A 55,625-nucleotide genomic window follows, 5' to 3' on the forward strand; every position below is an offset into this window, starting at 1 on the left:
GCGCAGAAATGGGCTGAAGAAGGAAAGTCGCGTCGGCTATCCCGTCGGCCTCGCTTATCCGCCGGATTGGGGCGAACGCACTGCGAGCCTGAGGCCCGGCGACAGGACCGAGTTGCGGCCCGGCATGTGCTTCCACTTCATGGCCAGCGTCTGGCTCGAAGATTTCGGCGTCGCCATCTCCGAATCCTTCGTCGTTGCCGAAGGCGGCGGCGAGCGACTTTGCGACGTGACCCGCGACCTCATCACCATCGACTGAACCCGACACCAAAGCCGGCAATCCAAGGATACAAAATGGACCGAAATCCTTTTTCCGAAGCAGAAATCGCCGGCCGCCTGTCGAAAGTTCGCACGGCGCTGGCCGGGCGCGGGCTCGACGCCGCCGTCTTTGCCTCGCCGGAAAATGTCTTCTATCTCACCGGGCTCGACCATTGGGGGTATTTCGCGCCGCACCTCCTGATCGTCCCACTCGACCGTCAGCCGGTTCTGGTCACCCGGTCGATGGAAAAAGTGACGATCGAAAACCAGGTGAAGGCGGCGGAATTCCGCGGCCATTCCGACAGCGAGACGGCGGCCGATCTCGCCGCGCGCGTCATTTCCGAGCTTGGCCTGACCGGGAAGCGGATCGGGCTCGAAAACTGGACCTCCGGGCTGAGCCATGGCCTCGCCTTGAAACTCGAGGCGCAGGCCAATGCCAAGTGGAGCGACGTTTCCGGGCTGGTCGACAGGATACGGCTTGTGAAGAGTGCCGAGGAACAGGTGCTGATGCGTCGCGCCGCCAAGGTCACGGACGCCGCGGCAGGTGCCGCGATCGCGGCGATTTCCGACGGTGCCGCCGAGCAGGAGGTCGCCGCCCAATGTGTGGCGGCGATGATCCGCGCCGGCGGCCATGTGCCCGGCTTCGGCCCGTTCATCCGTCCCGCCGCCAGGCTTGGCGAAGAGCATACGACCTGGGGCGACGGGCTCTATCGCACGCGCGAGCCCGTGTTTGTCGAACTCTCCGGCTGCGTCTCGCGCTATCACGCGCCACTCGGCCGGCTGGTCCGTATCGGCAGCATCAAGGACGAAGACGCGGCGATGGCCGAGGTCGCAGCCAAGGCATTCGACGCCGTCGTCAAGGCGCTCGAGCCCGGTGTGAGGGCGCGCGACGTCTATGCTGCCTGGCAGGGCGTCGCCGATGAGGCCGGTCTTTCGCACTATCGCCGCCATCATTGCGGCTATCTGGTCGGCATCGGCCAGCCCCCATCCTGGACCGGCGGCAATTCCGTGACCGGGCTGAGGCACGATTCCGATCTCGAGATCGAAATGGGAATGAGTTTCCATATCCTGTCCTGGTTGATGGGCACCGGCCGCGGCGACCATTTCATCTCAAACACCGTGCTGCTGACCGATGCGGGCGCCGAAGTGCTGACGCGCACCCCGGCTGGCTCAATCGTTCGCTAGATCATCAGCATGGCACGCTATTCGGCGTTCTCGATTTTTCGCAACGGCTTGTCCGGCCAGAAGAACTGGCAGCGCGCGTGGCGTGCTGCAGAGCCGAAGCCGGCTTATGACGTGATCATTGTCGGCGGTGGCGGACATGGGCTGGCCACGGCTTTCTATCTCGCCGAGAACCACGGCATCCGCAATGTCGCCGTGCTGGAGAAGGGCTATGTCGGCGGCGGCAATGTCGGCCGCAACACCACGGTGATCCGCTCCAATTATCTGCTCGACGGCAACACCCAGTTCTACGAATTCTCGGTCAAGCTGTGGGAGGGCTTGTCGCAGGCGCTGAATTTCAACGTCATGTTTTCGCAGCGCGGCCAGATCGTCACCGCCCATTCGGCGGATCAACTCGACGCTTTCAGCCATCGTGCCAACGTCATGCGGCTGAACGGCATCGATGCCGACATACTCGACCGCGACGCGGTGCGACGGCTGGTACCCTATCTGGATTTCTCCGACACGGCGCGATTTCCGATATATGGCGCGATCCTGCAGGGCCGTGCCGGCACCGCCCGCCACGATGCCGTTGCCTGGGGCTATGCGCGTGCCGCCGACGGCCATGGCGTCGACATCATCCAGAACTGCGAGGTGACCGGTTTCGTCCGTGACGGCGAAAGGATCGTCGGCGTCGAAACGAGCAAGGGCTGGATCGGCGCCGGCAAAATCGGCCTCGCCGTTGCCGGCCATACCTCCGTGCTCGGACAGAAGGCAGGCCTGGAACTGCCGATCGAAAGCCACGTGCTGCAAGCATTCGTCACCGAGCCCCTGAAGCCGCTGGTCGACCATGTCGTCGCCTATGGCGCCGATCATTTCTATGTCAGTCAGTCCGACAAGGGTGGGCTTGTCTTCGGCGGCAATCTCGACGGTTACAATTCCTACGCCCAGCGCGGCAATCTCGGCGTCGTGCGCGAAGTGGCGGAGGCCGCGATCGCACTGATGCCGTGCATCTCGCGCGTCCGGCTGCTGCGCCATTGGGGCGGCGTCATGGACATGACGCCCGACGCCAGCCCGATCATCTGCCCGACGCCGATCGACGGACTCTATCTCAATGGCGGCTGGTGTTATGGCGGCTTCAAGGCGACGCCGGCCTCCGGCTGGTGCTTTGCGCACATGCTGGCGACCGGCAAACCGCATCCACTGATCGCGGCCTATGGGCTCGATCGTTTTCGTACCGGCCGCACGCTCGACGAGGCCGGCGCCGGTCCCTCGGCCTGGCTGCAATAGAGGGGGGCGAAACAATGCTTCGCATCGAATGTCCGTGCTGTGGCCCGCGTGACCATGACGAGTTCCGCTATGGCGGCGACGCTTCCGCGGCGCGTCCGGCCCATGATGATCCCGATCCGGAAGCCTGGTATCGCCATGTCTATGTACGGAAGAACCCGGCGGGGCTGCATCGCGAATTCTGGCAGCACGTCACCGGCTGCCGACAATGGCTGGTCGTCGAGCGCGACACCAGAAATCACGCCATCGCATCGGTCGGCTTCGCCAGGAAAATGCCCGCATGAACGAGAACCGGAAACGTTTGCCGGCCGGCGGGCGCATCGATCGCACGCAGCCGATCGACTTCAGCTTCGACGGCCGCACGCTGAACGGCTACCGAGGCGACACATTGGCATCGGCGCTGCTGGCCAACGGCGTCACACTCACAGGACGCAGTTTCAAATATCACCGGCCGCGCGGTATCTTCTCGGCCGGACCCGAAGAACCGAATGCGCTGGTCACGCTGGGTGCTGGTGGACGACGCGAACCGAACCTGCCGGCCACCACGCTCGAACTAGCGGAAGGCATGGCTGTTGAAAGCCAGAACCGCTGGCCCTCGCTCGGCTTCGACCTGCAGAGCATCAACGGGCTGTTTGCGCCGTTCCTCTCCGCCGGCTTCTACTACAAGACCTTCATGGGGCCGACGCGGCGCGCCTGGATGTTCTATGAGCATTTCATCCGCCGGGCGGCAGGACTGGGCCGAGCCGGCACCGAGCCGGACCCGGACCGTTACGAGGTGCGTCACTTATTTGCCGACGTGGCGATCGTCGGCGGCGGCGCTGCCGGCCTCTCGGCGGCGCGCGCCGCAGCAATGGCCGGCGCAAGCGTTGCGCTGGTCGAGCAGGACTTCTTGCTCGGCGGTCAGCTTCTGTCGGAGCGTTCCGAAGACGAGGCGGCAGCCTGGCTGAAGGCGATCGAGACCGAACTGGCAGGACTGCCCAACGTCACCGTGCTGCGCAAGACGATGGCGTTCGGCACCTACGACGGCAACACCCTGGGGTTGATCGAACGAAACGATGATCCGGTCGCGGAAGACGCTGCGCGGCAGGTGTTCACCATTCTTCGCGCGCGCTCCATCGTCTTTGCGACCGGTGCCATCGAGCGCCCGCTGGTGTTCGCCAACAATGACCGGCCCGGTGTCATGTTGGCATCCGCCGCCCGGACCTACCTAAACCGCTTCGCCGTTCTGTCGGGGAGACGGATCCTGGTCGCTACCACCAATGACGGCGCCTATCGCGCCGCCTTCGATCTTGCCGCCGCCGGTGCGGACGTGACGGTCGCGGACCAGCGCGGCGACCCGCCCGCCGCTCTGGCCGCGGAAGCCAAGCGTCTGAACATTTCGATCCGATCCGGAACACCAATCGTCGATCTGCGTGGCGGCCATGCAGTGAAGGCAGCAAAGCTCGCCGGGCCGGGCGGCAATTCGGAAGTAGCCTGCGACATAGTCTGCGTGTCAGGCGGCTGGTCTCCGACTGTGCACCTCACCGCGCATCTCGGCGTCAAACCCGCTTATCGCGACGACATGGACTGCTTCATCCCCGGCAGCTTTCCGGTAGGGCATTTTGGCGCCGGCTCGATAATGGGCCGCTTCTCGACCGCCAATGCTATCGAGGCTGGCCACCGCGCCGGCATCGAAGCGGCAGTCTTGTGCGGAAAATCGGCGGCGCCGGCGGCCCCGGTTAGGCTCGATCTCGGTGAAACCGCTGCCAACGCGTTCCGCGCGATCCCCTTCTCCGGAGGTGGAGAGGCCTTCGTCGATTTCCAGATGGATGTGACCGCCAAGGACATCGAACTGGCGCATCGCGAGGGCTATGAATCGGTCGAGCACCTGAAGCGCTACACCACGCTCGGCATGGGCACAGACCAGGGCAAGACCAGCAATTTTGCCGCACTTTCGACCATGGCGGTGTTGCGCCAGGCGACCATCCCGCAAACCGGGACCACGACCTTCCGTCCGCCCTATGCGCCTGTTGCTATCGGCGCTCTCTCCGGTCGCGCCGTCGGCCACCATTTCAAGCCGTTTCGCCGTACGCCGATGCATGACTGGCACCTAGCCAACGATGCCGAGATGCTCGAAGTCGGGCTGTGGATGCGTCCGTATTTCTACCGCAGCGCCGGTCGCGACGTGAACGAAGCCTATGTCGCAGAGATGCGCATCGTGCGCGAAGCCGCAGGGCTGATGGACATCTCCACCCTCGGCAAGATCGACGTGCAAGGGCCGGACGCGGCCATTTTCCTCGACCGGCTCTACGCCAACGGCTTCGCCAAGCTGCCGGTCGGCCGCGCCCGCTACGGCGTCATGCTGCGCGACGATGGCATCGTCTTCGATGACGGCACCACCACGCGGTTGTCGGAAACCCGCTTCTTCATGACCACCTCGACCGCGAAGGCGGCCGATGTGCTGTCGCGGCTGGAATTCCTGCTCGATACCGCCTGGCCGGACCTGCGGGTCGCGGTCACCTCCGTCAGCGATGAATGGGCGGCGATGTCGGTCGCCGGACCGAGGAGCCGCGATATCCTCGCCGCTGCCTTTCCGAAGCTCGACATCTCGAACGACGCGCTGCCACATATGGGTTTCATCGAAGCGGAGTTCGAAGGACGGGCGTTGCGCATCATCCGCCTCAGCTATTCCGGCGAACGCGCCTACGAAATCTATGTCGGCGCCAGCGTCGGCGAACAGGTCTGGGGCCGCCTGCTGGAAGCCGGCGCGCCGCTCGGCCTCAAACCCTATGGGGTCGAGGCGCTCGGCGCGCTGCGCGTCGAGAAAGGCCACGTCGCCGGACCAGAGATCGACGGCCGCACCACGCTCGACGATCTCGGCCTTGGCCGTATGGTCGGCAAACGTGCGGGATTCGTCGGCGACGTCCTGCGTCGCCGCACGGCGTTTGGGGCGCCTGACCGCCAGCGCCTTGTCGGGCTGGAATGCATCGAGGACGGCAAGCGCCTGCGCGGCGGCGCGATATTGTTCATGCCCGACGACACCATTGCGGGGCATGGGCGCGGCCGGATAACTTCGGTGACCTTCAGTCCGGAACTTGGCCGCTATGTCGGCCTGGCGCTGCTTGCGGGCGACGCAGCGGTCGAGGGACGCGAAGTCCTCGCCGCCTATCCCATGAAGGCCGAAACCGTTCGCGCGCGCATCGTCTCGCCCGTCTTTCTGGATCCGAAGGGAGAACGGCTGCATGGTTGAGGTTTTGGCATTGAAAGATTTCAACCTGTCGATGGCTGATTGCCCGATCGTTCAGATCGAGAGTTGGGACGGGATGCTGACCCGGTTCGAAATGACCGTTTCACAGATGCTGGGTACCGCCCTACCCATCTCGGTCGGCGAAACGGCCCGCAATGCCGACACCCTCACCGTCCGGATCTCTCCCCGCCGTCTCTGGCTGCTGAAAGAGGCAGGTGCAAAACCATCCCCCCTGACAGTCGATCCCGGATTGGGCTGTTCGGTTGCTCTCGACGAGGGACGCGTACGCTTCAGGTTGAGCGGGGCGCGCGTCCTGGAAGCTCTCTCCAAATGCATAGCCGTCGACTGGCGCTCGCCAGCCTCAGCGTCAGGCCGCGCGTTCCAAACGGCCTTTCATCACGTGCCGGTGCTGGTATTGCGCACCACCGAGACCGGCTGCGACATGATTGTGCCGCGAAGCTTTGCGCGGAGCCTTGCCGACTGGATAGTGGACAACGCCGGTTAGCTGTCCTGACCTATGGTCTGCTCGACGGGATGGAAGATCGCCGTACCGATATTGCCGGCCTTGCGGGTAAGGTCTTCGTCGCTGTCATATTGCGTGCCGGGCAGCATCTCTTCGGGCACAAAACGTGCCACAAGGGGCGCGAGTGCCCGACATAACCCACCTGTTCAAGCGCAAACCGCGTGAACTTTCAGGCGGGCAGCGGCAGCGTGACCCGACGCGGGTCGAATTTATCCGGCCACGATGACGTGGCGAAGCCAGTCGCCCGCGGCTGTCCCGCGCAGCCCCAAATCACGTACGCTGTCCATGTGGTTGCGCGCCTGGAGCACGCCTTTCGACACACTTAGGCCCTGCCCCGTCAGGCGGTCGGCAAACAGCCTGGCCTGCTGGTGAAAAGGGTCCGTCTCCCGCTCGCCGACCAACACCGTGACTTTTGTCCGGGACGAATGGGATTTGCTCATCGGCGAAAATGCCTCAACTTCCGTGTCGGTCAGGCCTATCAAAGGCTCCAGGAAAGAATGCTGAAGGGGCTGCAAATCGTAGAGCCCGCCGAGCAGGAGTGCCGTCGACGGGGGATGTGCCGAACCCCCGTTGAACAAGAAGGTCGCCAGGTGCGCCCCGGCGGAATGGCCACTGACGCTTAGCCGACCGGCATCGCCGCCATGGTTGGCGATATTATCCAGCACCCACTGCCTCGCGCGCCGGACCTGGTCGACGATTGTCGCCATCCTGACGGCAGGCATCAGCGCATAGTCGATCACGACCGCGATTGCTCCTGCACTCGTCACCGTTTCGGCAATGTAGGAATAATCGCTTCTGGTGAACATGCGCCAGTAGCCGCCATGGATGAAGATGTGCACCGGGAGGCCCTTACGCGGCCCCTCCGGAAAGAACAGGTCGAGGCGTTCGGCCCCGTCCGGACCATAGGCGATGTCCGCCAGCATGGGCAGCGCTGCCCGCGTTGCGGCGCTGCCGGCGACGATATCGGCCACGATGTCATCGAAATCGGCAACGTGGTCGCGCGTGCGAAAAGGATCCTTCGACATGATGTCCGCTCAGAAAGTTACAGCGATGTATTTGGCCTCCATGAACTCGGCGATGCCGTGATGCTGACCCCCTTCCCGCCCGAGGCCACTCTGCTTGACTCCGCCGAAAGGCGCGGCGGGATCCGACATCAGGCCGCGGTTGAGGCCGATCATGCCGGCCTCAATTTCCGAGGCCACCCGCATGCCGCGCGCCACGTCGCGGGTGTAGAGATAGGCGGCGAGGCCGTATTCAGTGTCGTTGGCGTGGAGGATGGCTTGCGCCTCGCTCTCGAAGCGGGTGATGGGCGCCACCGGGCCAAAAATCTCCTCATGTGCCATATCGGCCTCCGGCGAGACTTCGGACAGGACCGTCGGAGGATAGAAAAAGCCATCTCCTTCGAGCACCGAGCCGCCGCACAGCACCTTGGCACCCCGGCTGACCGCGTCCTTGACCAGCCGGTCGATCTTGTCGACCGCCTTTTTGGTGATCATGGGTCCACATTCCGTTTCTGCCTTGGTCCCCGCGCCGATCTTGAGCGCAGCCATGCGCCGCGCAAGGCCGTCGGCGAACGCATCGTGGATGCCGGACTGGACGTAGATGCGGTTGGCAGCAGTACAGGCTTCGCCGGCATTGCGCATTTTGGCGATCATGGCGCCGTCGAGGGCCGCATCGAGATCGGCATCGTCGAAAACGATGAAGGGCGCGTTGCCGCCAAGCTCCATGGAACAGGAAATCACATGTTTGGCGGCCTCGGCGAGCAAGGCCCGGCCGACCCCGGTCGAGCCGGTGAAGGAGAGCTTCCTGACGCGGGGATCGGCCAGCATGGCCGACGTCAGAGGGCCGGGTGTCGACGTCGTCAGCACGTTCACGACGCCGTCCGGTACGCCGGCTTCGCTATAGAGCGCGGCGAGTGAATAGGCGGTCAGCGGCGTCTCGCTGGCCGGTTTCAGAATGACCGTGCAGCCCGCCGCGAGGGCTGGCGCGATCTTGCGCGTCGCCATCGCGGCAGGGAAATTCCACGGCGTGATGAGGACGCAGATGCCGATCGGCTGATAGTCGACCACGATCCGGTTGGTTCCGGATGGAGCGGTGCCGAACTCGCCGGTGATGCGAACAGCTTCCTCGGCGTTCCAGCGGAAGAATTCGGCTGCGTAAGCCACCTCGCCGCGCGCGTCGCGTAGGGCCTTGCCGTTTTCCAGCGAGATCAGCATGGCGAGCGTCTCCGACCGCTCGACCATCAGCTCGAAACAGCGCCTGAGAATCTCCGAGCGCTTGCGCGGCGCGGTCTCGCGCCACCCCTTGGCGGCCTTGGCCGCTGCTTCGACAGCGGCGGCGGCGTCCTCCAAGGTCGCATCGGGAACTGCCGCGATCACCGCGCCGGAGGATGGATCGGTGACCTCAACGAGCCCGCCGTCGGAAGACGGCAGCCATTGTCCGCCAATGTAGAGCCGGTGCGGAAAGCCCCGCACCTCGTAGAGATCCTGATCGAGTTGGGAGGCATTGTAGGGAAGGTTCATCGTCTTGTTCCTGACGTTCACATGGCGCAGGCGTTGAGATCGCCGTCATAGGCCGCCTGGACAAGACGGCGCATGGCGGCGAGGTCGAATGGGCGCGGGTTGTTCTTGATCAGGCGATCGATGCCGAGCGCCTGCTCGGCGGTCCAGCCGAGCTTGTCAGCCGGAAGCCCCAGACCGGCCAGCGTCGGAGTGATGCCGATCGCCGCAAACAAGCGCCTGATCTCCTCGATGGTCGCGCCCGCCATTTCGTCAGCGCCACGACCGTTCGGATCGAGGCCAAGAGCAATCCCTATCTCGGCGATCTCCGCCGCGGCCACACGGCTGTTGTAGCTCATGACATAAGGCATCATCGTCGCCACCCCCAGCCCATGCGGCGTATGTGTGAGCGCGCCGGCCGGGTATTGCACCGCGTGCGCCGCCGCCGTGCCGGCGGTGCCGAAGGCGCAACCCGCCGCCAGCGCTCCCATCATCACGTCGGCGCGCGCCTCTGCGTCGCCGCCGTCAGTGCACGCCTTCTCCAGGCTGCGGCCGAGCAGTTTGACGGCCAGCAGCGCGAAATGGTCGGTCAGCGGCGTCTTGCCGATGAAGACGTGGCGCTGCGGCAGGCTGAAGTCCCCGTCCCGGCGCATGGCCGTGAAGGCCTCGATCGCATGCGTGAGCGCGTCGGCGCCAGCGATCGCGGTCAGGCCCGGCGGACAGGTCATTGTCAGTTCGGGGTCGCATATGGCAACGGCGGCAATGAGATGAGGGCTCGATATCCCGACTTTGAGCGTCCGATCCGGATCCGATATCACCGCGACGGGCGTCACCTCGGATCCTGTGCCCGCAGTGGTCGGCACGGCGATGAGCGGCAGCATCGATCCCGGAACCTTGAACTCGCCGTAGTAGTCCTGGAGCTCGCCGCCATGGCTGATCAGCAAGGCTGCGCATTTGGCGAAATCGAGACAGCTGCCGCCGCCGATCCCGATCACCATGTCGGGCCCAAAGCCCCGCGCTTCCTCGACGCAGACCGCCACGGAGTCGCGCGGCACGTCCGGGAGGACGCCGTCGTGAACCAGCACGTCGATCGACGCTGCCTGCAAGGATGCCATGATTTCGGCGAACACGGCCGTGCCGGCGAAACGCTCGTCTGTGCAGACCAGGGCGCGTCGGCCGTAGCGACCGGCCACGACCGGCAGTGCCTGGCGTTGGCCCTCCCCGAACAGAATTTCGCGCGGGAGCCGGAGGGCTGTGAGAAGGCTCATGACAGGCTGCATCCTCAAGGGGTGTCGGAGGAACTCGCATTGCAAAATCCGCACCGAAGATCCTGAACTGAACAGTGCCGATAAAATCGTATAGGATATCGTATTGCATCGGTCAAACCCTCGTGTTAGCAGTCTCCCCTGTCGAGAGGCGAAAGAATGCAACCCGTCATTTTGAGCAATAATGGTGAAGCACCCACGGGAGCGGGTCGCATCCAGCGCGCGAGCAGCCTGGCCGAGGACGTCTACGAAGCCATCTTCGCGCAGCTGATGTCGCTGAAGATCGCACCCGGTTCACGCATCACCGTCGACAATCTGGTCAAGGAGTTCGATGTTTCCCATACGCCGATCCGCGAGGCGCTCGGGCGTCTCGAAGGCGAAGGCCTGGTTCTGAAGACGCATCTGATCGGATACCGCGCCGCACCGCAGATCACCCGGCGCCGTTTCGACGAATTGTACGAGATGCGTCTCCTGCTCGAACCGCACGGCGCGGCGAAGGCCGCTGCCGCGATGGACGAGGCCAAGCTCGGCACACTGCTGGAGGCAGCAGGCGTGATGTCGCGCCGCGAGGGCAAGGACGAGCGCCTGCGCTATTCAAATTTCGCCAGGCAGGACGCGATCTTCCACGACAAGATCATGGAATATGCCGAAAACGAGCTCATTCGCGAGACGCTGGGTTATCAACACACCCACTTCCACATATTCCGCCTGATGTACCACTCCCGCGTGACCGAGGAGGCGCTGGACGAACATGAGGCGATCCTGGCCGCGTTCGGCGCGGCCGATCCCGATGCCGCCGCCAAAGCAATGCGCGCCCACATCGAGCACTCGCGCGATCGCCTGCTGCCGGCCTTCGATTGAGGCGAAACCGATGTCCGCGCCGCTGAACACCAACGACAACGCCGAGGAACACTACTTCCCCGACCCTCCATCCTGAGGACCGACAAAGCCAATGCGGGGCGCAGCATGACTCGCCCAGCTTTTTTCACACGACAGAGGAACCGACTATGTCAGGCAAGAAAATATTGATGCTCACCGGCGAGTTCACCGAGGAGTACGAGATCTTCGTCTACCAGCAGGCGATGGAAGCCGTCGGTCACACCGTCCATGTGGTATGCCCGGACAAGAAGGCCGGAGACCTCATCAAGACCTCCCTGCACGACTTCGAGGGCGACCAGACATACACCGAAAAGCTCGGCCATTTTCAGGTGATCAACAAGACGTTTTCGGAGGCGGAAAAGCAGCTCGATCAATACCACGCCGTATACTGCGCTGGCGGCCGCGGCCCGGAATACATCCGCACCGACAAACGGGTGCAAGCCATGGTGCGCCACTTCCACGATACCCGGAAGCCGATTTTCACCATCTGCCATGGGGTCCAGATTCTGATTGCCGTGGACGGCGTCGTACGCGGCAAGAAGGTAGGCGCGCTCGCCGCTTGCGAACCGGAAGTGACGTTGGCAGGCGGAACCTATGTCGACCTCTCGCCGACGGAGGCCTATGTCGATGGCACCATGGTTTCCGCAAAGGGCTGGACCGCTCTAGCCGCCTTCATTCGCGAATGCCTCAAGGTGCTCGGGACTGAAATCCGGCATAGCTGATAGCTACATCATGTCGTGGCGAACAGAATTCGCCCGACCTGCTGTAAGCTTCTGATTTTATGCATGTCGTTATCCCGGAACCGAGGACACTTCCAGGCGACATGCATTAGACCGGCCTATTGCGAGATGCGCCGGCCCGCTTTCACCCTGAGGTGATCAAGTCTACCGCCGTCTCGATGCCAGGGCAGAAACGCGCTGCGGCAGCCGTTCATGCGCAGGCCGCGGAGCCTACCGGTTTGCAATGACAGCTTTTATGAGCCCCGATTTCTCATTTGCCCATTGGGAGATGTAGCGGGGGCTGTTCTCCAGCGTCGTGCGATGCGTCACCAGCTTGGCAAGCGGAATAGCACCGGTGCGGATCGCCGCCATGACGCGGTCGAAATCCGTGGTCAGGGCGTTGCGGCTGCCGATCAGGGTCATTTCGCGTTTGTGGAATTCCGGATCGGAAAAGGTAATGTCATCCTTGATGACGCTTACCATTACCATGGTGCCGCCATGCGCCACGTAGTTGAACGCGGCCTCAATAGAAACCTTGCTGCCGGTTGCATCAAAGACCAGGTCGAAGCAATCGCCGTCCGTGCGGGCTCTCACCAGATCGCCGGGCGACGCCGCAGCACCGTCGATGACGGGAAAACCCAATTGGTCCTGCGCAAAGTCCAGCCGCTCGCGGCTCGTGTCCATGATCGTGACCGTCTGTCCGGCAAGCCGTGCAAACAAGGCTGTGCCGAGGCCAATGGGGCCAGCGCCTATGACCAGCGTCCACGTTCCGACCGAAAGCATCGACCGTCTCACCGCATGCGCGCCGATGGCGAGGAATTCGACAGCCGCCGCATCGGAGAGCGAAAGACCGACTACCGGATAGAGATTCGCCGCCGGCACCAGCAGTTGATCACACATGCCACCATCGCGATGCACGCCCAGCACCTCTATTGAGACGCAGCAATTCTGCTTGCCCTGCCGGCAGGCAGTACATTTGCCGCAGTGCAGATATGGGTTGATGACAACCTTCTCGCCAAGCTCGATATTGGCCCCCTCACCGACCATCAGTACCGTCCCCGAGAGTTCGTGGCCCATGATCCGGGGGTATGCCAGATAGGGATGCTTGCCCTCGAAGATGTGGTAGTCGGTGCCGCATATGCCGATATGGCTTATGCCCACCAGCACCCAGCCGGCGGAGGGCATGCCCGGGTCAGGACGGCTTTCGAGGACCAGTTCACCCGGCTTACGGCACACCACCGCTTTCATTCGACATCCATGTTCTGAGAAAAGAGGACCCGACGGCGGGTAGACACCGCCGGGCCAGGGTCTGGGAGCTATTCGAAGTCTTTGACGTTCTGCAGCGTGACGAGCCCGGCGCCGGTATCGACATTGGCTTCGACGGCTTCACCGCGAATGGCCTTGACGACGGTGTCGATGCCAAGTTCACCCATCTTTGCCGGGAATTGCGCAACGCTGGCGTCTTCCGCGCCAGACTTGATCGCTTCGATTTCACCGCAGCAAGCATCGAAGCCAACCAGGATGAGCTTGTGTTTGGCGATGCCGGCATTGCTGATCGACTTGACGGCACCGGGGATGGGCGGACCGCAGGCAGAATAGATCGCCTTGAGATCGGGATTGGCTGTCAGAATGTCTTCCGCAACCGAGGTGCCGAGTTCAAGCGTGCAGTTGGTGGCGCCCTTGCCGACCACGTCGACCTTGACGTCGCCGAGCCCTTCCATCATGCCGGTGACGCGATCATCCAGCGCCGGAACGCCCGGTACGCCTTGCAGGATACCGATCTTGTCGCCGCTCTTGAGAACGGTTTTCAGATATTCTCCGGCGATCTTGCCACCATTGAGATTGTTCGTCGAAACCAGCGCCGTCTGGCCTTTCCAGTTCGGAATGCTGTTATCCACGAGCACCACCTTGATGCCGGCGGCGACGGCCTTGTCGAGCGCCGGGGCAACTGTTGGATCGACCGGCGTGATTGCCAAGCCCTTGACGCCTTGCGTGATCATGGACTCGATCAGCGCGATCTGGCCCTCGATGTCCGTGGCCGCCTGGCCCTGGCCGGTGACCAGCTCGATTTCAGGATGGGCGGCGGCGTATTTTTTGGCCGCATCCTCCATCGTCGAATAGAATGGCACCGGGAATTTCGTGATCAGGCCGACCTTGATCTTGTCCGCGGCCGAAGCAGGCATTGCGAATGCGATGGCGATCGCAAGTCCTCCCAATAGTCTTCTGTGCATCAGCATTCCGTTCCTCCCTTGGAATTGAGACGCCTTCCGGCGGAAGACGCTTCAGGCATTTGCGGACCGAGGCGGTCCGCAAAATCTCGAATGCGTTCAGGCCCCCACGATCATGGAAACCAACTCCTGCTTGTTGTCCTTGGTTGGCACCAGTTCGCCGACCTTGCGGCCCTGGCGCAGGACCACCGCACGGTCGGCGAGCTCGATGACGTGCTCCATATTGTGGGTGATCAGAATGACGGCGTTGCCCTGGTCGCGAAGCGTCGCCACCAGATTGAGAACCTGACGCGATTCACGCAGTCCAAGGGCTGCCGTCGGCTCGTCGAGGATGACGACCTTGCGGGCGAAGACCGTGGACCTCGCCACGGCGATGGCCTGCCTTTGTCCACCCGACATCATGGCGACGACCGCGTCCAGCCGGGGCAGCGTCACCTTCAGCCTTTCCAGCAGGATCCGGGTTTCGGCGTCCATCCTGCGCTGCTGCAGGAAGCGTAGGCCGCGCGGCAGCCATTGCGGACCGGCGAGTTCGCGGCCGGCGAAGAAGTTCTGCCCCGGCGTCAGATTGTCGAACAGCGCCAGGTCCTGGTAGACGGTCTCGATGCCGGCAAAGCGCGCGTCGGCCGGCGAGCGTATCTGCGCGGGCAATCCGTCCAGCACGATCGTGCCGGCGTCGAGCTGATGAACGCCGCTGATGCATTTGGTCAACGTCGATTTCCCGGCGCCATTGTCACCGAGAAGCCCCAGAATTTCGCCCCGCCGCACCTCAATGCTGACATCGTCGAGCGCCATGACAGAGCCAAAGCGCTTGGTTGCACCGCTTACGGCGAGCACAGGATGGTCTGAAATGCCGGGATTGCGGGCTTCGGCCGCGGGCGCGGTCATGGCTGCCTCCCGGCCTGCATGACACGCACGCGCCCTTCCAGGTAGTTGCGCAGCACATCGGCCTCGACCGCGATGACGATGACCACGCCGATGACGATGAGCTGGAAGAAGATATTGACGTTGAGCAGGTTGAGCGCGTTGCGGATGACGCCGATCATGATGGCACCGATCAGGGCGTGGCCAAGGTGACCGCGACCGCCGAGAAAACTGGCGCCGCCGATGATCACCGCGGCGATCGTGTCAAGCTCGAGCAAATTGCCGAACAGCGGCGAACCGGCGTCGGTGCGGCCGGCAAGGATGACAGCGCCGATACCGGCGCAGAGACCCGAAATCACATAGGCCGAGACCAGAACCCAAGACACCGGAATGCCCATGCGCAACGCGGCATCCGGTCTGCCGCCGACGGCATAGATCCAGCGCCCCCACACCATCGTCTTGGCCATGACAAACAGGACCGCGGCGACACCGACCACGACGAAGACCGAACCCGGCAAGCCCCAGATCGCCTCGCGGCCGAGCACGTCGATCGCATCCGGCATTCCAGGGATCGCACGCCCGTCGGCCAGTTCGAGGGCCAGGCCCTTGGCGATGCTCAGCGTTGCAAGCGTGATGATGAACGGATGTGGCAGCCGGCCGAAGACGTAGACCAGTCCATTTATCGCGCCCACCGCCGCGCCGCTTCCAACCATTACCGCGATCACGACGACCGCGGTAGCGCCGGCATGAAAACTCAACGCTCCAAGAACGGAGGCCAGCGCAAGGTTCGATCCAACCGAGAGGTCGATGCCACGCGTCAGGATGACCAGATGCTGGCCCATTGCGACGACCGAAATGACAGCGGTCTGGGCAAGGATATTGCTGAGGTTGCGGCCGGTCAGAAAATAGGGCGACAGGAAGCCGAGGATGACAATCAGCAGCAGCAGGATCACAGCCGGGCCGGCGCTGAGCAACATCAAGCCAAGCGCCAGACCCGGCGCCGCCTCCGCTTTCCTCGACGCTTGAGCCGTGCCTTCGTCAGCAGTGGCGCTGCTGTTTCCCACCTCAGGCAAAACTTTCCTCCCCGCGCGAACTCTTGCGAGCCGCGCGCCACCAAGTCGTGTCAATTTCGATCTTCTTGTTATCGATAAAAAACATCTTGGAGTATCGGGTCAAGTTGTTTTTTATGGATAAAGGTCATGCTAGAAAGGACAAGACTTTCTCTGGAGGCCCCGATGAAAACCGACACCGTTTACAAGAAGGCGTTCAATCGCGTGGCCCACATGATGCGCGACGGGCAGTTGGCCGGTCAGCTTCCATCCGAGAACGAGCTGCGGCGGCGGGTGGGCGTCAGCCGCACGACGATACGCAAGGTGCTGGAAGAACTTGTCCACCGAGCCATGGTCAGCGAAGAGAACGGCATTCGGGCAGTTGGGCGACCGGCCAACGATGACGACTGCTACCCGGACGCGGAAACCACGCCCCGCGCGACGCATGTCGAACAGCAATTCATGGAGTGGATGCTGCGTGGCGACACCAGGCCCGGGACCAGCATCAACGAGCTTGACCTCGCCCGGCAATTTGGCGTCGCAACCAACGGCATCAGGGAATTCCTGATCCGTTTCAGCCGCTTCGGCCTGATCGAGAAGCGGCCGAATTCCGGGTGGCTTTTCAAAGGCTTCACGGAAGACTTCGCACTCGAACTGTTTGAAATCAGAGTGATGTTCGAGGTGCGGTCGGCGCGCCTGTTTTCACAGCAGCCCGACAGTTCTCCGCTGTGGGCGAAACTCGCCGCGCTCAAGTTATCGCACATTGAACTGCTCGAGCACATGGAAAGCCGCTTTCACGACTTCTCCAGGCTGGACAATCGCTTTCACCGGCTCATCAACGAGGCATCGCCGAACCGGTTCATCGATGACTTCTACGACATCATCACGTTCATTTTTCACTATCACTATCAGTGGAACAAGCAGGACGAAAAGCAGCGCAATCAGGCAGCCATCGTCGAACACATCGTTTTTATCGATGCGCTGGAAAGCCGCAATGCAACGCGGATCGAGATCGCCTGTCGCGCGCACCTCGACTCGGCAAGGGAAACGCTGACGCGTTCGCTGCTGGTATTTGATGAGATTCCGACAGGATAATAGCCCAACGTATCGCGACGCATTACTGCCCAGAGCTAAGGGCAGATGGCCGACGGCACACCTGAGTCTGAATGATCGAAGTTGTCGTGAAGCGATTGGCGCCGTGCGCAAAGAAGGTGGTTCAATCGAAGAAGCCTGTATCCTCTTCCTTGAGATACTTCCTGGCGCCTTCGGCGTCGATGTCGAGGCCCAGCCCCGGTGCTTCGAGCAGATCCACCATGCTGTCCTTCACGATCTGCTTGGGCAGGCCGATGACGATGTCGTTCCACCAGGGATCGGAGGCGCTGGGATATTCGAACGCCACGTAGTTGGCGGGCAAGGTGGCGCAGACATTGATCAGCGCGCCGAGGCCCAGCAGGCCGTTCGCGGTACCGTGCGGCGCCATCAGGATCGAGTGCATATAGGCGTGCTCGGCGACCCATTTGAGCTCGGCAATGCCGCCAATGTCGGCAGGATCGGGGCCGATGACGCGCACCGCCTGCGTCTCGATCAGCTCCTTGAAATTGTGCCTCAGGTAGATCTGCTCGCCGGTATGGATCGGCGTCGAGGTGGAGGTGGTCAGCTCCCGGTAGGCCTGCGGATTGACCCACGGCACGTAGTCGCCGGTCAGCATGTCCTCGAGCCACATCAAATTATACTTTTCGACCGCGCGCGCAAACTTGATCGCATCGGGCAGCATCCAGCCCGGGCCGCAGTCGAGCGCCAGGCTGACCTTGTCGCCCAGCACTTCCTTCATCGCGATCACGCAGTCGAGCATGTGGTTGAAACCGCGCTCGCTGATCACGCCCTGATCCATGGCACCGTGATAGCCGGCCTTCCTCTGCGTTACGCCGTAATGGAAGCCATCGACCGTGTCCTTCATGTTGGAATGGAACGAGATTCCTTGCTTGACCATGAAGAAATTCTGCGGCTGCTCCATCATCCATTTGACATCGGCGGCGTAATCCTCCGGCCGGTCGCCCGTGCGCTTCTGGCGGATCGAGCCGTTGTAGACGCGCACCTTGTCGCGCACCTTGCCGCCGAGCAGCTTGTAGGCCGGCACGCCCGCCGCCTTGCCGGCAATGTCCCACAGCGCATGTTCGATGGCGCTGACCGCCGCGCCATAGGGCTTGAAAGAGCCGCGTTGGCGGATCTTCAACATGACCCGCTCGACGTCGGTCGGATCCTCGCCGATCAGGGCCTCGCGGAAATGCAGCACCCAGGGTTTGAGATAAGGCTTGGTGTACTCGACCTCGCCAAGGCCGTAGAGACCTTCGTCGGTGACGATGCGGACGATGGGATGTTTGCCGATAACGGCGCACCGCAGGTCGGTGATCTTCATGGCGCAGTCCTATTTCACAGACGAGAAAGCTGTCGGCGTGAGCAGCTGGCTGCTGATATTGGCAATGATCTGCCCGTCGCGCTCAGACTCGTCCCGAGCCCTGTGCCATGCCGGATCGGTGACGAAAGCCGCCCATTTCGCCTCACGCTCGGCCAGCGATTCCCAGGCGAGGAAATAGGTGAGGCGATTGCTGTTTTCGCCGATTGCCGTGGTGAAAAACCCGGCTTGGCGGATGCCATGCCTCTCCCAGATGGCCAGCGTTTGGTCGGAAAAGCGCTTGAGCAAAGTCGGCAGCCTGCCCGGCAGGCAGTCATAGATACGCAGTTCGTAGATCATGGTTTCGTCCGTTTCTTTCTTCGCCTCTCCCTTGGGAGAGGTCGACACGAATGGTCGTCGTTGGCCCTGTGAGCCTGGGGGAATGAGGGCAAGGGGTCTGGGCTAACTCCAGGTCCGGTCCCAGCTATATTCATTGTCCCAATGCTCGGTGGATTGCCATATCCCCGTGACACCGGGCTGCAGATGCTGGCTGATCACCTCGTCGACCACATCGTCTATGCCCAGCCCCGGCTTGTCGGGCACGGTGATGAAGCCGTCCTTGACAAGCGGCTTGGGCAGGCCGGTGACGATATCGTCCCACCAGCCGACATCGGCGGAGTGGTATTCGAGCGCCATGAAGTTCTCGGTCGCGGTGGCGACATGCGCGGCGGCCATCGCGGCGATCGGACTTTCGGCCATATGGATCGCCATGGCGACACCGTGATCCTGCGCCATATCGCCGATCTTCTTGGTCTCGAGAATGCCCCCACTGGTGAGCAGGTCGGGGTGGATGACAGAGAGGCCGCCGCTCTTGAGCAGCGGCTCGAAGCCTTCCTTGAGGTAGATGTCCTCGCCGGTGCAGATCGGCACCGTGGTAGCCTGCTGCAATTGCCGGTACTGCTCGGTGTATTGCCAGGGGATCACATCCTCCAGCCAGGCCGGAGCGTATTTCTCGATACGGCGCGACAGGCGTATGCCATCCTGCAGCGAGATGTGGCCGACATGGTCGATGGCAAGCGGGATCTCGTATCCGATGACCTCGCGAACCTCGTGGATATACTGCTCGAGCAGGTCTATCCCCTTTTCGGTGAAATGCAGGCCTGTGAACGGGTGCTGCACGTTCTGCGCGTCATAAGCGAGATTGCGGGCCTTTCGCTCCTCGAACGAGCCACCGCGGCCGCGCGGGTTGCCGTGAAACCCTTCGAGCGCGCCGGCGGGTGCGACCACGGCGCCCGGGACATGGGCGATCTGCATCAAGCCCAGGTCCATCTTCAAGAAGGTGAAGCCGCGGCCCATGCGTTCCTCGAGGCGCTTGCCGGTTTCGGTGCCGCTGGGTTTCTCGGCGTCGGTATCGCAATAGACGCGCACGTGATCGCGAAACTTACCGCCCAGCATCTGGTAGATCGGCACGCCATAGGCCTTGCCGGCTAGGTCCCACAGGGCGATTTCGACCGCCGAGACGCCGCCGCCCTGCCGGCCGTGCCCGCCGAACTGCTTGATCCGGCGAAACAGGCGGTCGATGTCGCAGGGGTTCTCGCCAAGCAGCCGGCTCTTCAACATCAGCGCGTAGGTGGCGCTGGCGCCGTCGCGCACCTCGCCAAGCCCGACGATGCCCTGGTTGGTATAGATCTTGAGCAGCGCCGAGGTGAACGGCGCACCGACGATCTCGGCCACCCGCATGTCGGTGATGCGAAGCTCGGACGGCTTCGAATTGGTGTTGACCCGGTTGAGGGCCTCGTCGGCTCCATCCGTCCTTGGCATAACTTATCCTCGTTCTGGTCGGCGGGCCTGTCGCCCCGCATGCTGCCGATGGCGCTAGCCCAGTTCGATCTCATGGGCTTGCAAATAATCGCGGTTCATCTCGATGCCGAGACCCGGCCTCGACGAAAGCTTGAGGCTGCCGTTCGAAACGTCGAGCGGCTTGTCGATGAGATGATTGTACTTACCCAAATTCCACTCCGACGTTTCGAGCTTGTAGAAGTTCGGAACGGTCATCATCACCTGCGCTCCCGCAACCACATTGATCGGCCCCGCGGCATCATGGGGCGAGACCGGGATGTAGTAGGCTTCGCACAGGGCGGAAATCTTCTTGAGTTCGGTAATGCCGCCGGTCCAGGTGACGTCGGGCATGATGTAGTCGGCGAGCTTGTTCTCGAGCACCGGCACGAAATCCCACTTCGTGTGGCCGCGCTCGCCCCACGAGATGGCGGCACTGACCTTCTCGCGCACCTGCTTGAGGGCGTTAAGGCTCTCGGGCGGACAAGGCTCCTCGAACCAGTCGATCTGGCCGGCTTCCTCGAGGCTGCGACAGAGGCGAATGGCGGTCGGAACGTCGAAGCGGCCATGCGCATCGATGAGAATGTCGACATCCGGCCCCGCCGTTTCGCGGATCAGAGCCGTGAGTTCGGCAGCCTCGCGCTCGTCCTTGCGGGTCATGCTGCCATCGAGGTAGCCGTCCCGCTGTTCGCGCGACACGCCGCCGGCACCGCGACCCTGGTGAGGGAAAGGATCGAACTTGAGAGCAGTGTGTCCGGATTCGACGATGTCCAGGATTTCGCGGGCCACAGCATCCTTGCTGGTGAATTTAGCCTGGTTGGGATGGGTGTAGAGCGCGATTTCATCCCGGACTGGCCCGCCCAAGAGTTCGTAGACCGGCTTGCCGAGAGCTTTGCCCCTGAGATCCCAGAGGGCTATGTCGATCGCGCTCACGCATTCGACCGCGGCGCCGCGGCTACCCATATAGGTGAAGCTGCGGAAGATCTTGTGCCATAGATACTCGATACGCGCCGGATCCTCGCCCGTCACCGCGGCTCCGATCTGTCGAAGGATCGTGCAGAGGGCACGGTTGGCGAGCTTGGTGGTGGTGGTGATCTCTCCCCAGCCGCTCACCCCCTCGTCCGTCGTCACCTCGACGAACAGGAATTCTCCCCAATAGGAAGTATCGGACTTGATCAGCCACGGCCGAACGCTCGTGATTTTCATTTCAACTACCTTTGTCCGTAATCCTAGACTTGATCCCTCGTCCTATCCGGCCCGAGCGGCGTTGCGCGCACGCATCTGTTCGAGAACATGCCGGCCGGAACCCTCGACATGGCGGGAAATGAGTTCGGCTGCCTTGTCTGCCTCTCCCGCCTTGATGAGCGCAATGAGTTCGTGGTGCTCGCGAATGATCGCGGCACGCCGCGCGAGCGTAAAATTGAAGCGTCGGCTCACCGCTCGCAGCACTTCGCGATGCTTCCACCAGAGCTCGGCTGCATGGCGGTTATAGTGCCGCTGGTACATCACGGTGTGGAAGGCTGTATCCAGTTCGCTGTGCCTGAACGTGTCGGCGAAGTTGTTCTCTTCGATCAGGCCTTGGATACGTTCCAGTTCGGCGATGTCCTCGCCGGTAGCCATACCCACGAACCATCGCGTCAAGGCTGGTTCGATCAGAACACCGATTTCGTAGATGTCGCGAACAAAATCCTGATCGATGGGCCTTACACGCGCCCCGCGATTGGGCGAGAAGATGACGAACCCCTCGCCGCGCAACAGTTGCAGGGCCTCCCGCACGGGATTGGTCGAAGTGCCGTGGCGGCGGGCGAGATCGGTGACAACAAGCCGTTCGTTGGCGGCGAGCCGTCCCTCGATGATGTCTTCCCTTATCAGTTCATAAAGCGAGGCACCCTCGCTGGAGGCTCCGATGGCGTCGATCCCCGCAGGTGGCTTCGCTTTGAAATCGCTTGTTTCGGCCAAGGCCGGCTCCCCCAAATTAATACACAGTCTGTCCGATATCACGCATGGTTCCCACAAACAATGTACGATCTGGCGCGTTGACAGGGAATTCATGATCTGAAAACGTACTAACTGATCGAGGGGGTACATTATACCGAAAGAACCATCCTCGCGATCGCAGGGCGGAGAACCAGGGAGGATACCTATGACGAGGATCATGCTCGGCAGTGCGGTCCTGCGCGGCACTGTCGTCGGAGTTTTGGCGGCATCGCTTATGTCCACGTCGGCGCTGGGTGCGCCGCCGGTCGACCTGAGCAAATGGTCGCCCGAATATGTGCGCTCCATCGCCGGAACACAGGATTTCGACACGGCCGGCGATTGCGCCAAGATCACCCCGCTCGATTACAAGGGGCGACTGACTTTCTGGTATCAGGGCGTGTTCGAGGGCGACCCCGACCTCCTGCGCCAGTACTACAAGGATTTCTTCGAGACTTTCCGCAAGACCTATCCGAACATCCAGCTCGAGGAACAGGCACTCACCTATAACGACCTTCTCGACAAATTCCGCACGGCACTCCTGGGCAATGCCGCGCCGATGGCGGTGCGCCTGCAAATCCTGGGCGGTACCGAATTCGCCTCGAAGGGCTACCTGCAGCCGCTCAAACCCGAGGATGTCGGCTATTCGACCGAGGATTTCTGGCCCGGCGCCATGAAGGCCGTGACCTGGGATGGGGTGACCTACGGCATACCGACCAACAACGAGACGATGGCGTTCATCTGGAATGCCGACATCTTCAAGCGTGCGGGCCTCGATCCGGACAAGGCTCCGGCAACCTGGGACGACGTCGTCAAATACTCCAAGCAGATCCACGACAAGCTCGGCATTGCCGGTTACGGCCTCGTGGCTCGCAAGAATGCCGGCAATACGCCCTATCGCTTCATGCCGCAGTTGTGGGCCTATGGCGGCGGCGTCTTCGACGAAGCCACCGCGAATCCGACTTACAAGGAAGTGGAGCTCGACAGCCCGCAGAGCAAGGCGGCGCTGCAAGCCTCATACGACATGTATGTTCGCGACAAGTCTGTTCCGGTTTCGGCACTTACCAACCAGCAGGCCGACAACCAGCCTCTGTTCGTCGCCGGCCAGTTGGGCATGATGATCTCGCACCCGTCCGACTACAACGTCATGCTCGACCTCCAGGCCAAGGCGACCGGAACCGACAAGGACAAGGCGCAGACCGTTATCGACAACATGCGCTACGGCCTGATCCCGACCGGCCCCGACGGCAAGCGCGCCGTCGTGTTCGGCGGCTCGAACATTCACATCCTGAAGCCCGAATACGTAGAGGGCGGCAAGGTGGACGAGCCGGCGGCGAAGGCGATCATCTGCATGTGGACGAGCCCTGAATGGTCGCTGAAGATGGCCTATGCCGGCTCGAACCCGGGCAACCTCAACGGCTTCAAGACCAAGTGGATGAAGGAACGTCTGAACAACATCAAGTTCCTCGATGTCACGACCTCGATGCTGCCGTATGGCATCCCGTTCCCGGCGCTGCCGGAGTCCCCCGAGATCATGAACATCATCGTCCCGGACATGCTGCAGAATGCCCTGACCGGAGCGATGACCGTCGATCAGGCAGCGGACGACGCGGCCAAGAAGGTGAAAGACCTGATGGGCGGACTCTAGTCCGGACCTGACCTCCGATCTGGCCGGCTGCGCCGAGAGCGCAGCCGGTTCATTCCGAAGAACAAGGGCACGCCACAGTGACGATCGTGACCGGCAAGGCCGAGGCTCGCCGAAAATTGCAACCCGGCAGGTCCGGCGCGTTGCGGAACGTCTGGGAGCATCGCGCCGACTATGCATACGTGCTCCCGGCGATCGCCGTGATGCTCATCGTCATCGCCTATCCGATCTACTACACGATCGAGTTGTCGTTCTATAAGACGCCGCCTGGTCTGCAGCTCCGCGACAAGACATTCATCGGCTTCGAAAACTACACCACCATCCTCACCAGTGAGGTGTTCTGGAAGGTAACCTGGAACACCCTGATCTGGACATTCGGATCCACCTTCATCTCTTTTGTCCTGGGGTTTGCCACGGCGCTGGCGCTCCACCGCGACTTTGTCGGCCGCAGTGTCCTGCGTGCCATCCTGATCATTCCTTGGGTGATCAGCGCCGTCGCCGCCTCCTATATCTGGAAGTGGATCTACCATTCGGATTTCGGCATCATCGGCGCGGTGCTGGTGGGCTTCGGACTGACCGACCGGCCGCCGAACTTCATCGACAACGTCAGCACCGTGCTGCCCTCCCTGATCGTCGTCAATATCTGGCGCGAGTTCCCGTTTGCCATGATCATGATGATGGCCGGCCTGCAGACTGTCCCCGACCAGTTGTTGCGCGCCGCCAAAGTCGACGGGGCCAACGCATGGCAACGCTTCTGGCACGTCACCTTCCCGCACTTGCGCAACGTCTCGGTGGTGACGATCCTGCTGCTGGCGGTAGCCAACTTCAATTCCTTCATCATCCCCTGGATCATGACCGGAGGCGGGCCGTCAAACGCATCGCATATCTGGATAACCCACATTTACGAGCTCGCCTTCGGCCGCCAGCGCTGGGGCGTGGCATCCGCCTATTCGGTGCTCCTATTCCTCATCCTGATGGCGCTGGGCTATTTCTACGTCCGTGCGCTGAACGGCAATGAGCGGAAAGAGGGGAGCGCATGAGCACGATCGCCGAGACAGCCTCTCGAGGCCGGACCCGTCGCCGCATGCGCGTCGACGGATGGCGGTGGGCCGGGCGCATCTTCCTGTTGTTCATGCTGCTCTACACCGCGGTGCCGATGCTCTGGATGCTGGTCACCTCGATCAAGTCCGGCTTCGCGGCGACGCAATTCCCGCCGCAATGGTGGCCGGACGAGCCTACGCTTGCCAGCTACCAGAAGCTGCTCGATCCGCAGAACAGTGTCGGCCAGGACTTCCTGCGTTTCTTCTGGAACAGCCTGTTCGTGTCGAGCGCCACGACAATCCTTTCGGTGATCGTGGCCGTCCCCGCGGCCTATGCGTTTTCGCGCTTCACTTTCCCGGGCCGGAACTTCCTGTTCTTCGCCGTGCTGCTGCGCAACATGTTCCCGGCGGTGATCTTTCTCGTGCCGCTCTTCATCCTGATGCGCGCGATCGGGCTGGTGAACACGCATGGCTCGCTGATCCTGACCTACCTCACCTTCGGCCTGCCCCTGGCGATCTGGCTGCTTAAGGGCTTCTACGACAATATCCCGGTGCAGCTCGAGCAGGCGGCGCGCATCGACGGGGCAACGCGGTTTCAGGCCTTCATCATGATCGTGATGCCGCTCTCGACGCCGGGGATCATCGCCACTGCGATCTATTCCTTCATCGGCGCGTGGAACGAATACATCTACGCCTACACCTTCCTCTCCAAGAACGACCAGCTGACGCTGCCGGTCGGCATCCAGCGCTTTTTCTCGGAAAATACGACTGACTTTCCGGGCCTGATGGCGGCGAGCTTCATGATGAGCGTGCCCGTCGTGGTGCTGTTCCTCGTCCTGCAACGATACTTCGTACGCGCCCTGACAGAAGGCGCGGTCAAGCATTAGGGAGTTGCCGATGGCCCACGTGGTCCTCAAAGATCTCGTCAAGACCTACGGTAACTTCAAGGCCGTCAACGACGTTTCGCTGACGGTCAGCGACGGCGAGTTCGTTGCGCTCGTCGGCCCTTCAGGCTGCGGCAAGACAACCACGCTCAATCTCGTCGCGGGGCTGACCCCGATCACCTCGGGCGACATCGTCATCGGGGACCGGGTGGTCAACGATCTCGACCCCAAGGACAGGGACATCGCAATGGTGTTCCAGAACTACGCGCTCTATCCGCAAAAGTCGGTCTATATGAATCTCGCTTTCCCGCTGCAGATGCGCAGACTGCCCAGGGACGAGATCGACAAGAAGGTCAAAGAAGCGGCGCGCGTGCTCGACATGACACACCTGCTCGAGCGCAAGCCGCGTGAACTTTCGGGCGGCCAGCAGCAGCGCGTCGCCCTGGGCCGCGCGCTCGTGCGCGACCCAGCGGTGTTCCTCATGGACGAGCCGCTCTCCAACCTCGACGCCAAACTGCGCGTGCAGATGCGGTCGGAGATCAAGCGCTTCCACCAGGATCTGAAGGCGACGATCATCTACGTGACGCACGACCAGCTCGAAGCCGTGACGATGGCCGACAAGATGGCGGTGATGAACGGTGGCTTCCTGCAGCAATACGATTCACCGGCGCAGGTCTTTGCCCATCCGGTGAACATGTTCGTCGCCAGCTTCATCGGCAGCCCGGCGATGAGCCTCATTCCGCTGGAGGCGTCCTCCGCGAACGGCGGAACCGTGTTGACCAGCGCGGAGGGTTGGAGCCTCGGGCTCTCGCCGCGCAACGTCCAGAAGGTCACGAAGGCAACGACCAAGAAAGTCGTACTCGGCGCACGTCACTCGACGATCAAACTGCACAAGAGTGCGGTGCCGGGCAGCATCCCGGCCAAGGTCTACACGGTGGAGCCAACCGGAGACGTCACCTTCGTGCAGGCGTTCCTGTCCGGCGCCATCGTCAACGTCAGCGTGCCGCCGAACATTGCCGTCGCGCCCGACGAGCGGATCTGGCTCGAGTTCGACCAGGAGCGGATGCATCTGTTCGACGGCGAAACCGAAATGGCCCTCGAGGCCGACTGAGACAGGGCGGAATGCTTGTGGGACATGGATGACTGCGAAGCTTAAGATCACCGCGATCAAGCCCTATCCGGTGTGGGTGGGAACGCGCAACCAGATGCTGGTCAAGGTCGAGACCGACCACGGCATCTTCGGCTGGGGCGAGAGCGGCCTGAGCGGACGCGAGAAGGCCGTGGCCGGCGCGGTCGAGCACTATCGCGAGTTTCTGGTCGGCCGCGACCCCATGCAGATCGGGCGGATCTGGCAGGAGGTTTATCGCAGCCAGTATTTCGAAGGCGGGCGCGTTCTGCAGGCGGCGATATCCGCCATCGACATCGCCCTTCACGACATCAAGGGCAAGGCGCTGGGGGTGCCGGTCTACGAGCTGCTGGGCGGCAAGCAACGGGACCGGATCCCCACCTTCGCCTCGACCGGAGACGAGGCCGAGGGCGATGTTGCCATCGAGCGGGCCCGCGAACTGCGCGCCCAGGGCTGGCAGGCAATCCGCTTTTTCCCCGTCGGGCAAAACAGCAGGGACATCTTCGAGCCCCGCGAGTCGATCGGCGCTACAGCGACTATGCTGAACAAGGCGCGCGGGGCGCTGGGCGACGATGTCGTCCTCGGCATCGACTATCATCATCGGCTGTCGGTGGCGGAGGCGGCGAGCTTCTGCAACAAGCTCGACCGCGGCGTGCTCGATTTCCTCGAGGAGCCGATACGCGACGAGACGCCGGACGCCTACGAGTCCCTGCGCACCATGACCGACATCCCCTTTGCCATCGGCGAGGAATTTGCAAGCAAGTGGCAGTTCCTGCCTTATATCGAGCGCGGCATCCACCAGTTCAACCGGCTCGATATCTGCAATGTCGGCGGGTTCACCGAAGCGATGAAAGTCGCCGGCTGGAGCGAGGCGCACTATGTGGACCTGATGCCACACAATCCGCTTGGTCCAGTATGCACGGCCGCGACCGTGCATCTGGCCGCCGCGGTACCCAATTTTTCGTGGCTGGAGACAAGGGCGCCCGAAGCAAAGCTTGGCTTCGACAATTCCGAATTCTTCCCGGTGCAACCACGGCTCGACGGCCCCGATTATCTCGTCACCGATCTGCCGGGGCTCGGCGTCGAGGTCAACGAAGAGGCGGTCCGCGCCCAGAGCTTCCGTTTCTGGGAAGCGCCCCACCTCAAGCGCCGCGATGGTTCTGTCACGAACTGGTAGTTCCCTTTCAATCGGAGTCCACAATGACGCATACTTCCGACATCACGCGGCCGCCCAAGGATCTGATCGACGCGCTAAGGGAGATCGGCGCCGCGACGGTCGCCGGCACGCTTGGCCATATGGGCTTCCGCAATCCGCACATGGTCGGTCCGGTGGCGCAGAACCACGGCAAGTCGATCGTCGGGCCGGCGCTGACGCTGCAGTTCATGCCGCAGCGGCCGGACCTCTTCACCGAGGGCGAATATGCCGACCCGGAGACGCAATTGCACCGGCATGTGCTCTACCACGCGCAGGAAGGCGACGTGGTCGTGGTCGACGCGCGCGGCGACATGAGCTCGGGCGTCTTCGGCGATATGATGTCGACGTATTTCAAGGGCAGAGGCGGCGCGGGTATCGTCATCGACGGGTGCATGCGCGACCGGCCCAATGTCGAAAAGCTCGATCTGGCGCTATGGCTGCGCGGCTGGACGCCCAACTACCATGTGCAAACCAGCATCTATCCCAATGCCGTCAACGTTCCGATTGCCTGCGGCGGTGTCACGGTGATCCCCGGCGACATCATCGTCGCCGACGATGACGGGGTGGTCGTGCTGCCCGTCGCAATGGCCGCAAAGGTGATCGATGAATCACAGAAGCATCACGACTGGGAGGAATTTTCGCGCATGAAGCTCATGGAGGGCGGGTCGTTGCAACGCTATTATCCGCTGCACCCAAGTGCCAACGAAGAGTATGAGGCTTGGCGAAAGGCCAACCCCAAATTTCAATAGACGGACGAGAGCATGGAATGTTTCTCGAATTGTCCATTGCCTTGTCAGGCACGGATTCTTTCGACGCAAGAACCCTGCGGTCGCCGATAGCTTTGGCGCGTGAGGTCAGCCATCGTGCCGATCTTCTCGGTGAAACTCGAGGAGGAAAAAGCTAACCCATATCAAGTTGCGTGGGTTGGCAGACAGCTCCATCAATGCCGGCGCCGTCGGCCAACAAATTCTCGCACCAAGCTGATCGTGTCACCGATACCGTGCCTGGTTCCATTTATGGCCAAGCAGCGAAAGGATGATGATCAGCCCGTTGAAGAACTGGACGTAGAAGCCGCTCAGGCCAGCCGCCACGACGCCGGTCTGGATGAACGACACCGTGACCGCGCCGATCGCGCCGCCGGCCACTGTGCCGATACCGCCCCAGGTCGGCGTGCCGCCGACGAACACCGAGGCCAGCACCGGCAAGAGATAGCCGTCGCCTGCCGTCGGCCACCAGGTGAAGTTGATCATCACCGAGAAGGTGCCGGCGATCGCGGCCCCGATGCCGACGAAGACGAATACTTTCACCCGCACGCGCTTGACGTCGATGCCCATCTGCTGGGCACTGTCGGGATTGTCGCCGACCACCTTGACCTGCGCACCGAAGCGGTGGCGGTTGTAGAGCAGCGCCGAAAGGACGACGAAGGCGATGGCCCAGAATATCTGCACTGGGACGCCCAGGATCTGGCTGGAAAAGATCCTGTAGGCCCAGCTGTCGGCAAGGCTGGTCAGCGACGTCGATCTGCCCTCATTGATGATCTGGATCAGTCCACGCAGCAGGAAATTCATGCCAAGCGTGGCGATCAGCGACGACAGCCCGCCATAGACCACCAGCGACCCGACGAGGAAACCGAGCAGCGTGCCGGTGACCAGCGCTGCCGCAATGCCGAGGAACGGATCGTAGCCGGCCTGCACCACCAGCGCGAAGACCCAGGAGGCAAAACCCATCGTCGCGGGAAACGACAGGTCGATCTCGCCGCAGGTGACGACGAAGACCAGCGGCACGACCACGAACAGCGCCACGGGAAGCGTGGTGAGCACGGCGCTGTAGAGATACCAGGTTGTGAAGACCGTCGGGTTGGCGATCATGAACACCGCCATCATGACGATGAACACGCCGAGCGTGCCAAGCGACGCGCGGTTGTCAAGGATGAAGCCGCGCATCCAGTGATCGGACGGGTGCTTCCACTCGTTCTGGGAACTGCCTTGGCGGGAAGTGCCGGCCGACGGCTCGTGCAGATCGGGCTCCATGGTCTTGCTCATCGTGCTCTCTGCTCCGCGTCGCCGGTGTCGTGCAACCCGGCCAACCCACCCGGATGTGCGACGTCTTCCATGAAATTGATGAGATCTTCGGCCGACTTGACCTCGCTCCGGTCGGCTGTGAGCGCGACCTTGCCGCGATCCAGCACCACGAAGCGATCGGCGATGTCGAAGACATGATGGATGTTGTGGCCGATGAACAGGATCGAGCGGCCGCTCGCCCGCACCTGGCGCACGAAATGGAAGACCTTGGCGGTCTCGGTCAGAGACAGCGCCGTCGTCGGCTCGTCGAGGACGATCAGTTCCGCCTGCTTGTAGATGGCGCGCGCGATCGCCACGCCCTGGCGTTCGCCGCCCGACAACTGGCCGACGATCGAGTGCGGCGTGAATACTTTCGAGGTGAAGCCTATCTCGCGCATCAGCCGACTCGCCTCCTCGATTTCCTTGCCGACCTTCAGCCAGCCGAGAAAACCGGTGAGTTCGCGGCCCATGAAGATGTTGCGCACGATCGTCTGCTGCACCGCCAGCGCCCGGTCCTGGAACACCGTTTCGATGCCGGCCTCGCGCGAACGTGCCGCATTCCATCCGGTCACCGGCTTGCCGCGGATGAGTATCTCGCCGCTGGTCGGCTTGACCACGCCCGACAGGATCTTGATCAGCGTCGACTTGCCGGCGCCGTTGTCGCCGATGAGGCCGACCACCTCGCCGCGGTCGACGCTGAGATTGACCCCGCCAAGTGCGTAGACGTGGCCGTAGGACTTGGCGATATCGCGCAGTTCTATGAGACGTTCGGCCATCGGATCCTCGCTTGATTGTTACGCACCAGCGGTCCCGCCGGCCGGGGCCTGATCCCGGCCGACGGCTTGGGAGGTCAGCGCAGCGCCTGCTTGGCGAGTTCCGCGACGATCTCGTAATTCTCCGGCGTGACGAAGCCGGCGCCGGTGTCAACATTCATCGGCGCCAGACCCAGCACCACTTGCTGGCACAGGCTGAGGATCGGTAGATAGCCCTGCAGGAATGGCTGCTGGTCGGCCGTCAGCTGCACCCAGCCGCCCTTGAAGCCTTCGACAATCTGCGGGCTGGTGTCGAAACCGAAGTTGAAGATATCGCCAGGCTTGCGCCCTGCCGCCTGCATGTAGGTTGCGACATTGCCGAGCATCTGGCCGCCGGGATAGCCGACCGCCTTGATGTCCGGGTGATTGAGGAGCGCCGCCGTGATCACCGGAATGGCGAGGTTGGGGTCGGAAGCCCATTCGCCGCTCGGCGGCGAGGACAGCTGGATGACCTCGACCCCCGCTTCCTTCAGCGCCGCCACCGTGCCGCGCTCGCGCGCGCCCCGGTTCTCGTTCTCGAACGGGCCGATCATGATTGCCTTGTCGCCGGCCTTGAGCTTGCCGAGCTTGAACGCTTCGGCGCCGAGCGCGCGGCCCTGCTGTTCCTGCTGCGCGCCGACATAGCCGCCACCGAACGCGGCCGTCACCTTCGGCACCGGGACGTTCTGGTACATCATCTTGATGCCGTCCTTATGCGCCTCTTCGGCGAGCGGCATGATCGCGGCGTCGCCCGGATGGCCCATCATGGCGATGCCCTGAGGCTTGACCGCGACCGCTTCGCGCAATTGTTGCACCATCTTCTCCGCGTCCCATTGGGAGAAGATGTAGTCGACCTTGGGCCCGAGATCGGCCGCGGCCTGCTTGGCGCCATTGTAGACGATGGTGCCGAAGGCGTCGCCCTCGGCACCGCCGACGAAGAAGCGGATGTGAACGTCCTTGCACCATTGGGCGTCGAGCGCCTGCGCCGGCAAGGTGGAGATTGCGGCGGTAAGCGCCGTGGCCGCCGCCACGACGGTCGTGCGCAGAAGTGTCGTTCTGATCGCGATGCTCATGCACGTTCCTCCCATTGTTTCCCTCGTCAGCCGAGGGGGCCTTTGAACGATTGCTTTGGCAGTACCACTTGCGGCCGGCTCCTCCCGCCGACCGATCCTCACGCCGGATTTGGCAGGTAGCTCGCACCTCCCCGGCATAGCTTGAGATACTCCAGCGCCCGCGCCTGCCCCGTGATCTCGAGGTCACCGCGATAGACCGGATCGTGCCAGCCTTCGATGTCGATGGCGCCCTTGTACCCGGCCAGCCGCAATTCGCTGATCACCCGCGTCCAGTCGCTGTCGCCGAAGCCCGGTGTGCGCATCTGCACGAACGGCAGCCGGCCGAACACCCCGTGCTCGCGAATGACGTCCCAGCGCACCGTCGCGTCCTTGCCGTGGACGTGGAAGATGCGCGGTGCCCATTTGCGGATCTGCGGCATCGGATCGATCAGATACACGAGCTGGTGGCAGGGCTCCCATTCGAGGCCGAGATTGTCGTCAGGCAACTCGTTGAACATCAGCTCCCAGGCATCCGGATTGTGGGCGATGTTCCAGTCTCCGGCAGCCCAGTTGCCGTCCATCGCACAGTTCTCGAAGGCGATGCGAACGCCCTTGTCGGCGGCGCGCCTGGCCAGCGGCCCCCACACCTCCCGAAAGCGCGGCAGGCTGTCTGTCAGCGGCTTGCCGCGGAGCCGGCCGGTAAAGCCGCAGACCATCGAGGCGCCGAACAAATGCGCATTGTCGATGACCGTCTCCCAAGCCTGGAGTACGCCACGGTCGATATCGCCGCCCTCCAGCGGATTGCCGAACACGCCGAGCGAGGACACCGTGACATCGGCGTCGCCGATCGCCTCGTGGATCTGGCCGGCCAGCCGGGGCAGGTCCTTGCCACCCAGCGTCTGCCAGAAGAAGGGCTGAATGCTCTCGAAGCCGAGCGGCAGGATTGCCTTGATGTAGGCGGCCGGGTCGTCGAGGTTGGCCCGCACCATAGTGCCGATCCTGATGTCGAGAAGCGGGTTTGGCATCATCGTGCTTCCTTTGCGATCATCACGCGACGTCCGGTTTCGGCGCTCTCGATGGCGCCAAAGACCATGGCCAGGCTCTTGATGTTGTCGGCGCCGCGCGTTTCCGGCTCGGTGCCGGTCTCGATGGCATGCATGAAATCCCTGATGATGCCGAGATGGCCGTCGACGCGGTCGGCGGGATCGAGCGCCGGCACCTCGATTGGCTGGATTTTGTCGAACATGCCGTCGCGGCCCGGCACCACCACTTCCGCCTTCAACCCGTCATGGCCGTCCCAGATCAGGCTGCCGCGCTCGGCGACGATGCGCCAGCTGCCCTCCCAACTGGTGCGGAAGCCGGCCGCGCACCAGCTGCCCGCATAGGTGAAGACCTTGCCGCCGCCGAGATCGAAGACCGCGCTGGCCGACGAGCCCTGTCGGTACCAGGAATTGGCCGGTTCCCATTCCTGGCAATGGACGCCGGCCGGTTCGCCATTGACCATGTAGCGGGCGGCGTCGAATGTGTGGATCGCCATGTCGAGCAGCAGCACATGCGCCATCTCCTCGCGAAAACCGCCGAAATGCGGTGCGACGAAAAAGTCGGCGTGGATGCTGGTCGCGGCACCGACGGCGCCGGAGTCCAGAAACCTCCGGATGCGTCTGACATTGGCGACGTAGCGGCGGTTTTGGACGACGGCATGGATGCGCCCGGCCTGGCGGGCGGCCTCGACGATGGCGCGGGCATTCTCCGGGCTATCGGCGAGCGGCTTTTCCGTCAGCAGATGGCAATGATGGGCAAAGGCGGAAAACGCAACGTCGCGCCGGGCGGCGGGAACCACCACATCGAACACCGCTTGCGGTCGGGTCTGGTCGAGCACGGCGTCGAGACTGGTGCCGATGACGGCACCACCAAGGTCGTATTCGCGAGCCCTGGCCTTCGCCCTGTCGGCATCGAGATCGACAAGGCCGACAATGGCGAGCCCATCGATCTGCCGCGCGGCATCGAGCCAAGCCTTGCTCATCGCTCCGCAGCCGACCAGGACGGCGTCGATCATCCAGCACTCCTCCCTCTCGGCCCCTCCAGGCCGATCGTCCCGGCGTTCACGGCATTACCGTAAACGTTTTTCCGTAAACGTTTACGAGAACACACCCGAAGGCGTAGAATGTCAATCGGCAGCCCACGAAAATCGTCGTTGCGCCTTGGCCCGGGCGGCCACCGGTGCTAGCCAAGCATGGGGAGAAACAGTCACTTGGCGTCCAGCATTCACGACCTTGCCCGTCACCTGAACATTTCGATCGGCACGGTATCGCGGGCGCTGAACGGTCGCGCCGACGTCAATGCCGACACGCGCCAGCGCGTGCTCGAGGCGGCCAGGGCTCTCAACTATTCGCCGAACCAGTCCGGCCGCAGTCTCAGGCAAGGCGCCACTCGTTCGATCGCCTTCATGCTGCAGCCGCATCCGGGCGACCAGGAATATGGCGAGCCGTTCTTCATTCCGTTCCTGACCGGGTTGCAAGGCCGGCTCGCCGAAAGCGGGCTTGACCTGATCGTGGTGATGGGCGCGCCGGGCGACTATCAGCAGGAGCGCCTGCGGCGTGTCGTCGAGACGCGTCGTGCCGACGCGGTGGTGCTGGCCTGGACGCGGCGCGAGGACGAACGCATCGACTATCTCACCCAGGCCGGCTTCCCCTTCGCCACGCTCGGTCGCAGCCGCTCCGGCGACAAGACCTATCCCTCGCTCGATCTCGATTTCGAAAAAGCAGGCGCCGACGCGGTCGACCGGCTGGTGGGGCGCGGCCATCGCCGCATCGCCGCCATCCGCCCATCGCTCGATCTCAATTTCGGCTATCTGTTCGTCGACGGCTATCGCAAGGCCTTGCGCAGGCATGGCATCGCCGTCGATCCCGGTCTGATCGCCGACGGCTTCATCAACGAGGCCGGGGGCTACGAAGTGACACCGCGGGTGATGCGCTGCAAGGACCCGCCGACCGCCATCATCTTCAACAATGACGCCATGGCGCTTGGCGGCTGCAAGGCGCTGGCCGAGATGGGCATCAAGCCTGGTCACGACATGGCGGTGACCGTCATCGTCGACACGCCGCTCTGCCGCTATTTCTCGCCGGCGCTGACTGCTTTCCGCCCGGCGCTGCAGCCGATGGGACGGCGGCTCGCCGAAATGCTGCTGGCGTCGCTTCCTGCCTTCGCCGGCGCGGAGGGCCCGCGCATCATGCGCGAGGTCTGGCCGCTGGAGCTAATTGCGCGCGATAGCGATTGATCATACTGATCCCGGTGCAGATCGAGGCCGCGGGCGATGACCGGCTTCACGTCATCACCTTTGATCATGAAGGAGCGGGCGGCTCGGATCTCACTGCCTATGGTCCGGCGCGATATGCGACCCTCGGTGCCGAATTCACTCACGCTCATTCTTTGGAACGAGGCAGCCAGCGAGGCATGGTAGCAAGTAAGGCGACGTCCTTCCCACCGGCGATCTCGGCCAGCAAGTTCGCCGACAACCGTTGGGCCAAGCCGGCTCGCGAAATCTATCCAGGACCGCTCTTTCGCCCGCTTTGAGGTCTCGTTGCCAGCGAGCTAGACTGCTCGCATGACCTTCAGGCTTGTCTTCCTTGGCACCTCGGCCAGCGTGCCCTCGGCCGAGCGCAACCACCCGGCGCTGCTCATTGAAGCCGGCAGTCAACGGGTGCTGGTCGATTGCGGGGAAGGCACCCAGCGTCAGCTTCTGAGCAGCGGCGCCGGATTCAGGCGACTTGATCGCCTGCTCCTCACGCACGCGCATTTCGACCATGTGCTCGGGATTCCAGGCTTGTTCTCGACGCTTCGGCTCCGGCAGAGCGAGGACCTTGTGACCATTCATGGCAGCGCCGACACTCTCGACGTCGTCGCCCGCATGCTCGCTGGCCTTTGGGGTGAGGGACGCGCGCCGATCCCGCTGCAACTCGTGCCGCTTGTCCCCGGACGCGTGTTCGAGGTGGATGAGTTCACGGTCGACTGCTTTCAAGTTCGCCATCGCGACACCGACAGCTACGGCTTCATCTTCGAGACGCCGGCACGTCGTCACCTCCGTCCGGACCGCTTGGTGGCTCTGGGCGTGCCAGACGGTCCGATCCGGAAGGACTTGGCCGAAGGCCGCTCAATTTCTCTCCCCGACGGCAGAATGATTGCACCCGAAGCCGTCCTCGGACCACCCGAAGCTGGCAAGAAACTGATCATTGTAGGCGACGTCGAAACCACCGATGGATTGGCCGACCAGGTGAGCGGCGCCGACCTGCTGGTCATCGAAGCCACATTCCTCGAACGAGATGCAACGATGGCGCGCAACTACGGACATCTGACAGCTGCGGAGGCAGCTTCGCTGGCAGCGACCAGCGATGTAAAGCAGCTCGTTCTTACCCACATCTCCGGCCGCTATCGCGACGAAGAACTTCTCGCGGAAGCCGTCCGGACATTTACGAACAGCCTTGTCGCGACGGATTTCACCACCCTCATCGTCTAGTCGCGCGACATGGACAGCCCTGCGAGAAGCGGAGCGTATGCGGCGAGCCTGCGGGATACGAATTCCGTGAGGAGCCGCACGCGCTTCGTCTTGCGTGTCTCCCCCTGCGTGAGAAGCCAGAGCGTTCCATACATGTGCAGGTCGGTGCCCGGCACCCTCGCCAGCAGGGGGTCGGCATCTCCGACGAAGCACGGCAGTGTCGTGATCCCGAGCCCTTGCCGTACCGCAACGATCTGCGCCGCGCTGTCCGTGGTCCTGAACGGAACCCCCGTGGTGCGAACCTCACCCTCGCGGGCCCAATCCGGAATTCCATGAATGCTTATGACGATCCACCGGATGGGGTCCCGCGCCCCCGCTCGCCACGCAGCCAGTAGATCGCGGGACATGTAGACGCCGCCGAACAGCTCCGGTCCTTTCAGGCCGTGAAGATTGAGCGGCAGGGTTTTGCGGTCGTAGACGACGCGGATCGCCACGTCGGCCTCTCGATTGGTCAGATTTGCCAGTTCGCCGGCCGACAAGATTTCCATCTCGATGTCCGGATGCAGACGCGCGAAATCGGCGAAATCCGGCATCAGCAGGTGTGTCGCGAGGGGCGGTGCCAGCGTCACCCGCAGAAGCCCGCGCACGCTCTCGTCGCGCCCGAAGACGCGCGTCTCCAGCAAGTGCGACGACGCTTCCATCTGGTCCGCGAACTCGAGGACCTCCTCGCCCGCAGCCGTCAGGCGGTAGCCCGAAGGCAGCTTTTCGAACATCTGCGCCCCGAGGCGTTCCTCAAGTTGGGCGACGCGTCGCAGCACGGTCGAGTGGTTCACACCGAGGCGCTCGGCGGCGGCCCGCACCGAGCCTCCACGCGAGACGGCAAGAAAGTGGCGAATGTCATCCCAGTCGATCATGGTGCAATCCCGCACCGCGTGGTGCGCTTTCCAAAGTCCGTATCGAACGCATCGTACAGCAGTACGGCCGCCATCAAAGCTTAGATCGACGAGCGCGACCCAATTCCGAACGACTGATACCGATCGTCGCGGCCGGCGTCAGTCGCCCAGCCGGATCGATTTTGCACCACCGATGTGCGCGCTTCCGCACTCAACAACTGACGCCGGCGGACCCATTTCGAGGTTCTCGGAGGCAGATGCTGTCCGACATCACAAAAGGAGAAGTCATGGGAAAGCTAGACGGTAAAGTTGCAGTCGTCACGGGCGGATCGAGCGGCATGGCGCTGGCGAGCGCCAAGCGGTTCGTCGAAGAAGGCGCCTACGTTTTCATCACGGGCCGGAGGCAGGAGGCGCTGGACGAGGCCATCAGGCTGATTGGCCGGAACGTGACCGGCGTGCGCGGCGATGCCGCCAATCTCGACGACCTCGACCGCCTGTTCGACACGGTCAAGCGGGAAAAAGGCAAGATCGACGTCCTGTATGCGAGCGCCGGCACGGGCGAAGCCGTCCCACTGGGCGAGATTACCGAGCAGCATTTCGATGCGACCTTCGGCCTGAATACGCGCGGCACGCTGTTCACGGTTCAGAAGGCGTTGCCGCTGTTCAACGATGGCGGATCGATCTTCATGACCGGATCAGTGGCTTCGCTGAAAGGTTTTCCTGGTTACAGCGTGTATGCGGCGAGCAAGGCGGCGTTGCACGCATTCGCACGCGGGTGGCTCAACGAACTGAAGAGCAGAAATATCCGGGTGAACGTGCTGCACCCGGGGCCGATCGCCACACCGATGCAGGACCAAGTTCTCACCGAGGAGGCGAAGCGGATGTTCGAATCCCTGATCCCGCGGGGAAGGATGGGGCGTCCCGAGGAAATTGCGGCGGCCGCGCTGTTTTTGGCTTCAGACGATTCGAGCTTCGTGAATGGGCTGGAGTTGTCTGTCGACGGAGGATTCTCGGCGATCTGAAATCGCGCCGGATCGCGGGAAGCGGCTGATCGGCGGGAACAGACAACCCGGTGCCGTTGAGAGCCGGGGAACCAATATCAACATGGATCGGAGAAGTATCATGAGCTATGCGATTGTAGGATTCGGTAAGATTGGCCAGGCCCTCGCCCACGCCTTCGCCCGTAAAAACATCGAGGTGGCCGTCGCGAGCCGCCGGCCGCCCGAGGCGTTGGCGCCGCAGGCTGGGGCGATTGGACCCACGGTCGTCGCCAAGTCGCTGCGGGACGCGCTCGAGGCCGACACGATCATCTTGGCGGTCCCGTTCGGCGAGCATCGCGAGGTTGCGAAGGCCCTGCCGAGTTGGAAAGGCAAGACGGTCATCGACGCGATGAACGCGTTAGTCCCCCCTGAGGAGTTGGACGGTCTCCCGTCCTCCGCCTTCGTCGCGAAGGCGTTCACCGGCGCCAAGTTCGTGAAAGGCTTCAATCACCTGATTGCGGCCACTTTGGCTGCCGATCCGATCGTCGAAGGCGGGCACCGGGTCGTCTTTCTGTCGAGCGACGACGAGGACGCGATCGTTCCCGTGGCGGCCTTGGCCAAACAACTCGGGTTCGCACCCGTCAAGCTGGGAAAGCTCAACGAGGGTGGCGCGCTGGTGCACGCACGCGGCCGCGTTTGGGGCCAGCTCATCTTCCAGGATTTGTTCAAGAAGGAGCAGTAATCGATGTACGACCGTGTGATTTGGCCCGAGAAGTACGATCCCAAAACGCCGGCCATCTATGCGCTCAATGACATCGACGCGAAGGCGCCCCCTCAAGTGGTATGGAGGCTGCTGGCCCACGCCGAGAACTGGTCGAGCTACTTTCCTGCCGAGGATCAGGTCAAGATCCTGACCGGTGAGCCGGAACTTGCGCTCGGAGCCAAATACAGCCGGGTGACGGTCGGATTCCCGATGAGTCTGGTCGTGACGGAATGCTAGCCCTTCCGCAGGCTTGCATGGGCGACGACCGTCGATGGCGACGAGACCGGCTCGAGCGCGTACCACGGCTGGGTCATCACTCCCACGAGCGATGGTTGTCATGTGCTGACCGAGGAGACACAGCAAGGCCCCCGGTTCCTCGAGGAACTCGGACGCAAGCATCCCGGTGCGCTCTACCGCTATCACCAGAAATGGGTCGAAAGCCTCGCCCGCGCGGCGGAGGCGGATGTCGCGAAAAAGGCAGGTTAGTGCATTTGTCCTGAAGCCTGGGCCGCACGGGCCAGGTTTCAAGGCTCTCGGTCGAGGGGAACGATGCGCTTCAGCGCATCGATCGCCTTAGCCGCTCACAACAACAACAGGAGATGAATGACATGAATATCAAACTCAAGGGCCGGACGGCGATCGTCACCGGGTCGACGGCAGGCATCGGCCGCGCCACCGCGGAGGGTTTAGCTCGCGCCGGGGCGTCGGTCGTCATTAATGGCCGTGGGAATGCCCGGGTCGACGAGGCGGTGCGGCAGATGCGCCAGTCTTTCCCGGACAGCGAGATCTCCGGCGTCGCCGCCGATCTGTCGACCGCGGAGGGCGCCGACACATTCTTCGCGCAGGCGCCCGACGCCGATATCCTCGTGAACAATGTGGGTACGGCTCACATCCGGGACTACAACGGCGTCGAGGACATCGCGAAGATCCCCGACGAGGACCGGCTTGGCCTGTTCCAGCTGAACGTGATGAGCGGCGTGCGCATGACGCGTCACTACGTGCCGCGCATGGTGGCGAAGGGCTGGGGCCGCGTCGTGTTCGTGAGCAGCGAGTCCGCGGTCAACATTCCCAAGGAGATGCTCGACTACGGCATGACCAAGACCGCGCAACTCGCGATCTCGCGCGGTCTTGCCGAGGCGGTCGCGGGCACGGGTGTCACCGTCAACGCCGTCCTGCCGGGACCTACCCGGTCTGAGATCCTGGGTGACTTTATGGCGAAGCAGGCTGGGCAAACGGAACCATGCAAGAGGAAGCCGAACAAGGCTTCTTGAGGACTATGCGTCCGACCACCCTCATCCAGCGTTTCGCGACCACCGACGAGGTCGCCAACATGATCGTCTATGTGTGCTCGGAGCAGGCCTCCGCAACCACTGGCGCGGCTCTGCGCGTGGATGGCGGCGTGATCCGCTTCGTCGCCTAAGCGTCTAGCCTCGCCCGGCAGCGGCGGTGTCGGTCTGTGTCAACAGCCATGCAAACAGTGCCAGCGACGTAACACCAGGCGCGAGCCACCACCTCCCTTCGCGAACCCACGTCCAGAAGCTGAAACAGCCGGCGATCTCGAAGAACGCGGCGGCGAGATAGACAATCGCGGTTTTGATCACCGGCGCTTCCTTCGACCTGTAAGGGGCGCGTCGCCGGACACCGGCTCCGCCATGTCCTTGAGGATCACGCAGTCCGGTCCTGGGCCTCCGTAGCAGATTGCATCGCAGCGTTCGATGAAATCGGCCAAGGTGCGTTCCAGTCCTTTCAATTCCACGACCTTCTCGCGTACCGCGCCGAGATGAACCTGCGCGATGGAGCGCGCCTCCATGCACGACCGGTCACTATCCTCCGTCAGCTTGACCAGCGAGCGGACCTGTTCGATTGGAAATCCGAACTCGCGACATTGCCGGACGAAAGCCAGCCGTCTGCGGTCGGGCTCGTCGTAGGTCCGTTGGCCGCCGGCACGCCGTGCCGGAACAGGTAGCAGCCCGATCTCCTCATAGTAGCGGATAGTGGGCGCGTTCGTGCGGGTTCGCTGCGCGAGTTCGCCTATTTTCATGACGTCGGCTCCTTGTTCGAAAGGACTTGAACCTCAAGCTACTTGAGGCCTTATGTTCTGGCTAGAACCGATCGCCAGGAGAGGGAACGAGAATGAAACCGCACGAAGCCCTGGCCGGCCATCTAGCCGATCGTTGTCGCTGCGCTTATCGCGCGATAGCCGCCGAGCGATATTTGACACTCGAAGGAGGAAGTCGATGACAAACACTAACGCCAATGGCCGCTCATGGCGGAGAGCCATCGGCATCGGCGTGGTCATTGCGGTGATTACAGCCATCGTGATGCTTGCACTGACAGCTGCCGGCGCATCGCCTTTTCCAAAACCACCTTCGCTGGCTTTCGCGGAGACCTTGTTGGGCCGGTCGCTGCCGTTGCCGGTAGGCTTGCTGTTCCACGCCGCCTACGTGACATTCTGGGCGGTGATCTTCGTACGCTATTTTTCGCGGCGCGATCTCACGACGGCATTGGCGCTCGCCGGAGCACTTTGGCTGGTGATCCTTGTGGTCTTCTTCCCGTTCGTAGGGTGGGGGCTTGCAGGATTCAATGTCGGTCCGAAACTTATTCCGGCGTCGTTCGTGCCGCACTTGGTGTTCGGACTATTGCTCTGGGGACTGGACAAATATCTGCCACACAAAGCCTTGCGCACTTCGCATTCCAGTTGAACTGCGGTTGTTTCAGCAAATGCGTCGTTCGACGACTATCGATGTCTATCGCTGAGCAGCACTTTCCTGGAGCCCGCTACAACGCCGAGCGAATGCCGACATGAAGACCGTCAAAAAGTTACGCTTCTGATTTTAAAGAGAAAATCGTCGCAAAAAATTTAGGGGTTTCACCAACTATCGGAGACGGTCGGTTGATTTCCAGACCTCGGAACGTTTGGCTGCGCCCCGACGCCGCCTGCAAAAATACCGTCAGCTTAGGCAGCCGCGACGGCCCGCATCCTCGGCTGACCTATCCGAGAGTTTGACTGGCCAGAGCATAAGTTACCGGTGTAGCCGCACCGTCGACCGCAAAATCGACGAGGCGTTTGCCCATCGACATGGTCAGTACGGTGTCGAAGACCGGCATTCCGCTGTGCGCCAGAAAGGCGGCGAATTCGCCGCTTCCCATATGCGTGTCCACCCGGAGGAAACTGCCCGAATGATCGGCGATGTGCGGCCGGACCACTGCGATGGCATCGGTATCTCGCTCCGCGATGACCGGACCGACGACATGGCCGCGGCCGAAGGGCCGGCAGAGAGCGAAGGCCTTGAGCGCCCCCTCGTCGAAGAGCCCGTAGCCAACAGATTGTTCGAACAGCTTTTCGACAAGTGCCGCTCTATGCACCCCGAAACCGACCGCATCGAGCGCGATGATCGCCGGCAAGTGCTCGGCCACCAGCCGACGCACCTCGCCACACTCCCTGTCTATTCCAGCCGCCGTGGCGGCGCGGGCAATCCCATGGCAGTGATAGACGGTCTTCTCCGGCTTGAAGTCGAGCGAAAGATAGAGCCGCTTTGCCGCCCGGGTCGCATTGAGGCGCAAGTTGCGCCCGACCACGTTGTCGAAGACTCGCTTCATCAGCCACTGGCCGGCTCCCAGCGTCTGCAGCCGCGGCGAGGTGATGACCATCCCAACGGTCGCGAAATCGTCGCCATGCGGGAACCACATGGCCGAGCCGAGCACCCGGCCGATCTCGTCGAGCGCAACGAACCCCCGTCCCGATTCGCGCAGGAATTGCCAGTCCTCGGCGCGATGCGGCCATCCCACGGATAGAGAGTGCGCGTGCAACCGGTCGAGTTCGACGCCTTCGATGTCGCCGATCCGCATCGAGAAGGCATCGATTTTCAAGCTTCCGGACGGCTTCAATTCCATGCCTCTGAAAGACCGCGTAACGAGTGACACACAGGCCACCCATGCTCCTGCCAACGCTAAAACAAACCATCGATACGATTTGCTAGAAAGCCGCACATCGACGCAAGATTCAACTGAAACACTTCCGCTTTCGGCACGCAATCGCGAAAGAAGCCGCACATCCTCTTTCGAATTGTTGCAGCTTATGGTCGACGGCACCAATCGGCGCACCCAAATGTTTGAGGGCAGGAATGGACGTCTTCGATATCCTCGACCGCCTCGTCGCCTTTCCATCGGTCGCCGGCAAGCCAAACGATGACATCGTTGGCTGGATCGAGGCCTATCTCGCGGAAAAAGGAGCGAAGGTAACCCTGCTCCCAGGACCGGAAGGCGACCGCTCCAATCTTTTCGCAACGATCGGCCCCATCGACGTCCCGGGCTACATCTTGTCCGGCCACATGGACGTCGTTCCCGCTGGCGAGCCGCAATGGACCTCTGCTCCTTTCACGCTGCGCCCGGACGGCGAACGCCTTTACGGACGCGGCACCACGGACATGAAGGGGTTTCTTGCCGCGGCGCTCGCGGCTGTATCTCATATGGCGGGCCTGCGCCTTGCCAGGCCGATCCACCTCGCCTTCTCCTACGACGAGGAGATTGGGTGCCGCGGTGTGCCGCATCTCATCGCCCGGCTTCCCGACCTTTGCGCAAAGCCGCTCGGCGTGATCGTCGGCGAGCCGAGCGGCATGCGCGCCGTGCGTGGCCACAAGGGCAAGGCGGCCGCCCGCGTGATTATCAAGGGGCGCTCGGGCCATTCCTCCCGGCCCGATCTCGGGCTCAACGCCATCCATGCGATGTCCGAAGTGCTCGCCGCTGCCGTGAGTGAAGCCGAGCAGCTGACGCATGGTCCTTTCAACCCTGTCTTCGAGCCAGCCTATTCTTCGCTGCAGGCCGGCGTGATCGCGGGCGGACGGTCTGTCAACATCATCTCCGACAGCTGCACGCTGGACCTCGAGGCGCGTGCCATACCCGGTGTCGACCCTGCCAGCCTGCTCGCGCCGGTCAAGGCGCGGGCCGAAGCACTCGCGGCCGGAGGCTTTCGGATAGAGTGGGCGCCAATGAGCGCCTATCCGGCGCTATCGCTGCCGCAAGACGCGAGCCTGGCGGCACTGCTGGGCGAGTTGACCGGCGAAGCGCCGCTTGCCGCCGTCAGCTACGGCACGGAGGCCGGGCTCTACCAGGCTGCCGGCTTCGACGCGATCATCTGCGGCCCGGGCGACATTGCCCGCGCCCACAAGCCGGACGAATTCATTCTCGCCGGTGAACTCGCCGCCTGCCAGCGGATGATCGAAGCGCTGGGTGTCCGTTGCACGGCCTGAAGGGGAACCGGAAATGACATTCCTGTTCAATTCCGATGCGCGGCGCGGCGCGGTCTTCGCCGACGCTTTCGCCAAAGAATTGCCGGACATCCCCTTCGCGATTGATGCTGGGACAGTCGATCCCGACACCGTGCGTTACCTGATCACCTGGACGGTGCCGGAGAACCTCGCCCGCTACAGGAACCTGGAAGTCCTGTTTTCAATCGGCGCTGGTGTCGACCAGTTTCGCCTCGAGGCGGTGCCTGGGAAGGTGAAGATCGTGCGCATGGTCGAGGAGGGCATCGTGCGCATGATGCAGGAGTATGTAACGCTGGCCGTACTTGCCCTGCACCGCAACCTGCCGGCCTATCTGGCGCAGCAGCGCGCCGGCGAATGGCGTGACGTCCTGCAACTCCAGGCCGGATCGCGCCGGATCGGCGTGCTCGGCCTTGGGCAGCTCGGCCAGGCCGTCCTTGACCGGCTGAAGCCCTTCGGGTTTCCCCTCGCCGGCTGGAGCCGCTCGCCGCGGCAGATCGAAGGCGTGACCTGCCATCACGGCGAGATCGGGCTGGAGAGGATGCTCATGGCCAGCGACATATTGATCTGCCTGCTGCCGCTGACCGAGGACACCCGCAGCTTCCTCGATGCCGACCTGTTCGCGAAACTGCCCGAAGGCGCGGCGCTCATTCACACAGGTCGGGGGCCGCAGCTCGACCACGCCGCGCTTGTCACCGCACTCGACCGCGACCGCCTTTCAGCGGCGATGATCGACGTGACCGATCCTGAACCCCTGCCTGCGGACCATCCGTTCTGGTCGCATCCAAAGATCATCCTCACCCCGCATGTCGCCAGCGTCACCCAGCCCGCGACCGCCGCACGCGCCGTCATCGACAACATCAGGCGCCACCGCGACGGTGTCGAGCCGATCGGGCTCGTCGACCGGTCGCGCGGTTATTGAAGTCCAACCAGAAAGGCCGTCCTCATGTCGCTGCTCAAAACCGTCGATACCAACCCAAGCTTTTCGCCACGCGAATCCAAGGCGCTGCCTGAGCGGCTGATTGCCGGCGACCCTGCCTTCAAGACCTGGGCGCAGGATGTCGCCAAGAACGACCTCGTCCATACAGGCGTCTGGGAAGCGACCCCAGGCGAAACGCGCTCGATCAAGGGGGAGACATTCGAGTTCTGCCACATCCTCTCCGGCGTGATAGAAATCACGCCCGATGCCGGCGCGACGATGACCTACCGCGCCGGCGACAGTTTCGTGATGAAGCCTGGCTTCACCGGTATTTGGAAAACGATCGAAACGGTGCGCAAGATCTACGTGACCGTGGGATGACAGAATCCGAGCGAGGTGCTGGCCGGCGCGGAAGATTTTGCCGTCCCCCGCACCCAGCACACAACATTCGTCGGTGGCGGAACCCCGAACAGCGCATGCTGCGTGCCGGGACGCGCTAGGCTCCTGCCGATGCCGCGGAGTGGTTGTCGATGAGCCTGAGCTTCGATCCCGATACGATCCCCCTTCCCGTCGGTCATTTCATCGGCGGGGAGTTGATCTCGGCTGAGGACGGGATCGAGATATGCCGCCCGTCGGATGGCAAATCATATGTTGCCTGTCCCGTGGCCGGCATAGACATGGTCGACCGTGCGGTGGAGAGCGCCAAGACCGCGCTGAAGGCCAGCAACTGGGGCGGCGTCCGGCCGCGTGAGCGCACCAAGGCACTCCAGGCCTGGGCCGATCTGATCGAAGCGGAAGCGGCAACACTGGCCAAGATCGAGGCGCTGTGCTCGACCCGACCCGTCGGCCAGCTTGTCGCCGGCGACATCGCCATTACCGCCGAGCAGATCCGTTTCTTTGCCGAATTCGCCGACAAGGAAGGCGGCGACTTGGCGCCGACCGACGACGGCAGTCTCGGCATGATCATGAGCGAGCCCTATGGCGTGGTCGGCGCGATCACGCCCTGGAATTTTCCCCTGTCGATGGCCGGGTGGAAGCTCGGTCCGGCATTGGCGGCGGGCAACGCGGTTGTGCTGAAGCCCTCCGAGATGACGCCGTTCTCGACCGTCTACATCGCGCAGCTCGCTGTCAGGGCTGGCCTGCCGGCTGGGCTCGTCAACGTGGTCCTGGGCGATGGTCCGACGACCGGCACGGCGCTGACCGGTCATCCCGACATCGCCAAGGTCTCCTTCACCGGCTCGACCCGCGCCGGATCGGCCATCATGGAGAATGTCGCCCGCACCGGCGTCAAGCCGTTGACGCTGGAACTCGGTGGCAAGAGCCCGCAGCTCGTCTTTGCCGATGCCGATCTCGACAAGGCGGCCATCGCAATTGCCGGCAGCGTCACGTTCAACGCCGGCCAGGCCTGCGTGGCCGGCACGCGCCTTATCGTCGAGAAAAGCGTCGCCGAAAGGCTGACGGCCGCTATCCTGGGAAAGATGAAGGCGGTGCGGCCCGGCCCGACCTGGGATGCGACGACGCAGTACTCCCCCATCATCTCCGAACGACAACGGGCGCGTATCGACGGCATCGTGCGGGCAGCGGTCGAGGCAGGCGGCGAATGCCTGACTGGCGGCAATGCCATGGACCACGCCGGCTATTTCTACGAGCCGACGCTGATTGGAGGTGTCGACCAGTCCAATCCTGCAATCGTCGAGGAAATCTTCGGCCCGGTCCTGACGGTGCAGACCTTCGAGACCGAGGAGGAGGCGCTGGCGCTGTCGAGCCATTCGACCTACGGGCTGGCTTCCGGCCTGTTCACCTCCGACCTCTCCCGCACCATCCGCTTCGCGCGCAAGCTCGAAGCAGGCACCGTCTGGGTCAACCGCTACAGCCGCTCGCGCGACCATATCCTGCCGACCGGCGGCTACAAGCGTTCCGGCATCGGCAAGGACCTCGGCCGTGAAGCCTATCTCGCCAATCGAAGGACCAAAAGCGTCCTGATCAGCCTCTAGAGAGATGCCGATGAAGTCCTATTCGATCGCCCTGATCCCCGGTGACGGCATCGGCCGCGATGTGACCGCCGCCGGCTGGTCTGTGCTGGATACGGCGGCCAGGCACGCAGGTTTTACCCTGGCCGGAACCGATTTCCCCTGGTCCTGCAAGTTCTACAAGGACACTGGCCGTATGATGCCGGAGGACGGCATCGAAACCTTGCGCGGCTTTGACGCCATCTTGCTCGGCGCGGTCGGCTGGCCGATGGAGGTGCCGGATTCCGTCTCGCTTCACGGCCTGCTGCTGCCGATCCGCAAGGCATTCGTGCAATATGCCAACATCCGGCCGCACCGCCTGCTGCCGGGTGTGACGGGGCCGCTGCGGGCCGAGAGCTTCGACATTTTGTGCATTCGTGAGAATACGGAAGGCGAATATTCGGGCGCCGGCGGGCGTGTGCATCAAGGCACTCTGGACGAGGTCGCCGTGGAGACCTCGATCTTCACCCGCGCCGGCGTCGAGCGCATCCTGCGCTTCGGTTTCGAGCAGGCGCGGACACGGCGCGGCAAGCTGGCCTCCGTCACCAAGTCCAACGCGCAGAAATATTCGATGGTGTTCTGGGACGAGATCACGCGAAAGCTGGCTGCGGAGTACTCTGACGTCGTTGTGACCAGCTATCATGTCGACGCGCTGGCCGCGCGCATGATCATGGCGCCGGAGAGCCTCGACGTGGTCGTCGCCTCCAACCTGTTCGGCGATATCCTCACCGACATCGGCGCGGCGATCCAGGGCGGGCTCGGCTACGCCGCCTCCGCCAACATCAACCCCGACCGCTCGGCGCCGTCCATGTTCGAGCCGGTGCACGGCTCCGCGCCCGACATCGCGCATCTGGGCATCGCCAACCCGATCGCCACCATATGGTCCGGCGCGATGATGCTCGAACATCTCGGCGAAACGGCCGCGGCCGGCCGCATCCTGAAAGCCATCGAAGCGACAACCGCGCGCGGCATTGGCACCACTCCTGGCAAAGACAGAACGGAGACCATCACGGCCGCCGTCGTGACAGCACTCTCCTGATTGCAAGGTCGTTTTCGATGAAAAACCTGAAAGACAAAAGTCTCTTCCGCGAAGCCGGCCTGATCGACGGTAAGTGGGTCGCTGCCCGCTCCGGCAAAACGGTCGATGTTCTCGACCCGGCGACCCAGTCGGCGATCGGCTCAGTGCCCGACATGGCCGGTGCGGAGACCCGCGCGGCGATAGAGGCCGCGGCTTCCGCCTATCGGGACTGGAGGAAGAAGACCAACGCCGAACGCGCGGCGCTCCTGGAAGCATGGCATGGCCTGATGCTGGCCTATCTTGACGATCTGGCGCTGATCCTCACGACGGAACAAGGCAAGCCGCTGGACGAGGCCAAGGGCGAGATCCGCTACGGCGCATCCTTCGTCAAATGGTTTGCCGAGGAAGCGCGCCGCATCAACGGCTACACCATCCCCTCGCCCACATCAGACCGCCGCATCATCGTGCTGAAGGAGCCGGTCGGTGTTTGCGGCATCATCACGCCGTGGAACTTTCCCAACGCGATGATCACCCGCAAGGTCGCGCCGGCGCTGGCCGCCGGCTGCACGGTGGTGATCAAGCCGTCCGAGTTCACGCCCTATTCGGCACTGGCGCTCGGCGTGCTCGCCGAACGGGCCGGCATCCCCCCCGGCGTCATCAACATCGTCACCGGCATGCCGGCCGAGATCGGCAACGAGATCATGGCGAACGAGACGGTTCGCAAGATCTCCTTCACCGGCTCGACGCGAGTCGGTTCGCTGCTCATGCGCGGCGCGGCCGACAGCGTGAAGCGCTTGAGTCTAGAACTCGGCGGCAACGCACCCTTCATCGTTTTCGACGACGCCGATCTCGATCTCGCCGTCGAGGGCGCACTCGTCTCGAAATTCCGCAATGGCGGCCAGACCTGCGTCTGCGCCAACCGCATCCTTGTCCAGGCCGGCGTCTATGAAACCTTCGCCGCGAAGCTCACCGCCCGTGTCAACGCCATGACGGTGGGGCCCGGCACGCAGCCCGGCATCGCGATCGGGCCGATGATCAACATGGCGGCGGTGGAAAAGATAAACCGCCACGTCGAGGACGCGCTCGCCAAGGGTGCCGAGATCATCACGCAGAAGCCGGCTTTGCCGGAGGGCCTGCAATATGTCGCGCCGCTGGTGCTGACCGGCGCCACGAACGAAATGCAGCTTGCCGACGAGGAGACCTTCGGCCCGGTCGCACCGCTTTTCCGTTTCGAGACGGAAGAGGAAGCGATCGCGCTGGCCAACGGCACGCCCTACGGGCTTGCCTCTTACTTCTACACCGAAAATTTGAAACGCGCCTGGCGCGTCGGCGAAGCGCTGGAGTTCGGCATGGTGGGCTTGAACACCGGCTCGGTCTCGATGGAGGTGGCGCCCTTCGGCGGCGTCAAACAGTCCGGCCTCGGGCGCGAAGGCGCGCAGGCGGGCATCGAGGAATATCTCGAGATGAAGAGCTTTCACATGGGCGGGCTCGGCTGAGGCGATTTTTGCCGAGGCCGGGCCGGATCGGAGGTCACTGGATCCGGTCGAGCGCCTTATAGTAGAGGCCGACAATAGGCAGGAACCAGGGCTTGCCCGAATAGCCTGGGATGGCAGGCCACTCGAGTCCTTTCAGCGGATTGCGGTCGTCGCGGCCGAGCATGGCATCGGCCATGACCATGCCGAGATGGGTGGAAAGCTGCGCGCCGTGGCCGGAATAGCCCATCGCGTACCACTCCCCGTCATGGTAGCCGGCCCGCGGAAAGCGGTCCTTGGTCATGTCGACCAGCCCGCCCCAGCAATAGTCGATCTCGACCCTGGCGAGTTGCGGGAAGATCGTGGCCAGGCTTGCCTGCAATATCTGGCCGCTCCTGGCGTCGGAGCGCTGGTCCGATGTCGCCGAGAAGCGTGCGCGGCCGCCGAAGATCAGGCGATTGTCGGGCGAAAGCCGGAAGTAGTTGCCGATGTTCATCGAGGTCACGCAAGTGCGGTTGCCCGGCATGGTCGCGGCGATCTCCGTGTCGCTCAACGGCCGCGTGGCGATGATGAAGCTGCCGACGGAGATGATCCTGCGGCGGAAATAGCCGAAATCAGGCGTGGTATAGGCGCCGGTCGCCACCAGCACATTGTCGGCGCTGATGCGGCCACGCGACGTGGTCAACTCATGCCTTTTTCCCACCTGCTTGCGATCCGTCACCGCCGCGTTCTCATGGATAATTGCGCCGTGACGGGCAGCCGCCGTGGCCAGCCCGGCCACATAGCGGCCCATATGCATCATCGCGCTCTTCTTCGACAGCATCGCGCCATGGAAAGGCGAACCGATTTCGGATTTCAGATCGTCTACCGACAGCAGCGCCGTGTCCGGATCCACCTCGGCATGGAGGGCTTCGAAGTTACGGGCGATCGATGCAAAATGCTGCGGCTTGGAGGCGAGCTTGAGCTTGCCGGCACGGCGGAAACTGCAGTCGATGCTCTCCTGCGCGATCAGCGCCTCGATCGTGTCGACGGAGTCGTCCAGCGCCCGGTAGAGGGCGATCGCGCGTTCCTTGCCGAGCTCCGCCTTGGCCGAGAGGTAGCTATGGGCAAGCCCGTTGTTCAGATGCCCGCCATTGCGCCCGGATGCCCCCCAGCCCACGCGCTCCGCTTCCAGCACCGCCACCTTGGCGCCGGCCTTCGCCAATTGGCGCGCGGCGGCGAGACCGGTGAAGCCGCCGCCGATGACGGCGGCATCGTAGTGCCCCTCGACCGGGCCTTGCGCCGCGCCGGAAAATGCGGGGGCTGTGTCGTGCCAGTAGGAGACGAACTTCATCGGCAATCCGCCTGTTTTAGAGACCGACCACGCCTGGAAGGCCCGAAATGTCTGATATCTCGACGTAGCCGTAGTAGGGGTTGGCCGGTTCGTGACCGCGGTTGACCCAGACCTTGTTCTTGATGCCGAGATCGTGCGCCGACATCAGGTCGTAGCGGAACGAGGACGAGCAGTGAAGAACGTCCTCCGGGCCGCAGCCCAGCCTATCGAACATGTATTCGAAGGCCTTGAAGCGGGGCTTGTAGGCCTGCGCCTGCTCGGCCGTATAGACAGCATGGAAGGGCGCGCCGAGCTTCTCGACGTTGGACATGATCTGCGCATTCATGGCGTTGGACAGGATGACCAGCGGAATTTCTTTGGCGACCTTTGCCAAGCCGGCCGGGACATCCGCGTGAGGCCCCCAGGTCGGCACACGCTCATAGACCAGCCTGGCGTCATCGGGGCTGAAGGCAACGCCATTGCGCTTGCACGTGCGCTCGAGCGCGTTGTGGACGACGTCGGCATAGGGCTTCCAGTCGCCCAGGATCTCGTCGAGCCGGTACGCCGCGAAGTTCTTGATGAACTCCTGCATGCGCGGCTCGTCGAGCCGGCTGCCATAGAGATCGCGCGCCGCTTCCGCCATCTGGAAGAAGGTCAACGTGCCATAGCAGTCGAAGGTGATATATTTGGGCCTGAAAGAAGCCATGTCCGTCGATCTCCGGTGGAAGCACTTCCGCGTTGGGATATATTTCATCATAGGCCGGCGGGCGGCGAGCCACCTGACCGAAATAGCCTTCCCGAAAGCAGAAAGTTTCGTATCCGCCTGCTGGTTTGGCACGCCGTAGCATCCCGACGGTCAATGGGCCTGCCTTCCCTGACCTGAAACGCATCCGCCACGGGCGGCGCCAGCACAAGATGCGGCGCACCGCTCACGCTACGGCGAAAGATGTCGCCGAAGCCAGCGCCTTCAGACGATCTGCGGCGCGCCGATGGTCGAGACTTACGTCAGACGGAAGGGTGCCTCATGCAGCAGGAAGAGATCAAAATCCACGCGTTCGGGCCGAACCATATCGAGGGCGCCGTCGCGCTTTCGCGTCAAGAGAATTGGCCGCATCGTCCGCAGGACTGGCAGATGGCGTTGCAACTCTCCAGCGGCGCGGTCGCGCTCGGCGCCCACGGCCAGGTCACCGGGACCATCCTGGTCACGCCCTATGGCGATGAATGCGCCATGATCAACATGGTGATTGTCGACAGGAATGTGCGAGGCAAGGGGCTCGGTCGCCGGCTGATGGAACAGGCGTTCGCCCTTGCCGAAGACCGTCCGCTGCGGCTTGTCGCGACACGGGATGGCATGCCTCTCTACGAGAAACTGGGCTTTGTGCCCTCCGGCACGGTCGTGCAGCATCAGGGCCATGTCGCGGAGCTCGATGCGCCTGCCGCCGGGGTGGAGGCCGCGGCCATTGTCGACCTGCCGAAAATCAAGGCGATGGACCGCGACGCCTATGGCGCGGACCGTGAAGCTCTGATCGATGCGCTTGCCGAGCGCGGGGAATTCGCCGTCGTCCGCCGCAACGGCGCCATCGAGGCCTATGCGGCGATCCGCCCGTTTGGACGCGGCGAGGTGATCGGCCCTGTGATCGCCGGAAGTGTCGAGGACGCCAAGGGCCTGATCAGCTTTTTCGCCGCGTCGCGCCCCGGTGCCTTCCTGCGCGTGGACACCGACAGCAGGAGCGGCATCGCCGATTGGCTCACGGAAATCGGCCTCGCCCATGTCGGCGGCGGCGTGACCATGGACCGTCCATCCAAGCCGGACGCGGCACAGGCGCGGCCAAAAGTTTACGCACTCGCCAACCAGGCGCTCGGCTAGAGCCGGATGATTTCGGATCAAGTCGATCCGAAGTCTGAATCCGGCTCTAAATCAAAGGGATAGGGCATGATGTCGTCCGAAAACCGCTTCACGCTTTTCGGCATCATGCTCTAGCCGGAGGTATCAATGCTCGCCAATTCCCTGATCGAACTCGACCGCGCCCATCTTATTCATCCGGTTTCGTCATATCGCGGCCACGAGGCGCTTGGCGTGCGTGTGCTGAAATCGGCAAAGGGTGCGACCGTGACCGATGCGTCCGGCAAGCAGCTCGTCGACGGTTTCGCAGGATTGTGGTGCGTCAACGCAGGCTACGGTCATGACAGCATCGTCGAGGCGGCGGCACGGCAGATGCGCGAACTTCCCTACGCTACCGCCTATTTCGATCTCGGCTCGGAACCGGCCATCCGCCTCGCCTCGGAACTGGCCGAGCGTGCGCCTGGGGATCTCAATCACGTCTATTTCACGCTCGGCGGATCGGACGCGGTCGACAGCACGATCCGTTTCGTCCGCTACTACTGGAACGCCAAGGGCGAGCCGCAGCGCGACCAGTTCATTTCGATCGAGCAGGGCTATCACGGATCGTCGGTGGTCGGTGCCGGCCTGACCGCGCTGCCCGCTTTTCACGTCGGCTTCGGCATCCCTTTTGAATGGCAGCACAAGATTCCGTCCCCCTATCCCTATCGAAACCCGGCCGGCGAAGACGGGAACGCGATCATCGCAGCCTCGCTCACCGCGTTGAAGACCAAGATCGAGGAGATTGGGCCGAAGCGGGTCGCCGCCTTCTATGCCGAGCCGATCCAGGGCTCGGGCGGTGTCATCGTCCCACCGAAAGGCTGGATCAAGGCGATGCGCGAGCTCTGCCGGGAGTACGGCATCCTGTTCATCGCCGACGAGGTGATCACCGGATTCGGCCGCACGGGACCACTGTTCGCCTGCACGGAGGAGGACATCGTTCCCGATTTCATGACGACAGCCAAGGGTTTGACCTCGGGCTATGTTCCGATGGGCGCGGTGTTCATGGCCGATCATGTCTACGACGTGATCGCCGATGGCGCGGGCGCTTCGGCGGTCGGTCATGGCTACACCTATTCCGCCCATCCCGTCAGCGCCGCCGTCGCGCTCGAAGTGTTGAAGCTCTATGAAAATGGGCTTTTGGAGAACGGCATCAAGGCCGGCGCACGCCTGATGGCGGGATTGGCCGGCCTGAGCGATCATCCGCTCGTCGGCGAGGTGCGCGGTCGTGGCATGCTTGCCGCAGTAGAGCTGGTGACCGACAAGCAGAAGAAGACGCCGCTTCCGGCCTCGGCCATGCCGGCGCGGCGGGTCTTCGACAGGGCGTGGGACAATGGCCTGATCATCCGCGCCTTCGCGCATGGAGTCCTCGGCTACGCGCCGCCGCTGTGCTGTACCGACAGCGATATCGATGCGATCATCGACCGCACGCGCCGAACGCTGGACCAGACGCTGGACGATCCCGATGTCCGCCAAGCTCTGGCATGAGGGGCAGCGAAATATGTCGGGTTTCGAAATATCGCCGGGGCAGACGATTTCGCAATTTTGTGCCGCGCACTTGCGCCTTTTCGGCAAATCCAGCGCGAGGGAAGTGCCAGACTGCAGCTAAGACAAGGCCAGAAAGCCCGATTTTCCGGGCCTTCGGAAACGGCCGACGCCCCGGGCAGCACGGAATTTTGTTCTGTTCAGCACATGCATTTCGGCAGCGCAGAGGAGAGCCAGTCTTGGTCAGGGGCTTTAGCAAATTCAAATACATGACCTTCGATGTGGTCGGCACGCTGATCGACTTTGAAGGCGGCATTACGACCTGCCTGGCTGGCATTGCCGCCGAGGCCGGCGTCTCGATCGATGGCGAAGAGGCGCTGGCCCTTTACCGGCAGGCCCGCTACATGCCCGATGCAGGCCTGTTTCCCGACGATCTCGTTCGTGTCTACAGGGTCATCGCGCCGCCGCTCGGCCTACCGGCCGAGGAGAAATACGGCATCCGTCTGCGGGATTCTGCCAAGCTCTGGAAAGGCTTCCCCGACAGCGCGGCGGCAATGGCAGACCTTGCGAAGTCGCACAGACTGATCGCCATGACAAATGCACGGCGCTGGGCGCTCGAACATTTCGAAAAGCAGCTGGGCCTGCCCTTTTTCGCCACCTTCACGGCAGACGATACAGGCACCGAGAAACCGGACCCGGCCTTTTTCCAGAAGGTCTTCGACTTCGTGGCGGCCCATGGCGACAGCAAGGACGACATCCTGCACGTCGCGCAAAGCCAGCACCACGACATCGGCATATCCCGGGCGCTTGGCATGACCAATTGCTGGATCGAGCGCCGGCATGCGCAGAAGGGCTATGGCGGCACGATCGAGCCTGAGCGCTTCACCGTGCCGGACCACCACTTCACCTCGATGGCAGCCCTGGCGGCGGCCGTGCGGGAAAGCCTGAAGGAACGAACCTAAGCCAGGCCGGAAAGCGCGCGGCAAGACGGGCATCCGGACCGAGAAATCAACAGAAAGGGGAATGACATGACCGACAAGATCACCAACTGGACCAGCGCAGACGATGCCATGGTCGAAAGCGCCATTCGGCGGGGCGCGAGCCGCCGCGAACTCCTCAAGATGCTGCTGGCCGGCGGCGCCGCGGTTGCCGCGGGCAGCTTGGTGCTCGGACGAGCGACCCAAGCCGTCGCC

The 55,625-nt window shown here is 63.0% G+C and carries 56 protein-coding genes and 2 pseudogenes (2 of these 58 running past the window's edge); 34 read left to right on the forward strand and 24 right to left on the reverse strand.

Going from position 1 to position 55,625, the window contains the following annotated elements:
• The 6 genes in view from LB536_RS01615 to LB536_RS01640 are tightly spaced (at most 35 nt apart) and all read left to right on the forward strand, a layout consistent with a single transcriptional unit that may run on beyond the window.
• Positions 1-256, forward strand: partial view of a M24 family metallopeptidase gene (locus tag LB536_RS01615; protein ID WP_224589877.1) — the end only. 926 nt of this gene lie to the left of the window's left edge; the window shows 256 of its 1,182 coding nt (coding positions 927-1,182); its start codon lies beyond the left edge, outside the window; it ends in the stop codon at positions 254-256.
• 35 nt (positions 257-291) lie between these two features.
• On the forward strand, positions 292-1,440 hold the full coding sequence (locus tag LB536_RS01620; protein WP_224589878.1) for a M24 family metallopeptidase: 1,149 nt from the start codon (positions 292-294) through the stop codon (positions 1,438-1,440).
• Between the two features lie 9 nt (positions 1,441-1,449).
• Positions 1,450-2,706: a sarcosine oxidase subunit beta family protein gene (locus LB536_RS01625; protein ID WP_224589879.1), complete on the forward strand. Its 1,257-nt coding sequence runs from the start codon at positions 1,450-1,452 to the stop codon at positions 2,704-2,706.
• Positions 2,707-2,720: 14 nt separating this feature from the next.
• Positions 2,721-2,987 carry a sarcosine oxidase subunit delta gene (locus tag LB536_RS01630; RefSeq protein WP_140765173.1) on the forward strand — a complete coding sequence of 89 codons (267 nt, stop codon included), beginning with the start codon at positions 2,721-2,723 and terminating at the stop codon, positions 2,985-2,987.
• Positions 2,984-5,932: a sarcosine oxidase subunit alpha family protein gene (locus tag LB536_RS01635; protein ID WP_224589880.1), complete on the forward strand. Its 2,949-nt coding sequence runs from the start codon at positions 2,984-2,986 to the stop codon at positions 5,930-5,932. Before LB536_RS01630 ends, LB536_RS01635 begins: the two co-directional genes overlap by 4 nt.
• Complete coding sequence (locus LB536_RS01640; RefSeq protein ID WP_224589881.1) at positions 5,925-6,434, forward strand: sarcosine oxidase subunit gamma family protein; 510 nt, start codon at positions 5,925-5,927, stop codon at positions 6,432-6,434. Before LB536_RS01635 ends, LB536_RS01640 begins: the two co-directional genes overlap by 8 nt.
• On the opposite strand, the gene LB536_RS31030 is transcribed toward LB536_RS01640, so the two are convergent.
• From LB536_RS31030 to LB536_RS01655, 4 genes are all read right to left on the reverse strand, one after another.
• Positions 6,431-6,565: a hypothetical protein gene (locus LB536_RS31030; RefSeq protein ID WP_263488786.1), complete on the reverse strand. Its 135-nt coding sequence runs from the start codon at positions 6,563-6,565 to the stop codon at positions 6,431-6,433. The genes LB536_RS01640 and LB536_RS31030 overlap by 4 nt on opposite strands.
• Before the next feature lie 96 nt (positions 6,566-6,661).
• A complete protein-coding gene (locus tag LB536_RS01645; protein ID WP_224589882.1) occupies positions 6,662-7,477 on the reverse strand; it encodes an alpha/beta hydrolase in 816 nt (271 codons plus the stop codon).
• 9 nt (positions 7,478-7,486) lie between these two features.
• A complete protein-coding gene (locus tag LB536_RS01650; protein WP_224589883.1) occupies positions 7,487-8,974 on the reverse strand; it encodes an NAD-dependent succinate-semialdehyde dehydrogenase in 1,488 nt (495 codons plus the stop codon).
• A gap of 17 nt (positions 8,975-8,991) precedes the next feature.
• Positions 8,992-10,218 (reverse strand): iron-containing alcohol dehydrogenase, encoded by a 1,227-nt coding sequence (locus LB536_RS01655; RefSeq protein ID WP_224589884.1) that lies wholly within the window; start codon positions 10,216-10,218, stop codon positions 8,992-8,994.
• 156 nt (positions 10,219-10,374) lie between these two features.
• Between LB536_RS01655 and LB536_RS01660 the strand changes: the two genes are divergently transcribed.
• Both LB536_RS01660 and LB536_RS01665 read left to right on the forward strand, forming a co-directional pair.
• Positions 10,375-11,076: a GntR family transcriptional regulator gene (locus LB536_RS01660; protein ID WP_140808135.1), complete on the forward strand. Its 702-nt coding sequence runs from the start codon at positions 10,375-10,377 to the stop codon at positions 11,074-11,076.
• Between the two features lie 146 nt (positions 11,077-11,222).
• On the forward strand, positions 11,223-11,816 hold the full coding sequence (locus LB536_RS01665) for a DJ-1/PfpI family protein (RefSeq protein ID WP_224589885.1): 594 nt from the start codon (positions 11,223-11,225) through the stop codon (positions 11,814-11,816).
• Positions 11,817-12,044: 228 nt separating this feature from the next.
• On the opposite strand, the gene LB536_RS01670 is transcribed toward LB536_RS01665, so the two are convergent.
• The 4 genes from LB536_RS01670 to LB536_RS01685 form a co-directional block, all read right to left on the reverse strand.
• Positions 12,045-13,061, reverse strand: a complete 1,017-nt coding sequence (locus LB536_RS01670; RefSeq protein WP_224589886.1) for a zinc-binding alcohol dehydrogenase family protein — start codon at positions 13,059-13,061, stop codon at positions 12,045-12,047.
• A 68-nt stretch (positions 13,062-13,129) separates the two neighbouring features.
• Positions 13,130-14,047 (reverse strand): sugar ABC transporter substrate-binding protein, encoded by a 918-nt coding sequence (locus tag LB536_RS01675; protein WP_140808388.1) that lies wholly within the window; start codon positions 14,045-14,047, stop codon positions 13,130-13,132.
• Positions 14,048-14,140: 93 nt separating this feature from the next.
• The gene (locus LB536_RS01680) at positions 14,141-14,926 is read right to left on the reverse strand and encodes an ATP-binding cassette domain-containing protein (RefSeq protein ID WP_224589888.1); all 786 of its coding nucleotides are present in this window, start codon (positions 14,924-14,926) and stop codon (positions 14,141-14,143) included.
• Positions 14,923-15,879 carry an ABC transporter permease gene (locus LB536_RS01685; RefSeq protein ID WP_140757073.1) on the reverse strand — a complete coding sequence of 319 codons (957 nt, stop codon included), beginning with the start codon at positions 15,877-15,879 and terminating at the stop codon, positions 14,923-14,925. Before LB536_RS01685 ends, LB536_RS01680 begins: the two co-directional genes overlap by 4 nt.
• 258 nt (positions 15,880-16,137) lie before the next feature.
• On the opposite strand from LB536_RS01685, the gene LB536_RS01690 reads away from it, so the two are divergent.
• Positions 16,138-17,046, forward strand: a complete 909-nt coding sequence (locus LB536_RS01690; protein ID WP_224589889.1) for a GntR family transcriptional regulator — start codon at positions 16,138-16,140, stop codon at positions 17,044-17,046.
• Between the two features lie 121 nt (positions 17,047-17,167).
• Here the strand turns inward: LB536_RS01690 and LB536_RS01695 are convergent, their stop codons facing one another.
• From LB536_RS01695 to LB536_RS01715, 5 genes are all read right to left on the reverse strand, one after another.
• Entirely contained in the window at positions 17,168-18,367 is a 1,200-nt protein-coding gene (locus LB536_RS01695; protein ID WP_224589890.1) for a mandelate racemase/muconate lactonizing enzyme family protein, read from the reverse strand.
• Between the two features lie 9 nt (positions 18,368-18,376).
• Positions 18,377-18,703 carry an NIPSNAP family protein gene (locus LB536_RS01700; protein ID WP_140505846.1) on the reverse strand — a complete coding sequence of 109 codons (327 nt, stop codon included), beginning with the start codon at positions 18,701-18,703 and terminating at the stop codon, positions 18,377-18,379.
• Between the two features lie 102 nt (positions 18,704-18,805).
• Complete coding sequence (locus tag LB536_RS01705; RefSeq protein ID WP_224589891.1) at positions 18,806-20,164, reverse strand: mandelate racemase/muconate lactonizing enzyme family protein; 1,359 nt, start codon at positions 20,162-20,164, stop codon at positions 18,806-18,808.
• A 54-nt stretch (positions 20,165-20,218) separates the two neighbouring features.
• Positions 20,219-21,385, reverse strand: coding sequence for a mandelate racemase/muconate lactonizing enzyme family protein (locus tag LB536_RS01710; RefSeq protein WP_224589892.1), 1,167 nt, complete (start codon positions 21,383-21,385; stop codon positions 20,219-20,221).
• A 42-nt stretch (positions 21,386-21,427) separates the two neighbouring features.
• The gene (locus LB536_RS01715) at positions 21,428-22,138 is read right to left on the reverse strand and encodes a GntR family transcriptional regulator (RefSeq protein ID WP_224589893.1); all 711 of its coding nucleotides are present in this window, start codon (positions 22,136-22,138) and stop codon (positions 21,428-21,430) included.
• Between the two features lie 184 nt (positions 22,139-22,322).
• Between LB536_RS01715 and LB536_RS01720 the strand changes: the two genes are divergently transcribed.
• The 6 genes from LB536_RS01720 (at position 22,323) to LB536_RS01745 (ending at position 28,792) form a co-directional block, all read left to right on the forward strand.
• Entirely contained in the window at positions 22,323-23,801 is a 1,479-nt protein-coding gene (locus LB536_RS01720; RefSeq protein WP_140808156.1) for an ABC transporter substrate-binding protein, read from the forward strand.
• 77 nt (positions 23,802-23,878) lie between these two features.
• Positions 23,879-24,838 (forward strand): carbohydrate ABC transporter permease, encoded by a 960-nt coding sequence (locus tag LB536_RS01725; protein ID WP_224589894.1) that lies wholly within the window; start codon positions 23,879-23,881, stop codon positions 24,836-24,838.
• On the forward strand, positions 24,835-25,725 hold the full coding sequence (locus tag LB536_RS01730) for a carbohydrate ABC transporter permease (RefSeq protein ID WP_224589895.1): 891 nt from the start codon (positions 24,835-24,837) through the stop codon (positions 25,723-25,725). Before LB536_RS01725 ends, LB536_RS01730 begins: the two co-directional genes overlap by 4 nt.
• 10 nt (positions 25,726-25,735) lie before the next feature.
• Entirely contained in the window at positions 25,736-26,833 is a 1,098-nt protein-coding gene (locus LB536_RS01735; protein ID WP_224589896.1) for an ABC transporter ATP-binding protein, read from the forward strand.
• A 28-nt stretch (positions 26,834-26,861) separates the two neighbouring features.
• The gene (locus LB536_RS01740) at positions 26,862-28,025 is read left to right on the forward strand and encodes a mandelate racemase/muconate lactonizing enzyme family protein (RefSeq protein ID WP_224589897.1); all 1,164 of its coding nucleotides are present in this window, start codon (positions 26,862-26,864) and stop codon (positions 28,023-28,025) included.
• Between the two features lie 23 nt (positions 28,026-28,048).
• The gene (locus LB536_RS01745; RefSeq protein WP_140808165.1) at positions 28,049-28,792 is read left to right on the forward strand and encodes a ribonuclease activity regulator RraA; all 744 of its coding nucleotides are present in this window, start codon (positions 28,049-28,051) and stop codon (positions 28,790-28,792) included.
• 240 nt (positions 28,793-29,032) lie between these two features.
• Here the strand turns inward: LB536_RS01745 and LB536_RS01750 are convergent, their stop codons facing one another.
• The 5 genes from LB536_RS01750 to LB536_RS01770 all read right to left on the reverse strand — a co-directional run bounded on the left by LB536_RS01750 (position 29,033) and on the right by LB536_RS01770 (position 34,002).
• Positions 29,033-30,085, reverse strand: a complete 1,053-nt coding sequence (locus LB536_RS01750; RefSeq protein WP_224589898.1) for an ABC transporter permease — start codon at positions 30,083-30,085, stop codon at positions 29,033-29,035.
• Positions 30,082-30,879: an ATP-binding cassette domain-containing protein gene (locus tag LB536_RS01755; RefSeq protein WP_127870434.1), complete on the reverse strand. Its 798-nt coding sequence runs from the start codon at positions 30,877-30,879 to the stop codon at positions 30,082-30,084. Before LB536_RS01755 ends, LB536_RS01750 begins: the two co-directional genes overlap by 4 nt.
• Before the next feature lie 74 nt (positions 30,880-30,953).
• The gene (locus LB536_RS01760; RefSeq protein ID WP_140756981.1) at positions 30,954-31,967 is read right to left on the reverse strand and encodes a substrate-binding domain-containing protein; all 1,014 of its coding nucleotides are present in this window, start codon (positions 31,965-31,967) and stop codon (positions 30,954-30,956) included.
• Between the two features lie 98 nt (positions 31,968-32,065).
• On the reverse strand, positions 32,066-32,974 hold the full coding sequence (locus tag LB536_RS01765) for a sugar phosphate isomerase/epimerase family protein (RefSeq protein ID WP_140756979.1): 909 nt from the start codon (positions 32,972-32,974) through the stop codon (positions 32,066-32,068).
• A complete protein-coding gene (locus LB536_RS01770) occupies positions 32,971-34,002 on the reverse strand; it encodes a Gfo/Idh/MocA family protein (RefSeq protein ID WP_224589899.1) in 1,032 nt (343 codons plus the stop codon). The genes LB536_RS01765 and LB536_RS01770 overlap by 4 nt, the downstream gene beginning before the upstream one ends.
• A gap of 195 nt (positions 34,003-34,197) precedes the next feature.
• On the opposite strand from LB536_RS01770, the gene LB536_RS01775 reads away from it, so the two are divergent.
• Genes LB536_RS01775 through LB536_RS01785 form a run of 3 tightly spaced genes read left to right on the forward strand, consistent with a single transcriptional unit; the run spans position 34,198 to position 36,459 of the window.
• Positions 34,198-35,223, forward strand: coding sequence for a LacI family DNA-binding transcriptional regulator (locus LB536_RS01775; protein WP_224589900.1), 1,026 nt, complete (start codon positions 34,198-34,200; stop codon positions 35,221-35,223).
• Positions 35,220-35,519, forward strand: a complete 300-nt coding sequence (locus LB536_RS01780) for a hypothetical protein (protein ID WP_224589901.1) — start codon at positions 35,220-35,222, stop codon at positions 35,517-35,519. The genes LB536_RS01775 and LB536_RS01780 overlap by 4 nt, the downstream gene beginning before the upstream one ends.
• Positions 35,520-35,550: 31 nt before the next feature.
• On the forward strand, positions 35,551-36,459 hold the full coding sequence (locus LB536_RS01785) for an MBL fold metallo-hydrolase (protein ID WP_224589902.1): 909 nt from the start codon (positions 35,551-35,553) through the stop codon (positions 36,457-36,459).
• Here LB536_RS01785 and LB536_RS01790 read toward each other — a convergent pair.
• Complete coding sequence (locus tag LB536_RS01790; RefSeq protein ID WP_224589903.1) at positions 36,456-37,352, reverse strand: LysR family transcriptional regulator; 897 nt, start codon at positions 37,350-37,352, stop codon at positions 36,456-36,458. The two genes, LB536_RS01785 and LB536_RS01790, sit on opposite strands and share 4 nt — an antisense overlap.
• Before the next feature lie 266 nt (positions 37,353-37,618).
• On the opposite strand from LB536_RS01790, the gene LB536_RS01795 reads away from it, so the two are divergent.
• The 5 genes and pseudogenes from LB536_RS01795 (at position 37,619) to LB536_RS01815 (ending at position 40,494) form a co-directional block, all read left to right on the forward strand.
• Entirely contained in the window at positions 37,619-38,353 is a 735-nt protein-coding gene (locus LB536_RS01795; protein ID WP_140808392.1) for an SDR family NAD(P)-dependent oxidoreductase, read from the forward strand.
• Positions 38,354-38,453: 100 nt separating this feature from the next.
• Positions 38,454-39,053: an NADPH-dependent F420 reductase gene (locus LB536_RS01800; RefSeq protein WP_140808175.1), complete on the forward strand. Its 600-nt coding sequence runs from the start codon at positions 38,454-38,456 to the stop codon at positions 39,051-39,053.
• Between the two features lie 3 nt (positions 39,054-39,056).
• The gene (locus tag LB536_RS01805) at positions 39,057-39,311 is read left to right on the forward strand and encodes an SRPBCC family protein (RefSeq protein WP_224589904.1); all 255 of its coding nucleotides are present in this window, start codon (positions 39,057-39,059) and stop codon (positions 39,309-39,311) included.
• 102 nt (positions 39,312-39,413) lie between these two features.
• On the forward strand, positions 39,414-39,560 hold the full coding sequence (locus LB536_RS01810; RefSeq protein ID WP_224589905.1) for a hypothetical protein: 147 nt from the start codon (positions 39,414-39,416) through the stop codon (positions 39,558-39,560).
• A gap of 122 nt (positions 39,561-39,682) precedes the next feature.
• Positions 39,683-40,494 (forward strand): annotated as a pseudogene (locus LB536_RS01815) (SDR family NAD(P)-dependent oxidoreductase).
• A 10-nt stretch (positions 40,495-40,504) separates the two neighbouring features.
• Here LB536_RS01815 and LB536_RS01820 read toward each other — a convergent pair.
• Both LB536_RS01820 and LB536_RS01825 read right to left on the reverse strand, forming a co-directional pair.
• A pseudogene (locus LB536_RS01820) lies at positions 40,505-40,675 on the reverse strand (hypothetical protein); the annotation flags it as partial.
• Positions 40,672-41,115: a MerR family transcriptional regulator gene (locus LB536_RS01825; protein ID WP_224589906.1), complete on the reverse strand. Its 444-nt coding sequence runs from the start codon at positions 41,113-41,115 to the stop codon at positions 40,672-40,674. The gene LB536_RS01825 and the pseudogene LB536_RS01820, both read right to left, overlap by 4 nt.
• A gap of 196 nt (positions 41,116-41,311) precedes the next feature.
• On the opposite strand from LB536_RS01825, the gene LB536_RS01830 reads away from it, so the two are divergent.
• Complete coding sequence (locus LB536_RS01830; RefSeq protein ID WP_140808394.1) at positions 41,312-41,776, forward strand: hypothetical protein; 465 nt, start codon at positions 41,312-41,314, stop codon at positions 41,774-41,776.
• Between the two features lie 289 nt (positions 41,777-42,065).
• Here the strand turns inward: LB536_RS01830 and LB536_RS01835 are convergent, their stop codons facing one another.
• The gene (locus LB536_RS01835) at positions 42,066-42,968 is read right to left on the reverse strand and encodes a GNAT family N-acetyltransferase (RefSeq protein ID WP_224590076.1); all 903 of its coding nucleotides are present in this window, start codon (positions 42,966-42,968) and stop codon (positions 42,066-42,068) included.
• A 230-nt stretch (positions 42,969-43,198) separates the two neighbouring features.
• Here LB536_RS01835 and argE point away from each other — a divergent pair, with 230 nt between their 5' ends.
• The 6 genes from argE to LB536_RS01865 all read left to right on the forward strand — a co-directional run bounded on the left by argE (position 43,199) and on the right by LB536_RS01865 (position 49,780).
• Positions 43,199-44,323: an acetylornithine deacetylase gene (argE, locus tag LB536_RS01840; protein ID WP_140808178.1), complete on the forward strand. Its 1,125-nt coding sequence runs from the start codon at positions 43,199-43,201 to the stop codon at positions 44,321-44,323.
• Between the two features lie 13 nt (positions 44,324-44,336).
• Positions 44,337-45,260 (forward strand): 2-hydroxyacid dehydrogenase, encoded by a 924-nt coding sequence (locus tag LB536_RS01845; protein WP_224589907.1) that lies wholly within the window; start codon positions 44,337-44,339, stop codon positions 45,258-45,260.
• A 24-nt stretch (positions 45,261-45,284) separates the two neighbouring features.
• Entirely contained in the window at positions 45,285-45,638 is a 354-nt protein-coding gene (locus tag LB536_RS01850; RefSeq protein ID WP_140808182.1) for a cupin domain-containing protein, read from the forward strand.
• 149 nt (positions 45,639-45,787) lie between these two features.
• The gene (locus tag LB536_RS01855) at positions 45,788-47,251 is read left to right on the forward strand and encodes an aldehyde dehydrogenase family protein (RefSeq protein WP_224589908.1); all 1,464 of its coding nucleotides are present in this window, start codon (positions 45,788-45,790) and stop codon (positions 47,249-47,251) included.
• 10 nt (positions 47,252-47,261) lie between these two features.
• Positions 47,262-48,305, forward strand: a complete 1,044-nt coding sequence (locus LB536_RS01860) for a tartrate dehydrogenase (RefSeq protein WP_224589909.1) — start codon at positions 47,262-47,264, stop codon at positions 48,303-48,305.
• 17 nt (positions 48,306-48,322) lie between these two features.
• A complete protein-coding gene (locus LB536_RS01865) occupies positions 48,323-49,780 on the forward strand; it encodes an NAD-dependent succinate-semialdehyde dehydrogenase (protein ID WP_224589910.1) in 1,458 nt (485 codons plus the stop codon).
• A 34-nt stretch (positions 49,781-49,814) separates the two neighbouring features.
• Here LB536_RS01865 and LB536_RS01870 read toward each other — a convergent pair whose 3' ends face one another.
• Positions 49,815-51,089, reverse strand: a complete 1,275-nt coding sequence (locus tag LB536_RS01870; RefSeq protein ID WP_224589911.1) for an NAD(P)/FAD-dependent oxidoreductase — start codon at positions 51,087-51,089, stop codon at positions 49,815-49,817.
• Positions 51,090-51,105: 16 nt separating this feature from the next.
• The gene (locus LB536_RS01875) at positions 51,106-51,774 is read right to left on the reverse strand and encodes a haloacid dehalogenase type II (RefSeq protein WP_224589912.1); all 669 of its coding nucleotides are present in this window, start codon (positions 51,772-51,774) and stop codon (positions 51,106-51,108) included.
• Positions 51,775-52,092: 318 nt separating this feature from the next.
• On the opposite strand from LB536_RS01875, the gene LB536_RS01880 reads away from it, so the two are divergent.
• From LB536_RS01880 to LB536_RS01895, 4 genes are all read left to right on the forward strand, one after another.
• Positions 52,093-52,935 (forward strand): GNAT family N-acetyltransferase, encoded by an 843-nt coding sequence (locus LB536_RS01880; protein ID WP_224589913.1) that lies wholly within the window; start codon positions 52,093-52,095, stop codon positions 52,933-52,935.
• Positions 52,936-53,061: 126 nt separating this feature from the next.
• On the forward strand, positions 53,062-54,435 hold the full coding sequence (locus LB536_RS01885; protein ID WP_224589914.1) for an aspartate aminotransferase family protein: 1,374 nt from the start codon (positions 53,062-53,064) through the stop codon (positions 54,433-54,435).
• A gap of 266 nt (positions 54,436-54,701) precedes the next feature.
• Positions 54,702-55,394, forward strand: coding sequence for an HAD-IA family hydrolase (locus tag LB536_RS01890; protein ID WP_411966526.1), 693 nt, complete (start codon positions 54,702-54,704; stop codon positions 55,392-55,394).
• 66 nt (positions 55,395-55,460) lie between these two features.
• Positions 55,461-55,625, forward strand: partial view of an ABC transporter substrate-binding protein gene (locus LB536_RS01895; RefSeq protein ID WP_140756937.1) — the start only. The gene runs 1,446 nt beyond the window's last position; only the first 165 of its 1,611 coding nucleotides appear in the window; its start codon is at positions 55,461-55,463; its stop codon lies beyond the right edge, outside the window.

It is taken from the genome of Mesorhizobium sp. ES1-3, from assembly GCF_020164795.1.
Taxonomy (GTDB): Bacteria; Pseudomonadota; Alphaproteobacteria; order Rhizobiales; family Rhizobiaceae; genus Mesorhizobium.

Excerpts from the sequence above, each read along its gene's own strand:
- LB536_RS01620 (WP_224589878.1), top strand. The coding sequence starts at position 292 with ATGGACCGAAATCCTTTTTCCGAAGCAGAAATCGCCGGCCGCCTGTCG.
- LB536_RS01625 (WP_224589879.1), top strand. The coding sequence starts at position 1,450 with ATGGCACGCTATTCGGCGTTCTCGATTTTTCGCAACGGCTTGTCCGGC.
- LB536_RS01630 (WP_140765173.1), top strand. The coding sequence starts at position 2,721 with ATGCTTCGCATCGAATGTCCGTGCTGTGGCCCGCGTGACCATGACGAG.
- LB536_RS01635 (WP_224589880.1), top strand. The coding sequence starts at position 2,984 with ATGAACGAGAACCGGAAACGTTTGCCGGCCGGCGGGCGCATCGATCGC.
- LB536_RS01640 (WP_224589881.1), top strand. The coding sequence starts at position 5,925 with ATGGTTGAGGTTTTGGCATTGAAAGATTTCAACCTGTCGATGGCTGAT.
- LB536_RS01645 (WP_224589882.1), bottom strand. The coding sequence starts at position 7,477 with ATGTCGAAGGATCCTTTTCGCACGCGCGACCACGTTGCCGATTTCGAT.
- LB536_RS01650 (WP_224589883.1), bottom strand. The coding sequence starts at position 8,974 with ATGAACCTTCCCTACAATGCCTCCCAACTCGATCAGGATCTCTACGAG.
- LB536_RS01655 (WP_224589884.1), bottom strand. The coding sequence starts at position 10,218 with ATGAGCCTTCTCACAGCCCTCCGGCTCCCGCGCGAAATTCTGTTCGGG.
- LB536_RS01660 (WP_140808135.1), top strand. The coding sequence starts at position 10,375 with ATGCAACCCGTCATTTTGAGCAATAATGGTGAAGCACCCACGGGAGCG.
- LB536_RS01665 (WP_224589885.1), top strand. The coding sequence starts at position 11,223 with ATGTCAGGCAAGAAAATATTGATGCTCACCGGCGAGTTCACCGAGGAG.
- LB536_RS01670 (WP_224589886.1), bottom strand. The coding sequence starts at position 13,061 with ATGAAAGCGGTGGTGTGCCGTAAGCCGGGTGAACTGGTCCTCGAAAGC.
- LB536_RS01680 (WP_224589888.1), bottom strand. The coding sequence starts at position 14,926 with ATGACCGCGCCCGCGGCCGAAGCCCGCAATCCCGGCATTTCAGACCAT.
- LB536_RS01685 (WP_140757073.1), bottom strand. The coding sequence starts at position 15,879 with ATGTTGCTCAGCGCCGGCCCGGCTGTGATCCTGCTGCTGCTGATTGTC.
- LB536_RS01690 (WP_224589889.1), top strand. The coding sequence starts at position 16,138 with ATGAAAACCGACACCGTTTACAAGAAGGCGTTCAATCGCGTGGCCCAC.
- LB536_RS01695 (WP_224589890.1), bottom strand. The coding sequence starts at position 18,367 with ATGAAGATCACCGACCTGCGGTGCGCCGTTATCGGCAAACATCCCATC.
- LB536_RS01700 (WP_140505846.1), bottom strand. The coding sequence starts at position 18,703 with ATGATCTACGAACTGCGTATCTATGACTGCCTGCCGGGCAGGCTGCCG.
- LB536_RS01705 (WP_224589891.1), bottom strand. The coding sequence starts at position 20,164 with ATGCCAAGGACGGATGGAGCCGACGAGGCCCTCAACCGGGTCAACACC.
- LB536_RS01710 (WP_224589892.1), bottom strand. The coding sequence starts at position 21,385 with ATGAAAATCACGAGCGTTCGGCCGTGGCTGATCAAGTCCGATACTTCC.
- LB536_RS01720 (WP_140808156.1), top strand. The coding sequence starts at position 22,323 with ATGACGAGGATCATGCTCGGCAGTGCGGTCCTGCGCGGCACTGTCGTC.
- LB536_RS01730 (WP_224589895.1), top strand. The coding sequence starts at position 24,835 with ATGAGCACGATCGCCGAGACAGCCTCTCGAGGCCGGACCCGTCGCCGC.
- LB536_RS01735 (WP_224589896.1), top strand. The coding sequence starts at position 25,736 with ATGGCCCACGTGGTCCTCAAAGATCTCGTCAAGACCTACGGTAACTTC.
- LB536_RS01740 (WP_224589897.1), top strand. The coding sequence starts at position 26,862 with ATGACTGCGAAGCTTAAGATCACCGCGATCAAGCCCTATCCGGTGTGG.
- LB536_RS01745 (WP_140808165.1), top strand. The coding sequence starts at position 28,049 with ATGACGCATACTTCCGACATCACGCGGCCGCCCAAGGATCTGATCGAC.
- LB536_RS01750 (WP_224589898.1), bottom strand. The coding sequence starts at position 30,085 with ATGAGCAAGACCATGGAGCCCGATCTGCACGAGCCGTCGGCCGGCACT.
- LB536_RS01755 (WP_127870434.1), bottom strand. The coding sequence starts at position 30,879 with ATGGCCGAACGTCTCATAGAACTGCGCGATATCGCCAAGTCCTACGGC.
- LB536_RS01760 (WP_140756981.1), bottom strand. The coding sequence starts at position 31,967 with ATGAGCATCGCGATCAGAACGACACTTCTGCGCACGACCGTCGTGGCG.
- LB536_RS01765 (WP_140756979.1), bottom strand. The coding sequence starts at position 32,974 with ATGATGCCAAACCCGCTTCTCGACATCAGGATCGGCACTATGGTGCGG.
- LB536_RS01770 (WP_224589899.1), bottom strand. The coding sequence starts at position 34,002 with ATGATCGACGCCGTCCTGGTCGGCTGCGGAGCGATGAGCAAGGCTTGG.
- LB536_RS01785 (WP_224589902.1), top strand. The coding sequence starts at position 35,551 with ATGACCTTCAGGCTTGTCTTCCTTGGCACCTCGGCCAGCGTGCCCTCG.
- LB536_RS01790 (WP_224589903.1), bottom strand. The coding sequence starts at position 37,352 with ATGATCGACTGGGATGACATTCGCCACTTTCTTGCCGTCTCGCGTGGA.
- LB536_RS01795 (WP_140808392.1), top strand. The coding sequence starts at position 37,619 with ATGGGAAAGCTAGACGGTAAAGTTGCAGTCGTCACGGGCGGATCGAGC.
- LB536_RS01800 (WP_140808175.1), top strand. The coding sequence starts at position 38,454 with ATGAGCTATGCGATTGTAGGATTCGGTAAGATTGGCCAGGCCCTCGCC.
- LB536_RS01805 (WP_224589904.1), top strand. The coding sequence starts at position 39,057 with ATGTACGACCGTGTGATTTGGCCCGAGAAGTACGATCCCAAAACGCCG.
- LB536_RS01825 (WP_224589906.1), bottom strand. The coding sequence starts at position 41,115 with ATGAAAATAGGCGAACTCGCGCAGCGAACCCGCACGAACGCGCCCACT.
- LB536_RS01830 (WP_140808394.1), top strand. The coding sequence starts at position 41,312 with ATGACAAACACTAACGCCAATGGCCGCTCATGGCGGAGAGCCATCGGC.
- LB536_RS01835 (WP_224590076.1), bottom strand. The coding sequence starts at position 42,968 with ATGGAATTGAAGCCGTCCGGAAGCTTGAAAATCGATGCCTTCTCGATG.
- argE (WP_140808178.1), top strand. The coding sequence starts at position 43,199 with ATGGACGTCTTCGATATCCTCGACCGCCTCGTCGCCTTTCCATCGGTC.
- LB536_RS01845 (WP_224589907.1), top strand. The coding sequence starts at position 44,337 with ATGACATTCCTGTTCAATTCCGATGCGCGGCGCGGCGCGGTCTTCGCC.
- LB536_RS01850 (WP_140808182.1), top strand. The coding sequence starts at position 45,285 with ATGTCGCTGCTCAAAACCGTCGATACCAACCCAAGCTTTTCGCCACGC.
- LB536_RS01855 (WP_224589908.1), top strand. The coding sequence starts at position 45,788 with ATGAGCCTGAGCTTCGATCCCGATACGATCCCCCTTCCCGTCGGTCAT.
- LB536_RS01860 (WP_224589909.1), top strand. The coding sequence starts at position 47,262 with ATGAAGTCCTATTCGATCGCCCTGATCCCCGGTGACGGCATCGGCCGC.
- LB536_RS01865 (WP_224589910.1), top strand. The coding sequence starts at position 48,323 with ATGAAAAACCTGAAAGACAAAAGTCTCTTCCGCGAAGCCGGCCTGATC.
- LB536_RS01870 (WP_224589911.1), bottom strand. The coding sequence starts at position 51,089 with ATGAAGTTCGTCTCCTACTGGCACGACACAGCCCCCGCATTTTCCGGC.
- LB536_RS01875 (WP_224589912.1), bottom strand. The coding sequence starts at position 51,774 with ATGGCTTCTTTCAGGCCCAAATATATCACCTTCGACTGCTATGGCACG.
- LB536_RS01880 (WP_224589913.1), top strand. The coding sequence starts at position 52,093 with ATGCAGCAGGAAGAGATCAAAATCCACGCGTTCGGGCCGAACCATATC.
- LB536_RS01885 (WP_224589914.1), top strand. The coding sequence starts at position 53,062 with ATGCTCGCCAATTCCCTGATCGAACTCGACCGCGCCCATCTTATTCAT.
- LB536_RS01890 (WP_411966526.1), top strand. The coding sequence starts at position 54,702 with ATGACCTTCGATGTGGTCGGCACGCTGATCGACTTTGAAGGCGGCATT.